The following is a 50,668-nucleotide window of genomic DNA, read 5'->3' as shown; positions in this document are numbered from 1 at the left end:
AAAACGTCCGCTCTAACGTGCACGTCAGAGCAGCCTTGAGATGCATTCATCCCCGGCGTGAACGCCGTGGCTTTCTGCAAGAGTCCCGGTAAACGAACATCCCTGACGCATCAAGGGTCTCCTCCTGCACGCGCGGGGAGAGGCCCGTGTACTTCGTCCCGTCCAAGTACCGGGCCGCGGCCGCGCGGACGAGTTCATCGGCCCGTTCCTCGACCTGGGCGATGAAGGCCAGGTTGTCGATGCCGCCGATCACATGGTTCGCATCCGGGTCGTATTCCCAGGACCAGGCATCAGCCATCGGATACCGCGGCGCGGGCCTCGTTGTGGACCGCCATGCAAGTGTCCATCGCCTCGCGCCATCTGGGATCGTCCCGGTCCAGGCTATTGGCAGCGTCCAGAGCCGCCTGGTAACGCGCGGCCAGGCCAGGGCGCCGGAGAATTTCGATCTCCGTGGCCCACTTCAACTGGAACGCACGGATCGGTGTGAACGATGCATGCTGCGTCGCCGCCGTAAACGCCATATCGCGATCCGCCTGGAATTCCGCCAGCCGCGAGGAAGCGATCTTGGCCAGGGCTGTCCTCAGGGCGGGAAAGGTCGGTTCGGGGCGCGGAATCAGCTCGGCGGGTTCCTCAGCGTGCTGTGCGGTCACTGTGGTCCTCCTCGTACTCCGCCTGCTCCGCGTACCCGTACGGCACACTGCGAACCGTACCCGCTCACCAGGACGCCCCGGGCGCAACCGTCAACCCAGCGTGGACCACACCCACCCCACCGCCTCCCCCACGCCGGAGGCGACCCGCACCCCCTCCGGCACCGGCGGGCGCCGGACCACCACCACCGGAATTCCCGCCTCCCGCGCAGCGGTCAGTTTCGCGGCCGTGGCGGCCGCACCGCTGTCCTTGGTGACCAGGACGTCGATCGCATGGCGGCGCAGCAGTTCGCGCTCGCCCGCCACCGTGAACGGGCCCCGGTCCAGCAGCACTTCCATGCGCGGCGGGGCGGGCGGCTCGGGGGCGTCCACCGACCGTACGAGGAACCACTGCCCGGACAGGTGGGCGAAGGCGGCCAGTCCCATCCGGCCGGTGGTGAGGAAGACCCGCTCGCCCAGCGCGGGCAGCACATCCGCCGCCTCGGCCAGGGAGGCCACCGGATGCCAGTGGTCGCCCTCACCGGGGACCCAGCCGGGGCGGCGCAGGGCCAGCAGGGGAACATGGACCTCGGCGGCCGCCCGGGCCGCGTTGAAACTGATCCTCTCCGCGAAAGGATGCGTGGCGTCGATGAGCGCGTCCACCTGCTGTTCGCGCAGCCAGCGGGCCAGGCCCTCGGACCCGCCGAAGCCGCCGATCCTTACCTGCCCGGCGGGCAGCCGCGGTTCGGCGACCCGTCCGGCCAGTGAGCTGGTGACCCGCAGTGCCGGCTCGGCGGCCAGTTCGGCGGCCAGCCGGCGGGCCTCGGTGGTGCCGCCCAGGATGAGGATGTGCCGCTCGGCGGTCACGCTGCACTGCCCTTCCGTCGGTGATCTCCGTGGCTGAGACCCAAGCACCGGGCGGCCGGGCCGCGCAACTCGCGCACACCGGGCTGCGGCACGGCTGGACCACCGGCGCCTGCGCCACGGCGGCCGCCACGGCCGCGTACACCGCGCTGCTCACCGGGGAGTTCCCGGACCCGGTGACCATCACCCTGCCCAAGGGGCAGACGCCCGCCTTCGCGCTGGCCGCCGAGGAGTCGGCGGACGGCCGGGCGATGGCGGCGATAGTCAAGGACGCCGGTGACGACCCGGACGTCACCCATGGCGCGCTGATCCGCGCCACGGTACGGATTCTGCCGCCCGGCTCCGGAGTGGTCTTCCGGGCCGGACCGGGCGTGGGCACGGTCACCCGCCCCGGGCTGCCGCTGCCGGTCGGCGAACCGGCGATCAACCCGGTGCCCCGGCAGCTGATGCGCGACCACATCGCCGAGGTCGCCGCCCGCCACGGCGGCACCGGTGATGTGGAGATCACCATCTCCGTCGACCACGGCGAGGAGATCGCCCGCTCCACCTGGAACCCCCGGCTGGGCATCCTGGGCGGCATCTCCATCCTGGGCACCACCGGCATCGTGGTCCCCTACTCTTGCTCGGCCTGGATCGACAGCATCCGGCGGGGCGTGGATGTGGCCCGGGCGGCGGGCCGCCGCCATGTCGCCGGGTGCACCGGATCGACCTCGGAGAAGGTCGCGGTGGCGGTGCACGGACTGCCGGAGGACGCCCTGCTGGACATGGGCGACTTCGCCGGCGCCGTACTGAAGTACCTGCGCCGCCACCCGGTGGACCGGCTCACCATCGCGGGCGGCTTCGCCAAGCTGTCCAAGCTGGCCGCCGGGCATCTGGACCTGCACTCGGCCCGGTCCCAGGTGAACAAGGACTTCCTGGCCGGGCTCGCCCGGGCCGGTGGCGCGGACGAGCGGCTGGCGGCCGAGGTGGCCGCCGCCAACACCGGGCTGGACGCGCTGCAGCGCTGCTCGGCCCGGGCCGTGCCGCTGGGCGACCTGGTGGCCGCCGCCGCCCGCGACCAGGCTCTCGGGGTGCTGCGGGGCGCGCCGGTGGCGGTGGATGTCATCTGCATCGACCGGGCCGGCACCATCGTGGGCCGAGCGGAGGCCAGGGGGCCGGGCGCCTGGTAACGGGCGCTTGGGCGGCGGTGTCGTGGGCGCGGCCGGTCACCGGCGGCCCGCACCCGGAACGCGCCGGCGGCCCCTGGCCGGCCGCCGAGCCGATGGATCCGGCGGCGCCGGAGACGAACACCGCGTCTCCGGACCGCAGTTGGGCGTCATGAGCGAGCGCGGCACAGGCGATCCAGCCCTGGGAGAGATGGGCGGCGGGGTCGGGCAGGGCCTGCCGCAGCGGCCGGCAGGCGGCGGCGTCTCGGCCAGGTGGAAGTGTTCCGGTCCGGGCAGGCCCGCGGGCCGGGTGGCAAGGCGTATTTCCCGGGAGATGGGGGACATCGGTGCTCCTTGTCTCATCCGGCGCGGCACTCCGCGGCCGCACCGTGGGCGGGGGCGCCAACCCCTGACCCGCGGGTCAGGGGCAAGCACCCGCGACGGGCATGCGGCCGGTGGGAGCCGGACGTAGCCTGAAGGAAGACGCCCCGGGTGCCGTGCCCGCGCGGCATGCCCGGCCGGCGCCCGGTTCCTGCGGTTGCGGCGGAGGTGATTCCCGTGCAGGTCGCCGGATGGCATGTGGAGATCGAGTTCGACGAGGACGAACACCATGTCCGGGCGGCCGCGCTGCTTCGGCTGCGCGACGGCACGGAGTTGCGGGCCAAGGGTCAGTCGACCCGGAACCCCAGAGACCCCAATGTGGCGATGATCGGCGAGGAGCTCGCCGGGGCCCGCGCGCTGGCGGACCTGGCGGAGCAGCTGGCGGCCAAGAGCGGCAAGGAGGTCAGGGAGCTGCACCCGACCGCCGCCTGAGTGCTCCTCAGTCCCGGGCCGCGCACTGGTCGCGGTCGCGGGCGGGCGAGTAGAGGTAGCTGTCGGGGAACTGGGCGGCGCCCAGCGTCCGTCCCACGATGATCACCGCGGTGCGTACCACTCCGGCCGCCTTCACCTGCCGGGCGATGCCGGCCAGCGTGCCGCGCAGCACCAGCTCGTCCGGGCGGCTGGCCAGGGCCACCACGGCGGCCGGGCAGTCGGCGCCGTAGTGCGGCAGCAGTTCGGCCACCACCCGGTCCGTGTAGCGGGCGGCCAGGTGCAGCACCAGCAGGGCGCCGCTGCGGCCCAGGGTGGCCAGGTCCTCGCCGGGCGGCATGGGGGTGGCCTGCTGGGCGATGCGGGTGAGGATGACGGTCTGGCCGACGGTGGGTACGGTCAGTTCGCGCCCGAGCGCCGCGGCGGCGGCGGCGAAGGCGGGGACGCCGGGGACGATCTCATAGGGGATGCCGGCCGCGTCCAGGCGGCGCATCTGCTCGGCGACCGCGCTGAACACCGAGGGGTCCCCGGAGTGCAGCCGGGCCACATCCTGCCCGGCCTCATGGGCGCGGGCGAACTCGGCGGTGATCTCGTCCAGGTTGAGCCGCGCGGTGTCCACCAGCCGTGCGCCGGGCGGGCATTCGGCGAGCAGTTCGGCGGGGACCAGGCTGCCCGCGTAGAGGCAGACCCCGCACCGGGCCAGCAGGCGGGCGCCGCGCAGGGTGATCAGGTCGGCGGCGCCGGGTCCGGCACCGATGAAGTACACCGTCATGGCTGCTGGTTGTCTCCTAGCTCGTCTTGGTCACGGACCACTGGGTGACCGGCATGGCCTGCCGCCAGCCGGTGAAGCCGCCCACCGGGGTGGCGTGGGCCACGGCGAGGCGGGTGAGTTCGCCGCCATGGCGCCGGTACGAGTCGGTGAGCAGGGCCTCCGACTCCAGGGTGACGGTGTTGGCGACCAGCCGTCCGCCGGGTGGCAGGGCCTGCCAGCAGGCGTCCAGCGCGCCGGTGGCGGTGAGCCCGCCGCCGATGAACACCACGTCGGGGGTGGGCAGTTGCTCCAGTGCGGCGGGCGCAGCACCGGTGACCACGCGCAGCGCCGGGACGCCCAGGGCACGTGCGTTGTGCGCGATGCGCTCGGCCCGTACCGGGTCGCGTTCGATGCTGATGGCGCGACAGGAGCGGTGGGCGCGCATCCACTCGATGCCGATGGAGCCGGAGCCTCCGCCGACGTCCCAGAGCAGCTCTCCGGGTGCCGGGGCGAGCGCGGCCAGCGTCGCGGCCCTGATATGACGCTTGGTCAACTGGCCGTCATGCTCGAAGAGTTCGTCCGGCAGGCCGGGGGTGAGGGACAGCCGGGGGGCGCCGTCGGCGCGGCGGCAGTCCACGGCGATCACATTGAGCGGGTCGCCGGGCGGGTGCGGCCAGTCCTCGGCGGTGCCCTCGGTGCGCTGTTCGCGCTCGCCGCCCAGCTGGGCCAGGACGGTCAACCGGCTGGGTCCGAAGCCACGTTCGGCCAGCAGTGCGGCGGCCTCGGCGGGGGTGGCGGCCCCGGCGCTGAGCAGCAGCAGCCGGCGGCCCGGGTGCAGGGCGGCGGCCAGCGCGTCCAGCGGCCGCCCGACCAGGCTGATCACCTCGGTGTCCTCCAGCGGCCAGCCCAGCCGGGCACAGGCGTAGGAGACGGACGAGGGGTGCGGCAGCACCCGCAGCCGGTCGGCGCCCAGCAGTTCGGCCAGGGTGCGGCCGATGCCGAAGAACATGGGGTCGCCGCTGGCCAGCACGGCTGTCCGCCACCCCTGGTACCGGGCGATCAGGCCGGGTACGGCCGGCCGCAGCGGCGAGGGCCAGGCGACCCGCTCGGCGGTGCAGCCGGCCGGCAGCAGGTCCAGCTGGCGCGGGCCGCCGATGATCACCTCGGCCCGGCGCAGCGCCTGCTGCGCGGCGGGGGCGAGGCCGGGCCAGCCGTCGGCGCCGATGCCTACGACGGTCACGGGCGCTTGGCTCACGGGCGTACCTCGGAAAGGGGCGGTGACGGGACGTCGGAACTCTACTGACCTGCGAGGACGGCCCGACACCCGGGAGCTTGCCACATGGCTTGTTGCATACAATGTGCATTTACAAGTGATGGGCAGGAGGTGTGCCATGGGGCGTTCGCCAGTGGTACTGGGAATCGAGTCGTCCTGTGACGAGACCGGCGCCGGTCTGGTGCGGGAAGGCAGGCTGCTGGGGCACGCGGTGGCCTCCAGCATGGATGAGCACGCCCGGTACGGCGGGGTGGTCCCGGAGATCGCGGCCCGCGCCCATGTGCACTCGGTGACGCCGGTGGTCCGGGCGGCCCTGGACGACGCGGGCCTGGCCATGGCCGACATCGGCGCGGTGGCGGTGACCACCGGCCCGGGCCTGTCCGGCGCCCTGCAGGTGGGGCTGGCGGCGGCGAAGGGGCTGGCCTACTCGCTGGGCGTGCCGCTGTACGGGGTGCACCACCTGGCCGGGCATGTGGCGGCCGACACCCTGGAGCACGGACCGCTGCCCGACCCCTGTGTGGTGCTGATCGTCTCCGGCGGCCATACCTCGCTGCTGCTGGTCCGGGACCTGGCACGGGACCCGATCACGCACCTCGGCGACACCCTGGACGACGCGGCCGGCGAGTGCTTCGACAAGGTCGCCCGGGTCTTCGGCCTGCCCTATCCGGGCGGGCCGGCGGTGGACCGGGCGGCGCGCGAGGGGGACGCCCGTGCGGTGGCGTTCCCGCGTCCCCTGATGGGGCCGCGGGACGATCCCTACGCCTTCTCCTTCTCGGGGCTGAAGACGGCCGCCGCGCGCTGGGCGGAGCGACACCGGGCCGCGGGACGGCCGCTGCCGGTCCCGGACGGAGCGGCCTCGCTCCAGGAGGCCATCGCGGATGTGCTCACCCGCAAGGCGGTCGCGGCGTGCGCGGAGTACGGCGTGCGGACCCTGGTGATGGTCGGCGGGGTGGCCGCCAACTCCCGGGTCCGGGCTCTGGCCGGGGAACGGTGCGCGGCGGCGGGGGTCCGGCTGCGCGTTCCGCCGCTGCGGTTGTGCACGGACAATGGCGCGATGATCGCGGCGGTGGGGGATCTCCTGGTGCGGGCGGGGGCCGCACCGGCGCCGCTGGGTGTGTCGGTCGACCCCTCGGCACCGCTGGAGTACGCGGCGTTGCACCCGGTGAACGCCTGAGGCTTCATGGCCGGGTGCGCCCCGCAGGGGCGCGCGGCAGCTCCTTCACGCGACTCCGCCGCGTGGGCGTTTACCGTCCATGGACAGCCCCCGCGGCCATGAGCCCCCGGCGCCGGAGGCCGCCCCTACCAGTCGGCCCTGCGGTAGTCCTTCAGGAAGCACCCGTACAGGTCCTCCCCCGCCTCGCCGCGCACAATCGGGTCGTACACCCGGGCCGCCCCGTCCACCAGGTCCAGCGGCGCGTGGAAGCCGGCCTCGGCCAGCCGGACCTTGTCCGGGTGCGGCCGCTCGTCCGTGATCCAGCCGGTGTCCACGCTGGTCATCAGGATGCCGTCGGCCTCGAACATCTCCTGGGCGCTGGTGCGGGTGAGCATGTTCAGCGCGGCCTTGGCCATATTGGTGTGCGGGTGTCCGGCGCCCTTGTAGCCCCGGCTGAAGACCCCCTCCATCGCCGAGACATTGACCACGTACTTGCGCCGCGCCGCGGCCGCCGCCATGGCCGGCCGCAGCCGGTTGACCAGGACGAAGGGCGCGGTCACATTGCACAGCTGGACCTCCAGCAGCTCGACCGGGTCGACCTCGCCCACCGCCTGGATCCAGGTGTTGGACGCGTCCAGGTCGGGCACCAGCCCGCCCGCGTCGATGGCGGTGCCCGCCTCGACCCGGGCCAGTGAGGCCGAGCCGCTGGTCAGCGCCAGCTCGGTGAGAGCCTGCGGGGTCAGCTCGTCATGGCGGCTGCCCGCCGGCGCGGGCAGCTCGGGCTGCGCCCCGCTGCCGAAGGCGCCGAACACCTCGCGGGACGGCAGCTCACCGGCGGGCAGCGGCGCCGCCTCGGCGGTGACCAGCTCCCGGTAGGCGGCATTGCTGCGGCGCACCGTCTGCGCCGCGTTGTTGATCAGGATGTCCAGCGGCCCCTCGGCGGCCACCGAGTCGGCCAGCGCCACCACCTGCGCGGGATCCCGCAGGTCTATGCCGACGACCTTCAGCCGGTGCAGCCAGTCCGCACTGTCCTCCATCGCCTTGAAGCGGCGGATGGCGTCATTGGGGAAGCGGGTGGTGATGGTGGTGTGCGCCCCGTCCCGCAGCAGCCGCAGCGCTATATACATGCCGATCTTCGCCCGGCCGCCGGTGAGCAGCGCCCGCCGTCCGCTCAGGTCGGCACGGGCGTCCCGGCGGGCCCGGTTCTCCGCCGCGCAGGGCTGGCAGAGCTGGTGGTAGAAGGCGTCCACCTCGGTGTAGCGGGTCTTGCAGGTGTAGCAGGACCGGGGGCGTTCCAGGATGCCGACGATCCGGGTGGAGGCGGTCGCCGCCAGCGGGATGCCGCGGGTCTCGTCGTCGATCCGGTCGGCCGCGCCGGTGGCGGTGGCCTCGGTCACCGCCTTGTCGTGGGCGGTCTTGGCGGCCCGGCGCTCCTGGCGCCGGCGCTGCTTGACCGTGCGGTAAATGCCGGAGGTGGCCCGCCGCACGGTGATCGCGTCGGGGTGGTCCACCGGCAGCTCGTCCAGCTCCTGGAGGACGCTCAGGCAGACCGCCATGCGCTCCGGGTCGATGCCCTGCCGCAGGCCCGTCTCATCCGCTGCCCCGCCGCGGCTCTCTTCAGTGACCGTCATCGCCGCTGTCGTTTCCCAGTCCATATGTTCGATCAAAGTGTCCTGGGAAGGGTACGTAGGCGAGGGCGGCCACGCCAAACCCGCCGGGATGCGGCCGGGAGGGGCCGGAGGGGCGGGCGGAGGCCCCAGCACCCGCACACAAGCCTCAAATCCCTTGTATCACATCTGACTTATTGCCCTTAACGGGTTAATTCCTGCCTACGGGGCCCAATTTGGTGCATTCGCCGATGAAACCCATGGTCACATTGACGCTCACCGCCCCCTAGAAAGGTTTGAACATGACGCGTATCGCCAAGGCAGCCCTCCTGACCGCCGCCACCGGGGTGGCCGTCACCGGCGTGGCCGGCGTGGCATTCGCCGACTCGGAAGCCAACGGTGTGGCCGTCGGTTCCCCCGGTGTGCTGTCAGGTGACGTCATTCAGATCCCGATCCAGATCCCGATCAACCTCTGCGGGAACACGATCGACATCGTCGGCCTGCTGAACCCGACATTCGGCAACACCTGCATCAACACCTGACCTGCGCGAGGCGGTTCAACAGTCAGCCGCCAGAACCGTCGGCCGCGCAGCCGTGGCGCCCATCGCCTTCCTGGTGGGCGCCACTTCCATGTCCGGAGCCGGCCAGGGACGAGGGCATTTCCTCGCCCCGGCCCGCCGCGGGCCCGGGGTCCTCGGCGCCGGGCAGGTCGGGCACTTCGACGATGGGCGGCAGGTCCGGGGTCAGCCCGGAGTGCTGTGCCGTCATGGCGACCGTCCTCATCCTGTCGGTCCCGCTCCGCACCGCCTCAGACCGGCGCCAGCAGCTGGCGGCGCAGCTGGGCGCAGGTGCGGCTGAGGATGCGGGAGATCTGCATCTGGGAGACACCCAGCCGGGCCCCGATCTGCTGCTGGGTGAGATTGCCGAAGAAGTGCCAGTACAGGACGGACTTCTCCCGGTCGGGCAGGGCGTGCAGCAGCGGTCTGAGCGACTGGCGGTCGACCACCAGGTCCAGCGCCCGGTCGGCCCGGCCCAGGGTGTCGGCCAGCGCCAGCTCCCCGGCCGCGTCCACCGGGTGGTCCAGGGACAGGGTGTGGTGCACGCCATCCGCGTCGATGCCGCGCCGCACCTCCGCCTCGGTCAGACCGGTCTCCTCGGCCAGCGCCGCCGTGGTGACCCGGGCGCCGCCGCTCTGCTGCTCCAGCCGGGTCCGCGCGGAGCGCACCGCGGCCCGCAGCTCCTGGTCCCGGCGCGGGATGTGCAGCGACCAGACATGGTCCCGGACATGCCGTTTGAGCTCCCCGTTGATGGTGGGGACGGCGAAGGACTCGAAGGCAAAGCCCAGCGCGGGGTCGAACCGGTCCACCGCGCGCACCAGGGCCAGCGCGGCCACCTGGCGCAGGTCCGCCGGGCTCTCGCCGCTGGAGCGGTAGCGCAGGCTGATCCGCTCGGCCATCGGCAGCCAGGCGGCGATCAGCTCCTGACGCAGCCGGGTACGCTCGGCGCCCTCGGGGAGCTGGACGAGCCGGACGAAGAGGGCTTCGGTACCGGACGGTTCACGTTTGCGTCGGCGGAGCGCTGTCTCGGCCATCTCACGTTCTCCCCTCGCTCGCGCACCAGGGGGACGGCCCCGCCCTGCGGCGGTGCCCATCACCGCAGGTCGATGCGGCAGTGGCAGGGCGGCCGGCGCACCGGCCGTGGTCGTTTCAGCATGCCCCGGGGCACTGCGGGGCGCGACTTGGAGCAGTTGCCCGGTCACCCTGGGCGACAGCGCCGGGGGTGTGCGGCCGGCGACCGGCGTCCTGAGAGGGTGGGACGGTGACCAGGTATGCGGTGACCAGGTATGACGTGCTGGTGGTCGGCTCGGCCAATGCCGACCTGACGGTCCGGGTGGACCGGCGGCCCGGGCCGGGCGAGACGGTCTTCGGTGACGATCTGATGGAGTCGGCCGGCGGCAAGGGCGCCAACCAGGCCGCGGCGGCCGCCCGGCTGGGGGCCCGTACCGCCCTGCTGGCCCGGGTCGGCGACGACGCCTTCGGCGAGCTGCTGCTGGCGGCGCAGCGCGAGGCCGGCGCCGAGGTGCGGCATGTGCTGGTGGAGGCGGGGGCGCGCACCGGCACCGCGATGATCGTGGTGGGGCCGGACGGGGACAACAGCATCGTGGTCTCCCCGGGCGCCAACGCCCGTCTCACCCCCGCCGATGTGGCGGCGGCGGGCGAGCTCTTCGCCAACGCACCGGTGGTGTCGCTCCAGTTGGAGATCCCGCTGGAGACGGTACGGGCGGCGGCCGCCCGGGCCGGGGAGGCCGGCGCCCGGGTGGTGCTCAACCCCTCCCCCGCGCCCGCCGCGCTCGATCCCCAACTCCTGGCCGCCGCCGACCCGTTGGTGGTCAATGAGCATGAGGCCCGGCAGCTCTCGGGCGCAGGTGACGGCGATCCCGGCAGCTGGGCGCGGTCGCTGCGTGCCGCGGGCGCGCGGTCGGTGGTGGTGACCCTGGGCGCGGACGGCGCCCTGGCGCTGGACACCACGGCGGACGAGCCGGTGCGGGTACCGGGCATCGCGGTACGGGCGGTGGACACCACCGGCGCCGGGGACGCCTTCACCGGCGCGCTGGCCGCCCGGCTGGCACGGGGCGAGCGGCTGGCCGAGGCGGTCCGCTACGCGGTACGGGTCTCGGCCGCCTCGGTGACCAGGGCGGGTGCCCAGCCCTCCTATCCCACTCCGGAGGAGCTGCCGCACTGACCCGCCTGGTGACGGTTTCCGTCCCGGCCTACGCTCGGGCGATGGAAACCGTCACCCTGGACGAACTGGACCGCGCCCTGGTGCACGCGCTGCACCTCGACGGCCGGGCGCCCTTCAACCGGATCGCGGCCGTGCTCGGGGTCTCCGAGAGCACGGTGGCCCGCCGCTACCGGCGGCTGCGCACGGCCGGAGTGCTGCGGGTGGCCGCCTCGGTCAATCTGGGGCCGCTGGGCTATGTGCCCTGGACCATCCGGCTGCGCTGCACCCCGGATGTCTCCGGCGCCCTGGCCACCGCGCTGGCCCGCCGGGCCGACACCTTCTGGGTGCATCTGCTCTCCGGTGGCACCGAGATCTCCTGCAGCACCCAGACCCTCCGGGGTGGCGAGGGCGGCGAGGGCCTGCTGTTGCAGAAGCTCTCCCGCACCAGCCGGGTCCATTCGGTGACCGCCCACTCCCTGCTGCAGAGCTTCACCGATCCCGGCAGGTGGCGCGGGTTCGCCTCGCTCGACGAGGAGCAGCAGCGACAGCTGCGCCCCCGGCCGCCGGCGCCCGGCGGCGAAGAGGCCGTCCTGGACGAGGGCGACCGGGCGCTGCTGGAACTGCTGTCCCGGGACGGCCGGACCGGCCATGCCGAACTGGCCGCGGACACCGGCCTGTCGGAGTCCACGGTCCGCCGGCGGCTGGACCGGCTGCGGCGGCTCGGGGTGCTGTCCTACCAGGTCGATCTGCCGATGGCGGCGCTGGGCTACCACGCCGAGGCCCGGCTGTGGCTGTCGGTGAAGCCCTCCGCGCTGGTGTCGGTGGCCCGGACGCTGGCCGGGCACCCGGAGGTGTCCTTCGCGGCGGTCACCACCGGCCCCACCAATGTGATGGCCTCGGTGATCTGCCGGGACACCGGGGACCTCTACCGCTATCTGACCGAGAGCGTCGCCGTGCTGGACGATGTGCACACCCTGGAGACGGCCACCGTGGACCGCACGGTCAAACGGACCGCGACCGTGCTCCCCTTCGGAGCCTGAATCCGCCGCATATCCACGTCTGTTGCGGGAATCCGCCGCCCATCCCTCGCTGACTGCCCGGCTCCGCCACCGTTGTTCGAGCCTGTGGGAAGTCTTCCGGTTCATCCGGTCTCCCGATCTCCCGAGGAAAGGACTTCCGATGCGCAAGTGGTGGCCACTGGTGGCGGTATGCCTGGGGTCGTTCATGCTGATCACGGACACCACGGTGGTGACCGTGGCCCTGCCGGACATGGCCCGGGATCTGGGCGCCTCACTGTCCGGCCTGCAGTGGGTGATGAACATCTACACCCTGGCGCTGGCGGCGCTCACCCTGGGCGCGGGCTCCCTGGGCGATCTTTTCGGCCGCCGCCGGATCCTTCTGCTCGCCCTCTCGCTGTTCGGCGTCGCCTCCCTGCTGTGCGCCCTGGCGCCCGACCCGGGGCTGCTGATCGCCGCCCGGGGCCTGCAGGGCGTCGGCGGCTCGGCGGTGTTCGTCACCGGCATGGCCGTGCTGGGCGGGATGTACCGGGAACGGGACCGGGCCACGGCGATCGGCGTGTGGTCCGCGGTGGTGGGCGCCGCCGCGGCGGCCGGTCCGGTGCTCGGCGGGCTGCTCACCCAGGCCCTGGGCTGGCAGGCCATCTTCTTCGTCAATGTGCCGCTGACGGTGCTGACCGCCGTCCTGACCGCGCTGTTCATCGAGGACTCCGAGCGGCCCGGGCACCCCTCGGTGGACCTGCCCGGCATCCTGTCCTTCGGCGTCTGCTCCGGCTCCCTGACCTTCGCGCTGATCAAGGCGGGCGAGGACGGCTGGACGGCACCGTCCGCCCAGGCTCCGTCCGCCCTGGCCGCGCTGGCGCTGCCGGTGTTCATCACGGTGGAGCGCCGCCGGACCCGGCCCATGCTGGACCTCACCCTCTTCGGCGACTCTTCCTTCCTCGCCGTGATGTTCGGCACTCTCGCCTCCGCCTGGGCCTTCGCATGCCTGGTCTTCACCTCGCTCTGGCTGCAGTCCGCCCTCCGGCTGGGCCCGGTCCGGGCCGGTCTGGCGATGGTCCCGCTGGCGGTCACCGTCTTCGCCGTCTCCACCCTCTCCGGCAAGCGGCTGCACCGCGTCGCTCCCCGGTCGGCACTCACCGTGGCCTGCGCCCTCACCGGCGCCGGCTGTATCGTCAACGCCCTGCTGCTGCCCGGGAGTTCGCACTGGACGGCACTCGTCCCCGGTCTGGTGCTGATGGGTGCGGGCGTGGGTCTGGGTATGCCCGCCGGCACCGCCGCGGTGCTCGCCGCGGTGCCCGCCGCCCGCGCCGGGATGGCCTCCGGGGCGCTGGCGACCTTCCGCCAGCTCGGGCAGGCCCTGGGGGTGGCCGTACTCGGCCTGGTCTTCACCCATGGCCTGCACTCCGCCGGATTCCAGGACCGCCGGGCGACCGCGGCCGCGCTGTCCTCGGTGTACTGGGTTACCGCCGGACTGGTGCTGCTGGCCGCCGTGTTCACCTTCCGCCGGGTGCAGAGCCCCGCCAAGTCGGCGGAAATTCCGGCGACTTCGGCTGATAGCGTCCAGGTATGAACCAGCCCGGTGTGCACCAGCAACTCCTTACCGCCCCCAACGGCAAGTCCATTGACGTCCACCGCCCCGCCGCCGTCCCGGATCCGCTGCCCACGGTGCTGCTGTGGCACGGCATAGGCCCGGACGAGCGGGAGGTGCTGCGCCCGCTCGCGAGAGCGGTCGCCGCGGCGGGCGTCCTGGTGCTGACGCCCGACTGGCGCTCCGACGCGCCCGACGGCGGCCGGGCACACCTGCTGGACTCCCTGTCCTTCTGCCGGGAACGGGCCGAGGACCTGGGCGGCGACGCCCACCGGATCACCCTGGCCGGCTGGTCGGCCGGGGCCCCGGCCGCGCTGGGCGTCGCCCTCCACCCGGAGATCACCGACAGCTGGCGCCCCGCCGCGGTGGTCGGCCTCGCCTCACGCTACGACCGCCCCGCCCGCACCACCGGAACACCCCCGCTGGAGGACCTGGCGGCGGGACGGCTGCCCGAGCCGGTACCGGTCCGCCTGGTGCATGGCACCGGCGATACCGAGATCGGCCCGGAACACTCGCATGCGGTGGCGAACGCCCTGGCCGGGCAGGGCTGGCCGGTCCGGCTGGAGGAGATCGCGGCCGACCACGCCAGTGTGCTCATGTCGGAGTACGACCCCGCGCTGGGCCGGTGCCGGCCCAGCGCGGACGAGAAGGTCCGGGCCGCCGGCCTCGCCGTGGCCCGGACCCTCGCCGAGGCGGCCGGGGCGCCGGTGCGGTGACCGTACGGTCCGGTCAGCTCTCGACGCGGTCCCCGCGGCGGAGCCCGGACCCCTCCGGCACGGCGGCCGGGTCACTGCCGAGGTCGACCACCGCGTTGCGCTCGTCAACGAAGACCACGCGCGGCTCAAAGGTCTTGGCCTCGGCGTCGTCCATGGTCCCGTAGGCGATCACGATCACCAGATCACCGGGGCTGATCAGCCGGGCCGCCGCACCATTGATGCCAATCACTCCGGAGCCGCTCGGGCCCTCGATCACATAGGTCGACAGCCGGGCACCGTTGTTGATGTCGACAATGTCCACCTTCTCCCCGGGCAGCAGATCGGCGGCCGCCATCAGGTCCGCGTCGATGGTCAGCGAACCGACGTAGTGCAGGTCCGCCTGGGTCACCGTGGCGCGGTGGATCTTGGACTTCATCATGGTGCGGTACATCGAGATGCTCCCGGGGGTAGGCTCCCTGCCTGCGTTTTTGCAGGTCAAGGGCGGTTTCACCACTCTACAACGAGTCGCATGTCCGGGCAGCATTCGCCAGGTTTTTCAGGACTCATGCTGACCGATTGCCGACTTTTCTGACACCTCGTCAGGCCGTTGGGGAGGGGATCCGCCGACCCTCCCGCTCCCCTCCGCGACGACGACGCCAGCCTACGCAACAGCCTCGGCGGGCCGGCAGCGGCGGGCGATAGCCCACACCTGGGACTCCAGAACAGCACGATCCGGTCGCGATCAGCCTCCGGCCATCATTCAAGGAATGTCTTGCCTGGAAGCCCTTCGGGGGTTGATCACGCTGCCCGTCCGACGGACGATTCTTCGTGGTGATCGACGGTGTGCTGGTCAAGCCTGGCCGGCAGATCATCCAGGTCGGAGGTGGTGAACTTCCACTGGAACGGTTGTGCCGTGGCGTTGTAGCGGTCTTCGAAGGCTCGGAGCCGGTCCCCGGCCTGGGTAAGGTCGGTGAAGTCATTGGGCGAGACGACCCCACAGGAAGTCGTACGCGTTCTCCTGGACCACGAACGGCCAGCTCCAGGCGGTTGAGCGTGCGGACCGCTGCAGCACGTGCGTGGCATCCGTGCGCTGGCGGCCTCCGGCCTTCAGCAGCCCGGCCTCCACCAAACGTGCCAGCATCACCCGCAGCAGCCGGTCGGCGGCATCTCCCTCGGCCAGCCGGGCCCGGAACTCGCTGAGCACCGAGCAGTCGAAGCCCGGATCCTCCAGCTTCAGCCCGAGCGTGTATTTGAACTCGATCCTCGTACGCACCGCGTCCGCCGCCGCACGGTCCGACAGGTTCTCCGCCAACTGCGGCACCGACACCAGCGCCAACTGCCCCGGCGAGAACCCCGGCCGGCCATTGGGCGGATAGAGATCCGCAAGATCCTCGTCCTCGAAGAACACGTCCAGCTGGTCCCGCACGAGCATCGCCGGCGTCCCCCTCGGACACGCCGCCCACGCTGTTCGCACCGTCCTGGCCGCGATCCGCTGGAAACTCCTCGGCCGCAGCGACACCGCACCCACCCCCCGGAACCCGAGGCCACCCCGCACTTCTCCAGCGAAGCACCAGCCGGCCCCGCCGTCAGCACCCCTCGAAAGATCGCCAACAGAGTCACGCCGTCAGGTTGCGGGTGACCCACTCGCTGATGGGGCCGACCGGGCGGTGCAGGACAGCCTCCGCGTTGGGCACTGCGGCCTGCCGGCGTGGGCTGATCGGCTCGGGGCTGGTCAGTTCGTACGCGCGGTCCGTACGCCCGTCCTCACCCAGCACGGCCGCGGCGACCGCCAGATCGGGACACGCGAGCCTCCGAGGCATCCAACACACCGGTGTGGGATGGCCCCTGCTTGGTCCAGCCCCGGCTGGACCAAGCAGGGGCCATGTGGGCACGACGGCGAGGGTCCAGCGGATTACGCGATCACCGCAACCGGCATCCCCGGGACAAGCGTCAGTGCTTCGGCATCCAGTGGTGGACCTTGAAGTGTCCCTTCTCCAGGGTCTCGAACGGGGCGCTGCCCAGGCACTTGCCGACGCTGTTCTTCGGCAGGCCGTCCATGGCCCAGCTGTAGCCGAGCCGGTTCGTCTTGCCGTCGTCGAGCACGGTGAAGCCGAACCGCTTGCCTCTGAGGTTCCCGATCGCCGGGAGGCCCGGGGCGCTCTTGAAGTGCGACTCGGTGACGATGCCGGTGGCCACGGCGACCGGGCCGCCGGTCAGCAGGCAGTCGATGCGTCCCTTGAAGTAGCCGCCCCACTGCTTGCCCATGTGGTGGCTGACGTAGAAGGTGCCGTGTGCCTTGTCGGCGAACCCGTGGGCGTTGAAGGCGAAGTGGACGTTGTCGCCGGGCTTGCGCTTGAGCTTGCCCGATCCGGTGAGCGAGGGTTCGTCGGCGGTCTTCCGGACGGTCTCGGTCGCCGACGCCGATCCCGTCGTGCCGAGGGCCAGCGTGCCGGCCAGAGCGACGGTTAGGACCGCGGCGGAGACGGCGAAGGGGTGGCGCATGCGGGCCATTGCTTCCTCCTGGGAAGGGTGTTGTCGAAATGACGGGACCACAGTGCCGTCCGCCGCGGGGGCGGCACATCCCACCACGGGCCGGTGGCGCTCCACCGCGCGGCGGAAGCGCAGCAGTACCAGGGGACACCCGTTCTCAGCCGAAAGTAGCAGTAAGCGTACTAACGTTCCGGGTCGTACCAGCCACACAGCTGCCAATGCGCTATACCCGACATTCCACCTTGGGTAGTTGCCAGGAGGCTCCTGTATACGCACCCCGTACCCTCGTCGCACTCGCCCCGCCACCCGTACCGCACCGGAACAATTTCGCCCATTTGTCGTCCGCCGTCGACCAGGAACAGAACGGCACGGTGCAGACGGTGCAGCTCGAACAGGTCGACGGCCGCAACGGCGTCGACGTCACCAAGGATTCGGTCACGGTGCAGCACGACGGCACCTATCTGCCACCCGCCCCACGGACGGTCCGCTCATCCCCAGCATGATCCTCAGCGTCGCCCGGGTCTCCTGACGGCGACGACAGGAGCACGCCGTCGCACAGTGGTGTTCAGCGCGACATAGGTGAGGACCGCGCCGAGGGCGGACAGGGCCGCGGCACCGGACCACAGCCACGGACTCCCCGCGATCCGCATCGTGTTGAAAATGCCCGCGGCGGCCCCGGCGTTCTCGACCGGGACGGTGCTGACGGCGGCGTTGTCCATGACCCCTAACGCCAGCCCCACACCGGCGCCGAACGGCAGGAGCGGCAGCGCCAGTTCCCCCCATGAACCGTCGCTGTGCAGCGTCGTCAGGAGCAGGGCTCCGGCCACGATCAGCGCGGAGGCGCCGGTCAGCACCGCCCGTACAGAGCTCGCCCGGCCAACTGCCCGGAGACGAGCGGCAACAGGAGCACCGGCGCGGTCATCGGCAGCAGAAGCAGACCGTCGGCCAGAACGGTCCGGGCACCCCCCGCCCGGAAGCCCCGCCGAGGAGGCACTGAACTTCCTCGGAAGCTTCACCGCCACCGGCACGGCGGCGTAGGGTGAGCGCCGCCGGAGCCGGGACGGCACGCTCCTTCACCCAACGACCCTAGCGGTGCGCGGGTGGTTGGCCAAGTGCCGTGGCTCCGGGCGCCGTTCATGAGTGCGGCCGGTCCGGCACCGCCGCCCTCCGCACCGGACGTCGTCGCCGTCGTGGCGGGGAAGAGTGCGAGCGCGAGGGTGAAGTGGACCAGGACGCGGGCGGGCAACAGTCTCAGCCGCTCCTCCTGAGCGCCGGTCACCGCCGTCCTCGGCTCGGCGAACTGATTACGCAGGCGTAATGCATTGGTTACGCTCCTGTGTTGCTCATCCGCCGTGGACAACGGGCAGCAGGGCATCTCAGGGGGTACGCGTGGAGTTTCACTTACTCGGTCCTGTCGAGGCCTGGCACGACGGCCGGAAACTGTGCATGGGTGGTCCAAAGCCTCGTGCTCTGCTCGCCTGCCTGCTGTTGGAAGCCGGGCGAGTGGTGCCCACCGACCGGTTGGTGGATGCGATTTGGGGGGAATCACCACCGAGCAGCGCCCGGGAGCTGGTATGGACGTATGCGTCCGTGCTCCGTCGTGGGCTAACTGCCGTTGGCGTCGGCGACGTTATTGTGACCAGGCCGCCGGGTTACCTGGTGGAGCAACGCGCCAGCGATCTGGCCGAGTTCGAGCGGCTTGCCGCCCACGGCCGAACTGCCATGGCCGAGAGACGGTATGAAGCCGCTGCGGAATCGCTGGGAGCCGCGCTGGCCCTGTGGCGGGGCCCCGCGCTGGGGGGCATCGGTGATGCCCTGCGGTCAGAGGCCGCAAGGCTGGACGAGGCGAGGCTGATGCTCCTGGAGGAGCGGATCTCCGCCGACTTGGCGGCAGGCCGGGAGAGCGCGCTGGTGGGCGAACTGACCGGCCTGGTCAGCACCTTTCCGACTCGCGAGCGGCTGCGACTGCACCTGATGACCAGCCTCTACCGCCTCGGCCGGCAGTCGGACGCGCTCGCCGTCTACCAGGAGGGCCGGGACATACTCGCCGAGGAACTCGGCATCGATCCGGGGCCCGAACTACGGCAGTTGCACGAATCGATCCTGCGTGCCGACCCCACGCTCCTGCAACCACCGGCCGGCGCCCCCCTGCGAATGAAGCCCGGGGCGCATGCCGGGGCCGTGCCGATCAGGCAGTCGGCACCCGCACTGTTGCCACCGACCATCCCCGATTTCACCAGTCGCGAGGGACATATCGCGAAGTTGGTTGCGGCATTGTCGGGTCCCAACAACGCCTTACCCGTCCAAGTGATCTCAGGGAAAGGAGGCGTCGGCAAGTCGGCGCTGGCTGTACGCGTCGCGCATGAGATCAGTGGTGAGTACCCGGACGGGCAGTTGTATGCGGACCTTCGCGGCATCACCGGTAGCCCTGCCACACCCGAGGACACCCTGGGCCGCTTCTTGCATGCGCTGGGGGTGCCACCGGACGCCCTTCCGAAGGCGTCGGCCGAACGAGCCGATCTGTTCCGCAGCGTGCTCGCGGGCAGACGCTTCCTGTTGATGCTGGACGACGCCGGCAGCGAGCAGCAAGTGCGGCCGTTGCTGCCCGGTGAGCCGCGGTGCGGCGTGCTGATCACATCCCGCAGCCGGTTGCCCGGTCTGGCCGGTGCGCAGCTGCTCGATCTGGAAGAGCTTGCTCCCGAAGCGGCTCTGCAACTGCTGGGCAGCATCGCCGGACGGGAAAGGGTTGCGGCCGAGTTGGCGGCCGGCCGACGGATAACGGAGCTGTGCGGCTGCCTGCCGCTGGCCATCCGCACAGCCGGAGCACGGCTGGCGACCCGGCGCCATTGGACGCTGGAAGTCCTGGCGGAGCGACTCTCCGATGAGCGGCGCCGGCTGGATGAACTGGCAGTCGGCGACTTGGAGGTGCGGGCCAGCGCGGAGTTGAGCTACCGCGTGCTTGAGGGCCCGGCACGGGTGGCATTCCGGCGACTGGGTCTGCTGGGTGTACCGGATTTCGCCCCATGGATTATCGCTCCGCTGCTCGATGTGTCCGAAGCGGAGGCTGCGGATGTCCTGGAGAAGCTGATCGACGCCCAGTTGGTGGATTACGCCGGGGCGAAGAGCACCGGCCAGCCGCGGTACCGAGTGCATGACTTGCTGCGGGTGTACGCGGCGGAACGGGCCGAGGCCGAGGAGCCGGCCGCGGAACGCGACGCCGCCGTCACCCGGGTACTGGGCGGATGGTTGCGGATGATTACGCGTGTGGTTGTCGACACCCCGCCGAACTGGGTTCCGCTGCGCCTGGAGTACCCCGGTGCCCAGCCGCTCAGTGAGTCCCTGGTCGAGCGTGTGGCGGCGGCTCCGCTGGCCTGGTTCGCTGAGGAACAAGACGCCTTGGTGGTGGGTATTGAGCGCGCGGCGGCGATGGGCCTGCACGAGATCACCTGCAATCTTGCCAATGCGCTGTGGTCGTCTGTGTATGTGGCGGGCGAGCGCCTGGAACAGTGGGAGCGCATTCACCGCGCAGGCCTTCAGGCGGCGCGACGCGCGGGCAACCGGGTTGGTGAAGCAAGGCTGTTGCTCGGGCTGGGACAGTTGCTGGGCATCGAGCGGGACCGCTACGAGGAGGCACACCGGTACTTCCGTCAGGCGCTGGCCCTGTTCTCGGAGGCGGGCGATGCGCGTGGCACAGCGCTCGCGCTTGCCGGGAAAGGCATCGTCTGCCGGCTGCAGGGCCGGCTGAAGGAGGCGTTGCACGACTTGACCCGGGCCGGTGCGGCTTTCCGCAGCCTTGATGACGACGTCGGCATCGGGCACGTGGGACGTCTGTCCGGCTCGGTCGAGGTGGAGAGGGGCGACTACCGGTCTGCGTTGGGGCTGCTGCACGAGTCACTGAGGGCCTACCGGCGGCTGGGCAGCAGGCGGGGCGAGGCGTTGACGCTTCGCGCGATAGGGCTGGTTCACCGGGCACGCGGTGACCATGACCGGGCTCGCCCGCTGTTCGAGCGAGCCCTGGCCGAACTGCGTGGCATGGACGATGAGCTTATGGCCGGGTACGCGGTGCAGGCACTGGCGAAGACCAGGATCCGCCAGGGCGAGAGCGCGATGCTGTTACCTGAGCTGACCAGGGCCTTACGAGTGTGCCGCGAGCACAACGACCGGTTCGGTTGCGTGCTCATGCTGCGGACCCTCGGCGAACTCCACCTGTCACTGCATCGCCCGGCACAGGCCCGGCGGGTCCTCACGGAAGCCCACCAGCTCGCCGAACTCCTCGGCGTGCGGTTGTGGGATGCCCGGGTATTGCGGGACCTCGCCAACGCCTGCGAAGCAGACGGTGACGTCGAGACCGCGGCGGCCTTGCGGCCCCGGGCGTTACGGATCTTCGCGGAGTGCGGTGCACGGGAGTACGGCGAACTCTTCGCCTACGGGCGCTGACTGGTGGACACATAGGTCTGCCCCGCGGTCATCAAGGCTTTCGCGCCGCCGAGTTGCCCATCCCCTGGGCGGGCGGTCAAGCCGCCCTACATCGCTGACCTGGCCTTCAAGTCCCGTGCAGGGACTTGTTGCCGACTCACAGGAGACCTATAGGGCACCGCAGGAACCTGGATTCCGTTGGATGACGGCCTTCAACCAGCCGTTACCAGGACACAACGGAGGGAAAAACCATGGCTTCTGCCAAGAACGCGGCCGCCCCTACGAGGCCGAAGCGGGCCCGGACGCTCCTTGCCGCACTCGCGGTGACGGCCTGCGCCACCGCCATCGGTGCTGGATCCACCGACGCGGCGGCCGCTGTTCCGCGCACGTCGACCACGGTCTCTGGCTCGTCCACCGCCGGAGACCGTGTGCTCGGGGACCTCGCCCGGCAGAAGCTGGGCGACAAGATAGCGAAGATCGCGAAGAGCAAGACAGGCAGCCGCTGCTTCACCGACCAGATGTGCAGCGCCGACTGGTGCGCCTACTTCGCGAGGTGGGTGTGGCAGAAGGCGGGTGTGCCGCACGCCGACGTTCTCGACGGTTATGCGTACTCGGCCGTTACCAAGTACGCGGCCCGCTACCACACTCTGTCCCAGACTCCGCACGTCGGTGATCTGGTGGTCTGGCAGAACTCTACGTACGGGCGGCACCACGTCAACATCGTCGTGTGGGTCTCCGCCGACAAGAGGCTCATCCGGACGGTCGGTGGAAACGAGGGCAGCATGGACCACCGTGCCAGTCGCGTGGTGGAGAGTCCTGCCTTCGACTGGCGCAAGGGCCGCAACGGCGGAGTCGACCACGTCTACAAGGGGTTTGTGCGTCCCGTAGGGGCGTAACGAGCGGGAGACCGGGCGCCCCTGTTCCGGCGGGTCCATGGCAGTGCGCTTGCCGGACAGGGGTCGGTAAGGGCCTGACAGAAGGGTTCCTGTCGCCGCCGCCCGGCGAGGTTCTCCGGACGGCCCATGCCAGGGCACCGGCTCTGCCGCGCCCTCGACCAGCGCTACAGGAGAGAGATGTACCTCCACGGAGCACACCCGTTACCGCGGCACACCAAAAGCCGTGAACCGCTGGCAGGTTCGGGAACGACGCCGGCAGCCGGCGCGACCGGCAGTACATGGCGGGCTCTGCCCCTTGCACCGCACCGCACCCGCCCCTTTCCGGGCCGGCGAGTAAGGCGGCGGCCGTGCTGATGTCCGATCCGCGAGTGGCCGCTATCCCGGTGATGGAGAGCGCGGAACGGCTGGTCACGCTCGCCGACCACGACCGGCTACGCCTCGACCGGCGGCTTGCGGACCCCGCTGGTGCATTCTCCTTCGTACGTGAGGGGCTGGTCAGCCGGCTGCTGCGGGCGCAGCACCTGCTGCCGGACGGAATTCAGTTGCTCATCGTCGAGGCATACCGGCCGCCGGAACTGCAGGTTCGCTATTACAGCGAGTACTGTGCGGAACTTCGCGCCGCCAACCCTCAATGGACCGTCGAGTATCTGCATGCAGAGGCCAGCCGGTCGCTGGCGCCGCCGGAGATCGCCCCGCACACCTGCGGTGCGGCCGTCGACTTGACCCTGTGCACAGCATCCGGCGAAGAACTTCCCATGGGCACCCAGGTGAACGTCAGCCCCGACCAGTGCGACGGGGCCTGCTTCACCGACGCACCCAACCTGTCGAAGGAGGCACGGTCCCACCGGAACCTGCTCGTCCGCGTGATGACCGAAGCAGGCTTCGTCAATTACGTCACCGAATGGTGGCACTGGTCATACGGAGACCGTTACTGGGCCGCCGTCACCGGTGCCGCAGCCGCCCGGTACGGGCCGGCCACCGATCTGCCGCATCGGCACCAGCCGTACCGCGGTGCACGGTGAAAAGGCATAGCCGGGCAGCTTCACCCAGCTGACCACCTTCTCGGACTGGGTCAGCGCCCACTGGTGCGCCCGTCTCCGACGGACACCCCATCAACTCCACTGGAAAGAGGAGCACAACATGTTCACACACAGCAGCAGCCGGCGCCGGCTGGCAGCCCTCGCGACCGGTGCCACCCTCCTCGTCGGCGCGGCCGGGATTGCCACCGCTGCCACGGCGAGCGCTACCCCGCGCCCCGCCCCGGCGAAGGTCGTCAAGCTCACCCAGTCCCAGGCCGAGGCCCAACTCCGGGCGGCCGGCATCAAGTGGTGGTCGCCGGGTCACTGCAGCAAGCGCAGCAGCTTCCAGTGCACCTCGTTCGAGCAGATCAACAAGAGCACCGTGCAGGGCATCATCGCCTTCAAGAAGGCAAGCAAGTGCGCCATCACCATCACCGGTGGCACCGAGACCGGTCACGCCACCTCGAAGTACAGCCACTACAACGGCTACAAGCTGGATATCTCGCCCAGCAGTTGCCTCTCTGCCTACATCAAGGGGAAGTTCCACTACATCGGGCAGCGGAGTGATGGCTACCCGCAGTGGAAGGCTCCGTCGGGCAACCTCTACTGCAACGAAGGCAACCACTGGGACATCACCTACTTCAAAGCAGCACCCTGAGTTCGGAGGGAGCCGACCAGGCCGAGGAACCAGTCAGGTGAGCGCTCGCGGAGGCGAGTGAGGAACGGTCGCGGTGGCCGACCCATCACGGGTCGGCCACCGTGCCTGCGCCACCACTCACCGCGCCCCTCGATGATGCGGCCCTGGCGTTGTCGGCGGGCAGGGCACGAGCTGGGCCGTTACCACCGCTGTCGAAGCCGGAGACCGGCGTGGCCGACCGGGCCGAAACCGAACGGGTAGCGACGGGAGCGGCGGCGTGACGACCTCGATACAAGGCGGCCACGTCGCCGTGGACGCCGGCTGCGGGAACGGCGCCTTCAGCCGTCAACTCCACCGCTTCGGCTACAAAGTCACCGGCATCGACTTCGCCGACACCGCCCTGGACGCCGCGCGCCACGCTCCCCTGCCCGGCGTCCGCTACCACCACCACGACCTCAACCAGGGCGACCCGCCCACCCTGCCACGAGGCCGCATCGATCTGGTGGTGTGCCGACTGGCCCTTCCCTTCCTCACCGACCCCGCAGGTCAAGGGCTGTCTCCGCACTCTACAACGAGTCGCGTGTCCGGGCGGCTTCCCCCTGCTTGTGACAGCGCCAACACCTCGCGCACAAATTCGAGTTCGCTCTCCAGGGCACTCACGATGTTCGCCCGCTTCCCGAAGCCATGCCCCTCATCGTCGAAGAACACCGTCCGGCAGGGCACGCCCCGGGCCCGCAGGCGCTCGGCCATCAGGGCCGACTGCTCGACCGGTACCACCGTGTCCCGCCGGCCGTGCAGGAACAGCACCGGCGCGGAGATGGCCTCGCACCGCTCGACGGGCGACCGCCGCCGGTACTCCGCTTCGGCCTCGGGCCAGGGCCCGATCAGCAGATCCAGCGAGCCTTCCTCGAATTTATGGGTGTTAAGGCGCAGCAAGCGCAGATCGCCGAGGCCGAAATAGCTGATCCCCGCCGCGAACACATCCGAGGCGGCGAGTGCCGCGAGCACCGTGAAGCCACCGGCGCTGCCGCCGCGTACCACCATGCGGGCCGGGTCGGCCTTTCCCATGGCGGCCAGCAGCCGTGCGGCCTCGACGCAGTCCGAGACATCCGCCAGGCCCCATTGCCCGTCGAGCGCGGCTCGGTAGTCCCGGCCCCATCCGGAGCTGCCCCGGCCGTTGAGTTCCAGCACGGCGAACCCCCGGCTGGTCCAGAACCGTATGCCGGGCCGGTAGTCGGGCAGCGCCTGTGCGGTGGGGCCGCCGTGGCAGATGAGGATCAGCGGAGGTGGTTTCCCGGCGGGCCCGGTCAGTTCGGGGTGCGCCGGGGGGTGGAAGATGCCATGGATGGCGTGGCCCGCCGGCGCCGTCAGGTCGAGCAGCTCGGGCGGACGGATCCATTCGGGCCCCAGGGAGCGGCCGGGGACATGGAGGACCTCATGCCGGAAATCCTGTGGGTCGACCCGGATGAGCCGCTGGGGCCGGTCCGGCGCCGCCGCCAGGGCGTAGAGGTCGTCTCCGGCACCGGCGATGGCCTGGTAGGCGGTGTAGGGAAGCCCACTGTCGCGTACCCGCCCCGTGGCGGGATCGATGATGCCCAGCCGCTGGGTACCGCCGCGGATGTAGAGGCAGGCGATGCGCCCCCGGGAAAGGAAGCAGTAGGCCGAGGGGTCCAAAGTCCATTGCGGCCAGGCGAATTCGGCCCGCAGGCGGGCGACGGGCTCGATGCCGTCCTCGGTCAGCCGGTGCGGGTTCCACCAGCCGGTGCGGTCCGTCACAAAGTGCAGTATCCCTTCGGGGCTCCATTCCGGCTGGAAGACCGACTCACCGGGACCGCCGGCGACCCGGCGTGCGCGGGCCACCGAGCCATCCTCCGCGAGCTGGCCGAGCCAGAGTTCGCTGCCCGTCCATGGCATCTCCGGCTGGTTCCAGGCCAGCCATGCCAGGGTGGTGCCGTCGGGACTCGGTCGCGGTGCGGCATAGAAGTCATGCCCCGACACCAGGACCGACGGCGGTTGTTGGGGGGAACCGTCCAGGCGGACGATGTCATGGCGGACTTCCCCGCCGATATGGCGTTCCCGGACGCAGACCAGCCGCCCGGTGCCGGGCAACAGGCGTAGATCGGCGAACCGTTGGGCGCCCGGCGGTCCCCCGCCGGGTGTCAGCGGAACATCACCATGGCCGTCCTTGCGGTGGACTCTTTGATCCGCGCCACTGACGTAGTAGAGGGCTCCCCCTTGGGCGTGCAGGGCGCCGCCGCCGTACTCATGGACCAGTGACCGGATATCGGTGCCACTGCCGGTGACGGGTGTGGTCGCACCCTCGGCGGTGCGGCGGAGGGCCATGGTGCGGCCGGTGTCCGGACAGCTCTGGAGCCAGAGCACATCGGGGCCGTCGAGTTGCAGCCCGCTCATCATGGGCAGGCCCTCGCTCACCGACTCGGCCGAGATGGGCGAGGGCCAACTGCCATAGGGAACAGGAGTTTTGCCGCTATCCGGCATCATGTTCCATCGCCTGGCGCAGGCTGAGCGGCCGCATATCGGTCCAGACCGTGTCGATATGTGCCAGGCACTCGCTCTTGGTGCCCGTCGTGCCCTCCGCGGTCCACCCGGCGGGCAGTTCCCGGTCCGCGAACCAGATGGAGTACTGCTCTTCATGGTTGAGGACCACCATGAACTGCTGCTGCTCGTCATCGATCAACGGAAGCCTCCTGGAGAAGTGTGTCAATGATCTTTGCCTGGGCGCGGATCGACGGAGCGTCGAAGAACGCCGGGATGGGGAATTTCACCGCGAAGGTGCGCCGGATGCGGGAGACGATCTGCGTGGCGCGCAGCGAGTGGCCGCCGATCTCGAAGAAGTCGGTGTCCAGGCCGATGTCGTCCCGCTTCATCACCTCGGCCCACAGCGCCGCCAACCGCTCTTCGGTGGCGGTGCGTTGGTCCGGGGCCGGCTCCGCGGGAACCTCCTGGCGGGAGGGACCGGGCAGTGCGGCGCGGTCCAGCTTGCCGTTGGCGGTCAGCGGGAACGCGTCCAGCGAAATGATCCGCGAGGGGCACAGATAGTCCGGCAAGGTGGCACGGAGGAACTCCCCGAGCTCCTCCTCGGAGGGGGAACGGCCCTCCCGGGGAACCACATAGGCGGCCAGCTCCCTGTCCCCGGGGCCGGTTTCACAGGCGATGACGACGGCGTCCCGCACGGTGGGGTGGCGGCGCAGAACGGCCTCTATCTCGCCGGGTTCGATGCGATGACCGCGGATCTTCAGCTGCTGATCGGCACGTCCCAGGTAGTGCAGATTGCCCTGGGCGTCCCAGCGGGCGAGATCACCCGTGCGGTAGAGACGACCGCCCGGCGGACCGAAGGGATCGGGCAGAAACCTCTCCGCGGTCAGCGCGGACCGGCCCAGATAACCCCGGGCCAGCCCGTACCCGGCCACATACAACTCCCCCCGGACACCCACCGGCACCGGCCGCAGATCCGCGTCCAGCACATACGCCCGGGTGTGGCCGATCGGCCTGCCGATGGGCACCGCGGTCGCTTCCGCCGGGAGGTCGCGGGGGATTTCATAGCAGCAGGCGAAGGTGGTGCTCTCGGTGGGCCCATAGCCGTTGATCAAGGTCGTCTCCGGCAGCCGGGCGAGCGCCCGGCGCACATGGCCGGGCGACAGAGCCTCGCCCCCCACCAGCAGCCGGCGCAATGGCCGCCATTCCTCCGGCCCGGAGTCGACAATCCCGTTGAAGAGGGCCGAGGTCAGCCAGGCGGTGTCCACTTGGTGGTCGCGGATGGTCGCGAACAGGCTGTGATAGTCGGGCACGGTGTCGCCGTGGAGCACGCAGGCGGCACCGTGGGCCAGCGCACCCCAGATCTCAAAAGTCGAAGCGTCGAAGGTCACGGGCGCCGCGGCCAGGATCCGCCGGTCCGGGCCCAGTTGTGGCCCGTCCAGGCCGAACACCAGCCGGATGACGCTGCGATGGCTGGTCATCGTGCCCTTGGGGGTTCCGGTGGACCCCGAGGTGTAGAGCACATAGGCAAGGTTCTCGGGACGCACGTCCACTTCAGGTGCCTGGGACGGGAGCCGGTCGCCCTCTTCCCCCTGCTGTCCGGGTTCGACGATGGTGCGTCCGGCCGTGACGGCATCCGGCAGGATGCCCCGACGGGTGATCACCACAGAGGTGCCCGAGTCCTGGAGCATATGCGTCAGCCGCGCGGCGGGGTAGGCCGCGTCCAGGGGGAGGTAGCCGGCCCCGGCCTTGAGCACCGCCAGCAGAGCGACGATCAGTTCGGGCCGGCGCGGCAGGCAGACGGCCACCGTCCGGTCCGGGGTCACGCCCTGCGCCAGCAGCCGGCCGGCCAGCCGATTGGCGGCCGTGTCGAGCTGCGCATAACTCAGCGTCCCGGCGGCGGAGACCACGGCGGGCGCATCGGGGGTGCGGGCCGCGTGCTCACTCACCAGGTGGTGCAGGCACCGGTCCTGGGGGATGTCCCGTTCGGTGCGGTTCCAGTCCAGGGTGACGGTGCGCCGTTCGTCCTGCGACATCATCGGCAGCCGGCCCAGTCGGCCGGCGGGATCCTCGGCCACGGCGGCCAGCAGCGTCCGGTACTGCTCCAGCCAACGCCGTGCGGTGGCGGAGGAGTACACACCACCGTCGTAAATCAGGTCGAGGGACACCTCCCGGCCGGTCTGCACCGCGGTCAGGGTGAAGTCGAACGGGGTGCCGGGCAGGGCGTCCATGGACACCGGCCGCGCCTGGATCCCGGGCCCGAAGTCGGCCGGTATGCCCTCGCGTTCCATGTTGAAGACCGTGGTGACCAGCTTGGAACGCCGGGGCTCCTGGGCCCTGAGCCCCTCGGTCAGCCGCTGCAGCGGATAGCCGGCGTGCTCATTGGCGCCGAGCACCTCCGTGCGCACCGCCTCGAGCAGCGCGTCAAAACGCTGCCGCGGATCGTAGACCGGGGTGCGCAGGCACAGGACATTGGCGCAGTGGGCGACCAGCTCGCGCTCTTCGGCGGAGCCACGGTTGAGGTACGAGCTGCCGATGACCAGGTCGTCCACGCCGCTGACCCGGGAGGCGAACACCCGGAACGCCGCCAGCATGGTCATATACAGCGTCGCCGAGTGACGGGCGCTCAGCCGGCGCAGGTCCTGAACCAGGCCCTCCGGCAAGGGTATGCGCATATGGCCCGCTTCACCGGCGTCAGCCGTGGGGCGCGGCTCGTCCGGCGGAATCCGGAACTCCGGGAAGCCATCGGAGAACTTCCCTTCCCAGTAGGCCCGTTCGGCGGCGAACGCGGCCGACTCGGCCCGGGCCGCCTGGCGTTGACTGTGCGCGGCAAGGCCCGGGGCCGGGGGCAGGTCGTCGTCCTTGCCATGGTGGCGGGCCCGGTAGAGGGAGCCGAGATCGCGCAGCAGCACATCCCCGCCCCACCCGTCGGCGACGATGTGGTGGTGGGTGATGACGAGGTGATGCCGCTGTTCACCCAGCCGCAGCAGGGTGCAGCGCAGCAGCGGTGCCCGTTCCAGGTCGAAGACGCGCTGCCGCTCGGCGGCATACCACTCCCGCACCATGGCGTGCTGCCGGTCGGGGGCATAGTGGGCCAGGTCCACCAGCGGGACGTTCACCACCAGCCCGTGGTGTACGCGGACTTCGGTGCCGTCGTGGAAGGAAGAACGCAAGGACTCATGCCGCTCGACCAGGGCGTCGACCGCCTCGACGAGCGCTGTGACGTCCAGCGGGCCGGTCAACTCAAGGGATATCGGGCAGACATACGCGCGGCCTGCGGCATCGCCGAAGCCGCTGGCGAGCCAGACCTCACGCTGCTGGTCGGTCGCCCGGATGGTCTTCATAGCGAGAGCTGCTCTCTGTTGTGATCCTGGCGGGAGGAGAGAAACGCGAGCTGGGTACGCATGAGCTGGAGCTGGTCGCGGAGAACGGTCCTGGGATCGCTCGCCTCGGAGATCTCCGGCTCGGCCGCCAGCCAGTGCCGCTCACGTTCGAATGGATAGGTGGGCAACGGAATGCGGCGGCGGTGCTCGTCCCCGGGCATCGTCGACGGAGCGCCGGCGGCGCCCTCGGTCCACAGCCTGCCCAGCGCGGTCTGCAGACCGGCCCATGCCTGGGCCGCGGTCCGGCCGTGCAGCGGTATGGCACACCCGCCTCCGCCGGGTTCCCCGGCCCCGCCGATCACCACGGTCAGCGGGCCGGGCTCGATGGCCTCCGCCAGGGCACCGGTCCGGTCGTTCCGGTTGTTCAGCAGAGCGTGTACCGCTTCCGCCGGGCGCAGTGCCCCGGAGTGGCATGCGGCGGCATGGCGGCCCACGCCATCACCGCTCACCGCCCGCGGCCGCACTCCCCAGGCGGTGAACTGCCTGGCCAGGGCCGTCTGCACGGCGAAGAGCAGCAGGCGGCCGTCCTGCTGGACGTCCTGGCCGGTCTCGGTGCGTACCACGGTGGCCAGTTCGGCGAAATCGGCGGCGAAGGACGGTGACAGCCGGGAGAGTTGGACGGCCAGCTCCGGGTCCGGTCCGGCAGGGTCCGAAGGGCCGTCGGAGAAGAAGAAGTCGACGGGGGGAGCCTCGTCCCGGGCGTGGCCCCGGTACGCCTCCTTCGCCGACAGCACCCGGACCGCCTCGGTCGCATCGCCGCAGACCACCATGGCACGGTGGGGAAGGACCCGTCGTCCGACCCGGAGCGTATGGGCCGCGTCGGCCAGGCGCACACCCGGATTGTCCTGGAGGAAGGCCGCCGTCCGGTCCAGCAGCCGGTCCAGGGCGGCAGGGGTGAGTGCCGACAGCAGAAGCAGTTCGTCCGCTCCGCCGCCGTCGGCGGGGGTGGTGGCCGGTGCCTCCTCCAGCACCAGGTGGGCGTTGGTGCCGCCCATGCCGAAGGAGCTCACGCCGGCCCGGCGGGGGGCGGCGGTGCGGAGCCAGGGCGTGGCGGTGGTGACGACGGAGAACGGGGTGTTCTCGAAGCCGATCCGGGGGTTGGGCTCTTGGTGGTTCAGGCTGGGCGGAATGAGCTGGTTCTCCAGGGCGAGCACGGTCTTGATCAGCCCGGCCACCCCGGCCGCGGCGTCCGCGTGGCCGATGTTGGTCTTCACCGAGCCGAGCCGGCACCAGCCGCGCCGGTCGGTGTGGGTGTGATACGCGGCGGTGAGGGCGGCCGCCTCGATCATGTCGCCCAGCGGGGTGGCGGTGCCATGGGCCTCGACATAGGAAATGCTCTCCGGATCCACGTCGGCGATCTCCATCGCCTCCCGGATGACCGCGGTCTGCCCCTCCACGCCGGGCGCCGTATAACCCACCCTGGCCGCACCGTCGTTGTTGACGGCGGATCCCAGGATGACGGCGCGAACGGTGTCCCCGTCGGCCAGCGCCGCGGCCAGCGGCTTGAGGACGACCACCCCCACCCCGCCGCTGGGCACCGAGCCGCTGGCGTCCTTGTCGAAGGCTCGGCAGTGTCCGTCGAGCGAGCTGATGCCCTGTTCGGGAACATAGCCCGTCTCCTGCGGGACGCGCAGCGAGACACCGCCCGCCAGGGCCAGGTCGCACTCGCCGTTGAGCAGGCTCTGGGCGGCCAGGTGGACCGCGACCAGCGAGGTGGAGCAGGCGCTCTGCACACTCATGGCCGGGCCCCGGAGGTTCATCCGGTAGGCGACCGAAGTGGCCAGGAAATCCTTGTCGTTGCCGAGTTCAAGGCGCCGGTGGGGAATCCGGTCGCGGAGCCCGGGAGTGGCCTGGATCCGTCTCAGGTAGGCGCTGGACGCCTGTCCGGCGAAGACCCCGACCGACCCGGGGTAGCGCAGGGTGTCATAGCCGGCCGATTCCAGCGCCTCCCAGGAGCACTCCAGGAAGAGCCGCTGCTGGGGGTCGAGAACGGCGGCGTCCCGTGCGGTGCAGCCGAACAGGGCGGCGTCGAACCGGTCGATGTCCGCTACCACCCCGGCCGCGTTGACGGTCCGGGAGTCCGGGGCACCGCTCCCGGGAAACCGTGAGATCGATTCCACCCCGGAGCGCAGATTGGCCCAGAAGCCTTCCGCGTTCCGCGCACCGGGGTAGCGGCAGGCCAGTCCGATGACGGCGATCCGGCCATCCGGTTCGGCCGTCTGCTCCTGTGTCGTCATCGCGTCACTTCCCCGTCCGGTGATCCTGCACGTCTGGTGCGCCGCCCTCGGGCGGCTCTTCGGGCCGCGGCCCGGTCGGTACCCGCCTGGACGGCCGCCTCGGTGGCGGGCCGGTCCTCCAGGTAGCGGGCGAGCGCCCGGATGGTGGGATGACGGAAGACCGCCACCAGCGGGAACTCGGGTGACAGCGCGCGGAGTTCGCTGTGCAGCCGCACGGCCAGCAGTGAACTTCCGCCCGCGTCGAAGAAGTTCTCATCGGCTCCGATGCCCTCCCGTCCCAGCACCCGCGACCAGACGGCGGCCACCGCCTCCTCGGGGCCGCTCCTCGGCGGCGTGGCCGGTGCCTCGGGGCCGCTGGGGCGGGCCCGGCGCAGGGCGGCCTGGTCGACCTTGCCGTTGCGGGTGAGCGGGATGCTCTCCAGCCAGGCGTACGCGACCGGAATGGCATGCCCGGGAAGGAACCCGCGCAGGAAGTCGCGGAGCGCAGCGTTGTCCGGAGGGGTGACGCCCGGGGCGGCGACGGCATAGGCGGTCAGCCTCGGCTCCGCCGCCGCCTCGGTGTCCACCAGCACCACGGCCTGACGGACCGCCGGGTGCCGGCGCAGGGCGGCCTCGGTCTCCCCGGGCTCCAGCCGGAAACCCCGCAGCTTGACCTGGCCGTCCTTACGGCCGAGGAATTCCAGGACGCCGTCCTGCCGGTGACGGACCAGGTCCCCCGTCCGGTAGAGCACCGCGCCGGGGACCCCGCTCCAGGGGTCCGGGAGAAAGGTTCCGGCGGTCGCTCCGGGGCGGTGCAGATAGCCCCGGGCCACACCATGGCCGCCGATATAGAGCTCGCCGGGCACGCCCGGGGGCACCGGTTCCATCCGGTCGTCCAGTACCAGGAGCCGGGTGCCGGCGACCGGGCGGCCGATGGGCAGCGCCCGGCCGTCGTCCGCGAGGTCGGCGGGCGTGCAGGCGTGCACACAGCAGCCGACCACCGTCTCGGTGGGGCCGTACTCGTTGTGGACCTCGCATGGTGCGCCCGACTCCCGCCAGCGGCGCAGCACATCGGCGGTGAGCTGTTCCCCGCCCACGATCAGGGCCTTGGGCCAGCGGATCTCCGCACCTGTCCGCTGCCGGTCCAGCAGCGTCCTCAGGTGGGAGGGGGTGACCTTGAGCAGGCCCGGCGGCTGTTCCCGGTCCAGCAGCGCCATGCCCGCCTCCGGGTCTTCGGCGAAGCCCGGCAGCAGTTCGGTGGTGCCGCCGCTGATGAGCGGGACAAACAGCGGGGTGACGGCCATGTCATAGGCGGCCGAGGTGGCGACCGGAGCGGTGCCGTCGGCGCCGCCGCGGTAGGCGGTGCGCGCCCACCGCAGATAGTTGGCCAGGCCGCGATGGGTGACCGCGACTCCCTTGGGACGCCCGGTCGAGCCAGAGGTGTAGATCACATAGGCGAGGGAGTCCGGATGCGGATCCGGCAGGGGCCGCCGGGCGGGCGGGTCATCGGCCTCCGCGCGCACCTCGACGCGAGGCACGGCGAGCTCCTTGGGCAACCGGCTCCGGGTGGTGTCGGTGACGATGACCGCGTGCGCGCCCGCGTCGGCAAGCAGCGCGCCGGTGCGCGCGGGCGGATGCCCGGGGTCGAGGGGCAGATAGGCGGCGCCCGACTTGAGCACGCCAAGGAGCGCCACCAGGAGGTCCGTGGCGCGGGGCAGACAGACGCCGATGACCGTCTCGGGTCCCGCCCCCTGTGCGCGCAGCCGGTGGGCCAGCCGTTCGGCGTCGCGCTCGAGTTGTGCATAGCTCAGCCGGCCGTTCCCGGCGGTCACGGCCACCGCGTCGGGGGTGCGCCGGGCCTGCTCGGCGAAGAGCCGTGGCAGGGCCGGGCCGGCGAGCCCGGGGCCGCCGTCCCCCCACCGCGTCAGCAGCCGGTCCCGCTCCATGGCGTCCAGGAGCGGGGCTTGGAGGACATCGCGGTCCGGTTGGTCCAGCAGCTCCTCCAGCAGCCGCCCGTAGTGCCGGGCCATGCGCTCGGCGGTAGGCGCTTCGAAGAGGTCGGCGTTGTAGTCCAGTTCACCGCTGAGGCCGCCGTCCTCTTCTTCCCAGAGGGCCAGCGCGAGGTCGAACTGGCTGGTTCCGGTGTCGGTGTGCATCAGTTGCGCGTCAACCTCGGGCAGACGCGGGAGCGTCCGGCCCATGGTGTGCAGATTGAAGGTCACCTGGACCAGGGCCGGGCGGTCGAGCGTCCGGCTGAGCCGCATCTCCTCGACGATCCGCTCAAAGGGGACGTCCGCGTTGGCCAACGCGCCGAGCGTGGTCTCGCGGACCTGCCCGACCAGTCGCCGCAGGCCGGGGCGGTCGCCGAGATCCACCCGCAAGGGCACCGTGTTGACGAAGGGGCCGATCAGTTGCTCGGTGCGGGGTGGTCTGAGCGCCGGGGAGGTGCCGATGGCCAGGTCCCGTTCGCCGCTGTACCGGCCGAGGAGCGCCGCGAAGGCCGCGAACAGCACCATAAAGGGGGTGGCGCCGCCGGCCCGCCCGAAGGCGGCGGCGCGGGCGGCGAGCGCGGGGGGCAGGCAGAAGCGCACCCTGCCCCCTCGGAAGGACATCTCCGCCGGTCGTGGCCGGTCGGTGGGCAGCTCCAGGACGGGCGGCAGTCCGGTGAGCCTCTCGCGCCAGTGGGCGAGCTGCCGGTGGTGCTCCTGGTCGTGCATCCGGTCGCGCTGCCAGACGGCGAAGTCGGCGTACTGCACGGGCAGTTCGGGGAGCCGGGGCTCCTGGCCCAAGCGGAAGGCCCGGTAAGCCACGGTCAGCTCGTCGAAGACGACCGGCATCGACCAGGCGTCGGCCAGCGCGTGGTGCAGCACCAGCAGCAGGATGTGCTCCCGCTCACCGGTCCTGAGCAGTGTGGTGGTGAGCAAGGGGCCCTGGGCCGGATCGAAGAGCTGTCGGCTGAGCTCCTCGATGCGCCGGGTCACGGCCGGGGCGGCCGCCTGCCGGCAGTCCTCGATCACCAGGCCCGCTCGCGGCCCACCGGTCTCCCGCTGCACCAGCCGGCCGTCTTCCTCGGTGAAGACGGTCCGCAGGATCTTGTGCCGGGACACCAGGTGAGCGATGGCCTTGCGCAGGGCCGGCACATCGAGGTCGCCGCGCAGGCGCAGGGCCGTGGGCAGGTTGAACAGGGGTGTGCCGGGCCGTAGTTGTTCCAGGAAGCACAGTCGCTCCTGGAGGAAGGAGGCAGGCGAGGGGCGTCGGGGGTCGCGCGGGATGACTCCGGACGGGGCGGCGGGGTCCGGCCGCCGGGCGAGCGGACCGAGGCGGGCGGCGAGGCCCTCGATCGTCGGATCGGTGAACACGGCCCGGACCGGCACCCGGATGCCCAGCCACTCCTGGATCCGGGCGGTCAGCCGCGCCGCGAGCAGCGAATCACCGCCCAGCGCGAAGAAGTCGTCGGTGACACCGGCCTGACCGGTATCGAGCAGCTCGGTCCACAGGCGGTGCAGCTCCCGCTCCAGCTCGGTGCGTGGTGCCTGCCCGGCCGCGCCATGGCTGCGCTCGGGCTCCGGCAACGCCGCCCGGTCCACCTTTCCATTGGGGGTGAGCGGCAGCCGGTCGAGGAGCATCAGATCGGCCGGGACCATATATCCGGGCAGACGCGCGCGCAGCCGTTCCCGAAGCTCGTCCATCAGCGCCCCGGGATCCGCCGGCGGCTCGGCGGGGACGGCGTAGCCCACCAGCCGGGGGTGCCCCTGGGCGCCCTGCCGTACGGTCACCACGGCGTCCCGCACGGTGGGGTGGCGGCGCAGAACGGCCTCTATCTCGCCGGGTTCGATGCGATGACCGCGGATCTTCAGCTGCTGATCGGCACGTCCCAGGTAGTGCAGATTGCCCTGGGCGTCCCAGCGGGCGAGATCACCCGTGCGGTAGAGACGACCGCCCGGCGGACCGAAGGGATCGGGTAAGAACCTCTCCGCGGTCAGCGCGGACCGGCCCAGATAGCCCCGGGCCAGCCCGCACCCGGCCACATACAACTCCCCCCGGACGCCCACCGGCACCGGCTGAAGTTCGGCGTCCAGCACATACACCCGGGTGTTGGCCACCGGCCGCCCGATGGCGGGCGAGAGGTTGCCGTCCGGGGCCCCGTCGGTCCCGCGGACGACCTCACCGAGGCTGGCGCAGACCGTGGACTCGGTGGGCCCATAGGCGTTGATGAACCGTGGCACCGCCGCCCAGCGGCCGGGCAGATCGGCCGGGCATGCCTCGCCCGCGGAAACCACGACCCGAAGGCCGGGCAGGCCCGCCGGGTCCAGCTGGCTGAGGACCGACGGGGGCAGGGTGACATGGCTGATGCTCCGCGCGTGCAGCAGCTCGGCCAGCGCGGGTCCCCCGCCGGCCTCTTCCGGTCCCGCCAGGACGAGTTCGGCACCCGCCGACAGCGCCATGACGATTTCCCACACCGATGCGTCGAAGCATGGCGAGGCGAATTGCAGGACCCGGTCTTCGGGCCGGACGTCCAGACAACTTCCCTGCGCGACGGCCAGGTTGACCGCGCTGCGATGGCTGATCGCGGTTCCCTTGGGGCGGCCGGTGGAACCGGAGGTGTAGATGACATAGGCCAGGCTGTCCGGGTGGCCGGTGCGCGGCAAGGGGCCGGCCGAACGCCCTGCGATCGCCTGGCGGTGCCGGCCGAGGTCCACCACCGGCAGCCCCGCGGCGAGTCCGGCCGGCAAGGCGTCATCAGCGGTGATCAGCGCACCGGCCCCGGAGTCGCTCAGCATGTAGCGCAGCCGGTCGTATGGGTAGGCGGGGTCCAGCGGAAGATAGGCGGCGCCCGCCTTGAGTACCGCGAGCATGGCGACGGCCGATTCGACGCGTCCTCGGGGCAGACAGACCGCGACCGGAGTCTCGGGGGACATCCCCTCCGCCAGCAGATGGCGTGCCAACCGGTTTGCCTCCGCCTCGAGTTCGCCGTAGGTCAGCGTTCCGGCAGGGCCGGAGACGGCCGGCCGGCCGGAGGTCAGTGCGGCATGCCGGGCCACCGGATCGTGGAGGAGCCGGTCGCCGGCCGGTGGCTCACCGGCGGTGGCGTTCCAGGAGTGCAGGAGCGCCTGGCGTTCCCCGGCCGGCAGCAGGGGAAGCCGGAAGACCGGTCGGCCGGGATCCTCGGCCACGCCTTCGAGCAGCGTCAGCAGGCGGGCGATCATCCGCTCCGCCGTCTCCTCGGCCACCGCACCGGGCCGGTGGACCAGGGTGGCGGTGAGATCACGGCCCTCCGGCCGGAACCACAGACCGAGGTCGGAGGAGGCCGGTTCAAGGGGGCCCGGCCCGTCCTGGGCGGCTTCGGTGAAGATGCATTGGGCGTGCACCAGCGGTGAGTCGGAGTCCTGCTCCGCGACTTCGCGCACCAGTTGTCCCAGGGACACGCCTTGGACCGCCATGTCCCGCAGCCGGGCGTCGGTGGTGCGCAGAGCCTCGGTGAAGCGAGGAGCGCCGGAAAGGTCGACGGTGACACCGAGGGTGGCCGGCGGCGTGTCCGGTGCCTGGTGCGGAGTGCCTATCAGAATCCGGCGCTGTCCGTGGTGCCGGGCCAGCAGTACCGCGAAGGCGGTGAGCAGCACCGGGAAGAGGCCCGCGCGGCCGCCGACGGCGCTCAGCCTCGCCACGAGGCCGGCCGGCAGCGTCACGGCGGCGCGCGGTGCCGCCTGGCCATGGTGCGGCAGGGACTGTTCAACGTCACTCACACGGGATCCTCTGTCTTTCCGACGGAGACCGAAACGGCTTCGGCCTCCGGCCCGTTGGACAGCCATGCGGTGGAAACGATCAACAGCAGGGTGCCCACGGAATAGAGCGAAGCCACGACGGCGAAGGGAATTCTGGGGTCAAAAGCCGAGAACGCGGGGCCGGTCATGGTGAGCGCGGACGCGCCCGCCACCAGAGTCAGGGTCATAAACGCTGACATGGACTGCGGACGCAGGCCCGGCGGAGTGCGCCCGGTCTGCAGTGCCGTGGTGGGCCCTTCGATGAATCCCATGAACAACCCACCGAGGCAGAGCACACATCCAAAGGTCACCGCATGCAGATCGATCACGGCGACCCACAGCACCAAGGACTCCGCGACCGCACCCACGATCATGAGCCTTATGGGCTTGAGGACCTTCATCAGGGGAAGGACCGCAGCATTTCCCGCGACCGCCCCCACACCGAATACCGCCAGCAATATACCCACGACACGCGGATCGTCATCGTAACGAGAGAAGGCCAGGATGGGAACGGCGGCGAAGACACACTGCCAGGCCATCTCGAACCCGATATTGGCCACGGTCCACAGCCGCAGCACGCGATCCTGCCACAGGAACCGAATTCCCGCGAAGAATTCACCCCGGCCGATGGTGGCCGGCGGGACCTTACCTGCCTTTACAAACAAGGAGATCAGGAGGAATGACACCAGGAAACTGGCCGCGTCGATCCACAGTGCCTTCTGCGCGCCGAAGGCGGCGACCAGGACACCGCCGAGCGGGGCACCCACCAGAAGAGTCACTCGATTCGCCGTGACCAACAGGGTGTTGGCCCGGGCCAGCAGACGTTCGTCCTCGCCGACAATCTCCGGCAACAGAACCCGCTGGGACGCGTAATAGGGCGTAAAGAAGCCGCCCATCAGGAACACCAGCACCAACAGCACCGGCAGCGTAAGCCAGTTCAGCCAGTGGAGCAGCGGCACCGAGGCGACCAGCACGGCTCGTGTGCCATCCGCCAGCCGCATAAAGCTTCGCGTGCCCAGCCGGGCGGCGAAGGCCCCTCCAGGTATCCCCCACAGCGCCATGGACAGCATTTGAACGGCCAGCACAAGGCTCATCCGCCCTACCGAACCTGTGGTCGCCAGAACAAACCACGGCAGGGCAACCCGGGTCACCAGGGACCCGGAGACCGAAACCATCTCGGCAGCCAGTAACGCTAAGAGGGGTCCTACATTCCTGGACATGTTCAATACATATGCGGCGGGTCTCGGCTCAGTCAAGGGAATACCAAGCCCGATGTGATCCAAACCACAGGCGTCACGGGCAAGTTGGGCCGCAGGCAGCCCCTTCATCCCTTTTGGCACGGCGCGGCGACTGCGCACCCTTCACACCGAATCCATGCTCTTCATGAGTCATTGCGTGTGACAGGGATCGCTCTTTCTTTACACCGGCACCCTTCCTGGGCAAGCATGAGACGTCTTGCGTCACAACCATAATCGCCGCCCTGCCCCCACGAATTGAAGGCGAGGCTCCGAGAAATTGTCGAACCTGGACAGCGAATCACAGGTATCACCCAAAAGCGACATGGTGACCATCCCGGCGGAAATCACAGAGACCCTGCGCAAGTTATTCGGCGAGCTTCTCGGCCTCCCCGCCGCAGAGGTCCCCCAGGACGTGTCCTTTATCGAGCTGGGCGCGGACTCCCTCCTCCTGGTGGAAGCCACCGAGGTGATCGAGGACCGGCTGGGCATCGATGTGCCGTTCCGGGACCTGCTCGGCCAGCACTCCGACATCGCTTCGCTGGCCGGATACGTGGCCGCACAGGGCGGCGGAGTCAGAACTGTCACACCTTCGCCGGTACCGGATGACCTCGCCGGCCGGGAAATCCCCGGTCCGGATGGCATCGCCACACCGGACAACATCTCCGCCGAGCCGGCCGTCCCGGCCCTTCCGCCTCTTGCCGACAGCGGCCAGGAGGAGGACACCCGGCTCGAACGCGACATCATCGCCCTCCAATTGGAGGTGATGAGGGAGCAACTCGAAGTTCTCCAAGGGTGTTCGGCCCGCACCGCGCCACCGGCCCGGATCACACCGCGCCAGGCGGTGCTCCCCCCGGCCGAGGAACCACCGGTGGCCTTGGGCCCTTATCAGCCGCACCGGAGGCAGCACGGACGAGAGCTCACATCCGACCAGCTCCAGCATGTGAAATCTCTGATCACCTCCATCGAGGAACGCACCGCCGGCTCCAAACGGCTCGCCGCACTGCACCGGCCGACTCATGCGGACAGCAGGCTGTCCGCCGGATTCCATGGCCTGTGGAAGGAGATCACCTATCCCCTGGTGGCGGACCGGGCCGACGGATCCCGCATCGTCGATGTCGACGGCAATGAATACCTGGACATCTCGATGGACTTCGGCGTCAACCTCTTCGGCCACAACCCGCCGTTCATCCGCGACGCCATAGCGGACCGGCTCGCCCGGGGGATTCCGCTCGCTCCCTACAACACCGAAGCGGGAGCGGTTTCCCAGCTCATGGCGGAGCTCACCGGCCTGCCCCGGACCGCCTTCCAGAATTCCGGTACCGAGGCGGTCATGGTGGCCATCCGGGCCGCGCGTACGGTCACCCGCCGCCGGAAGATCCTGATCTTCTCCGGTTCCTACCACGGCACCTTCGACGGTGTCCTCTCCCGCAGGTCCAGCGATCCGGCCCAACCACCCGGCACGGCCGTCCCGTTGACCCGCGGCACGCCGCCATCGATGTCCCAGGACGTCATCATCGGCGAATTCGCCGACTCCTCCGCCTTTGACGTCATCGCCGCCCATGCGGACAGTCTGGCGGCCGTCGTGGTCGAGCCCGTGCAGAGCAGAGTGCCGCAGGTCCAGCCCTTCGCCTGGCTCCGCGAACTCCGGGAAGTGACCAGCCGGCTGGGGATCGCGCTGATCTTCGACGAGGTGATCACCGGATTCCGGCTGCACGCCGGAGGAATGCAGGCGCTCAGCGGAGTGCGGGCGGATCTCGCGGTGTACGGCAAGGTGATCGGCGGCGGCATGCCCATCGGCGCCGTCTCCGGCAGCGAGCGATTCATGGCACCCATCGACGGCGGCCTCTGGCAGTACGGCGACGACTCCTGGCCCAGCGCCGAGACCACGGTGTTCGCCGGAACCTTCTCCAAGCACCCGCTCGCCATGGCCGCCGCACACGCCGTGCTGACCCGCGTCAAGGAGGAGAGCCCGCGGCTCCAGGACGAGCTGAACGCACGCGCCGAACGGCTGCGGACGACGCTCAACGCGGCCTTCGAACAGGACCGGACCCCACTGCGGGTGGAGCGGGCGGGCTCACTCTTCCGGTTTGTCTTCGGGCGCGGCTTCGGCTATCCCGACCTGTTCTTCCACCATCTGCTCAACCGCGGCATCTACGTCTGGGAAGGGCGCAACTGCTACCTCTCCACGGCGCATACCGACGACGATCTGACACTGATCACCGACGCGGTGCTGGGAACCGTCGCCGACCTGGCCGCGGCCGGATTCATCCACGCCGAGCACGGCGGAGCCGATGACTGACCGCATCCAGGGCGAACTGGACGCCGCCCGCCGGGAACTGGTCCGCAGGCGGCTGCGCGAGCGGGCCGCCGGCACCGTCCCGGCGGCACCCGCCAGGGCCCATACCCAGGAGCGGCCGGTGCTGTCCTCGGCCCAGCAACGGATCTGGTTCCTCGACCGGCTGCTGCCCAGCGGTTCCGCCTACCACGTCCCCGCCGCCTACCGCGTGCGAGGCCCGCTCGACGCGGCAGCGCTCGACCGGGCGCTGCGCACCGTGGTGTCCCGGCATGAGCAGCTGCGCACCCGCTTCGCCGAGGCGCACGGCCGCCCCTACCAGATCGTCGACCCGGTTCCCGAACGGGTGCTGCGCCAGGAGAGGTTGACCACCACGGAGGGCCGGACGACCGTCGAAGCACTGTGTGCCGAGGAAGCGGTCGCCCCCTTCGATCTGACGGCCGGGCCGCTGCTGCGCGCCCGGCTGGTCACGGTGGCCGATGACGATCACCTCTTCCTGGTGACGGTGCATCACAGCGTCTTCGACGGCTGGTCCGCCGGGGTGTTCGTCCGCGAACTGTCCGAGGCCTACGCCGCACATCTGCGCGGCGCCGAGCCTCGCCTTCCCCAACTTCCATTGCGCTATACCGACTTCGCGGCGGAGCAGCAGGAAAGGCTGCGCACCCCGGCCATGGAGCGCCAGGCCGCGTACTGGCGCCGGCAGCTCGAGGCGGTACCGGCACTGGAGTTGCCGGCCGACCGGGCCCGGCCGCCGGCCGCCACCTACCGCGGTCTCCATGTGGACTTCGAGGTGCCCGGCCCGACGGTCAAGCGGCTGCGGGAGCTGGCCGCGGCGAGCGGCACCACTCCCTTTGTGGTGACCCTCGCCGCCTTCCAGGGACTGCTGGCCCGGCACTCCGGCGCCGATGACATCGTGGTCGGCACCCCGGTCAGCGGACGCACCCGGTCCGAACTCGAGCCAATGATCGGGTTCTTCGTCAATACGCTGGCCCTGCGGACCCGGCTCGCGGACGACCCTCCGTTCAGCACGCTGGTCAACCGGCTGCGGGATACCGTGCTGGACGCCCACGCCCATCAGGATCTGCCCTTCGAGCAGGTGGTGGACGAGGTCTCCGCATCCCGCGACCTGAGCCGGAACCCGATATTCCAGGTCTGGTTCGGCCTGCTCAACCAGGGTTCCACGGGCGAACTGGACCGGCTGCGACTGGCCGGAACGGAGGTGACCGAGGTCCCGCTGGACGAGACCACCACCCGCTTCGACCTCGAACTCCACCTCTATGACCCGGGTGAGGACCGTCTCTCCGGCAAACTCATCGCCGCGCGGGACCTGTTCGACGCCGGCAGCGCGCACCGGTTCGTCCGGCACTACCTGCACCTGCTGGACGCGGCGGTCGAGGAACCCTCGCTGCGGCTGTCCCGGGCGCCGCTCGCGGATGCCGGGGAGTGTGACGCCGCCCTGGCGGCCGGGATCGGGCCCGAGCAGCCCTTCGAAGCGGAACTCACCGTCGGGGAGCTCTTCGAACGGCAGGCGGCCGCCACTCCCCACGCCACCGCGCTGATCAGCGGCGAGACCGCGATGACCTATGCGGAACTGAACGAACGGGCCAACCGGCTGGCCTGGCTGCTGCGCGAACGCGGTGTGGGTCCGGAAACCGTGGTGGGACTCTGCCTCCGGCGGGGCCCCCATATGCTGATCGGCCTGCTGGCCGTGGTCAAGGCGGGTGGCGCCTATCTGCCGCTGGACCCCGGGACCCCGCCCGAGCGGCTGCGCCATATCCTGGCCGAGGCCGGCGCCCTGCTGACGGTGACCCAGTCGGAGCTGGCCAAGACCGTCCTGGCCGAGGAGCCGGTGATCTGTCTGGACACCGAACACACCACGATCGGCCAACGACCCGCCGTCAACCCACCACGCACGGCCGGTCCCGGCAATCTGCTCTATGTCATCTACACCTCGGGCTCCACCGGCCGCCCCAAGGGCGTGATGATGACCCACCGTCCGCTGCTCAACCTGATCGCCTGGCAGCTTCGCCGCACCTCGGCGGCCGGCCCGACGCTGCAGTTCTCGGCCATCAACTTCGATGTGTCCTTCCAGGAGATGTTCACCACCTGGGCGGCGGGCGAGCGGGTGGTGCTGCCGTCCGAGGACCAACGCCGCGACCCCGAGCAGCTGTTGTCCCTCATGGCACGGCACGGGGTGCGCCGGCTGCATTGCCCGCCCCCGGTGCTGGAGCAGCTCGCCGCCGCGGCGGCGCGCACCGGAGGACCACTGCCTCCCCTGCGCGAGATCGTGCCGGCCGGGGAAGCGCTCAGACTGGGTGCCGTCATCCGTGAGCTGGCGGAGCGCCTGGAGACACCGGCCATCGACAACCACTATGGGCCGACCGAGGCCCATGTGGTGACCGCGCACCGGATCACCGGAGCACCGGCCGGCTGGCCGGCGAACCCGTCGATCGGCACCCCGATCGCCAATGTCCGGGTGCGGCTGCTCGACCACCAGCTGGTGCCGGTTCCGCCGGGGCTGCCGGGCGAGGTCTATCTGTCCGGTGTCTGCCTCTCCCGTGGCTATTTCCGGCAACCGGGCCTGACCGCCCGGGCGTTCCTGCCCGACCCCTTCAGCGATGAGCCCGGGGCACGCATGTACCGCACCGGGGACCGGGCCCGGCTGCGGACCGACGGCACCCTGGAGTACCTGGGGCGCATCGACTTCCAGGTGAAGATCCGCGGATACCGGATCGAGCCGGGGGAGGTCGAGGCGTCGCTGGCGGAACTGCCCGGTGTGCGGCAGGCGGTGGTGACCGTCACCGAAGCCGGGGCGGGCGGTCTCCAACTGTCCGCCTATGCGACCAGGATGCCCGGCGCCTCGCCGGCCCCCGCCGAGCTGATGAAGGGTCTCCGGCAGCGGCTGCCCGGCTATATGGTCCCGGCCTCCGTGATCGTCCTGGATGAGCTGCCGCTGACCCTCTCCGGCAAACTCGACCGCGCCCGGCTGCCGGTGCCGGACCAGGCGAGCCGGAGCGGTGTGGCACCCCGTGATGAGGCGGAGCGTGCCATCGCCGAGATCTGGCGCCGGGCGCTGAAGACCGAACACATCGGCGCCCACGACAACTTCTTTGAACTCGGCGGCCATTCACTGGCCGTTCCCCAGGTCGTCCACGAGGTCCGGCAGCACTTCGGCGTGGACCTGCCCCTGCGTACCATGTTCGACCGGCCGGTCCTGGCGGACTTCGCCACCGCCGCTCGCGAGGCGGGTGCCACGGCCACCGGGGCGCGGACCCCGGTGGCCTTCCGGGGCCTGACCCGGCCGGCGCCGGGCCGAACTCAGCTGTTCTGCCTGCCGTTCGCGGGCGGCACCCCGCAGTCCTTCGACGCCTGGCTGCCGGAGTTCCGCGCCCGGTACGACGTCCAGGTGGCGCTGCTGCCCGGACGCGGCGCGCGCTTCGGGGAGCCGATGCCCCGCTCGGCGGCCGAGGTGGTACCGGACCTCGCCGAGGAGATACGGCCTCATCTGGGGTCCTCCTTCGTCCTGTTCGGCCACAGCATGGGGGCCCTGCTCGCCTATGAGCTGGCCCGCGAGCTCCTTCGCTCCCATCGGATCTCCCCCGCCTGCCTGGTGGTCTCCGGGCAGTCCTCCCCCCAGCACCGCGACCCCGAAGGACTGCACCGGCTGCCTCCCCGGGAGATGCTTCGCGTCCTGGCGCGGTTCGGTGGCGTCGACCCCGGCCTGTTCGACCAGCCCGAACTGCTGGACCTGGTCCTGCCCACGCTCCAGGCCGATGTGGCGATCGCGGAGACCTATCGGCATACGCCCCGGCCCGTGCTCGACTGTCCGGTCCTCGTCTACGGGTCGGCGGACGACCCGGGAACCACCCCGGCCGCGCTGGCCGGCTGGCGTGAGACCACGACCGGACCGGTGGAGACGGTGATCCTGCCGGGCGGTCATTTCCACTTCAACACCGACCCCGGGGCATTCACCGCCGACCTGCTGCGCAGGCTCGGCGAGCGGCTGCCCGGGGAGCCGCGGTGAGTCTGCCAGGAGAATCGATGAACACCGACGCCAGACGGACGCCGTCCTACGGCCAGCAGCGGCTGTGGGTCACGGAGAAGCTGCACCCCGGGCTGCCCGCCTACACCATCACCCATGACTTCCGGTTGCGTGGTCCGCTCGATGTGGCGGCGCTCGGCCTGGCCTTCCGTCATGTGGTCGGCCGGCACGAGGTGCTGCGGTCCCGGTTCGGAGAGGAACAGGGCACCCCCCATGTGCTGGTGGGCGCCGAGGACTCCTTCCGGCTGGAGTTCGAGGACCTGTCCCATCATCCCGACCCGCTCCGGGCGGCCGGGGAACGGGCCGGTGCGGAGGCGGCCAGAGTCTTCGACCTGTCACAGGGGCCGCTGTTCCGGGCCGGCCTGGCGCGGCTCGGCACCGATGACCACATACTGCTGCTCACCGCCCATCACAGCGTCTTCGACGCCTGGTCCCTGGACGTCCTGGCGCGGGACCTCTCCGCCGCCTACCGGGCCCTCGCCGACGGCCGCCGTCCGGAGCTGCCGGAACTGCGGCTCAGCTACGCGGAGTTCGCCGCGGAGCAGCGCGACCGGCTGTCCGGTGAGATCCGCGCGGAGTATGTGGACTTCTGGCGCGGCCATCTGGGTACCGAGCCCCAGCCACCGGAGCCGGCCGGTGACCGGCAGCGCCCCCAGGTGCCCAGCCACCGGGGGGATGTCGTGGAATTCACCCTGGACGAGGAACTCACCACGGAAGTGGGGGCGTTGGCCCGGCGCCACCACGCCACACCGTTCATGGTGCTGCTGGCCGCCTACCAGGCCGTGCTGTCCCGCTGGGCGGGCACCCGCCAGGTCATCGTGGGCTGCCCGTCCGCCGGCCGTACCGAGCCGGAACTCGAGGACCTGGTCGGCTACTTCGTCAATGTCCTGCCCCTGCGGGCCGACCTGACCGGCTCCCCCACCTTCAGCGAGCTGATCGCCCAGGTGCGGACGGCCCTGCTGGAGGCGTTCTCCTGGCAGGAGCTCCCCTTCGAGCAGCTGGTGGAGGAGCTGGGCCTGCCGGGCCGGCTCGACGGCGGTTCCCTCATCCAGAACACCTTCCAGCTGCTGCACACCGATCCGGACGGACAGGGCGGCCCCTTTTCCCTCCCCGGGATCGAGGCCACTCCCTTCGCCGATGCGACCAAGGCCACGCGCTTCGACATCGAGATGCACCTGCTCGACCGGGGACAAGCCGGGCTCACCGGCTATCTGGTCTATGCCACCGACCTCTTCGACGCCGCCACCATGGACCGGTTCGTCCGCCACTACCGTGCGTTTCTGGCGGCCGTCTGCGCCGATCCGGACGCCCAGGTCCACGACATACGCATGCTGGGAGCGGACGAGGAGCGGCTGCTGGCCGGGATCAACGCCACCGATCGGCAACTCCCCCCGGTCCAGGACGTCCTGGAGCGTTTCGAGGAGGTGGTCCGCCGCAACCCGGAAGCCACCGCCGTGGTGTCGGGACCGGACCGGCTGACCTATGCCGTGCTGGACGCCCGGGCACAGTGCCTCGCCGCCGAGCTCCGGCGCCAGGGCCTGGGCACCGAGCGGGTCGCCGGGGTGCTGCTGCCGCGCGGCGTGGACCTGGTGGTGTCCTGGCTGGCGGTGCTCAGGTCGGGAGCGGCCTGTCTCCCGCTCGATCCCCGGCTGCCGCGGGAGCGCATGGCCTTTATGCTCCGTGATTCCGGCGCCCGGCTGATCCTCACCGACGCCGGTTCCGCCGGTTCGGTACCCGGCGGGGTGCCCACGCTGCTGGTGGCCGAGCACCAGCGGGGGAAGCCGTCCGCTCCCCGGCCGGCGGCCGGCTCCCCGCCCGGCGCCCTGATGCACCTCATCTACACCTCGGGCTCCACCGGCCGGCCCAAGGGGGTGGCGATCGAGCGCCGGTCCTTCGCCAACCTGTTGGACTGGCACCTCCGCGAAACCGGTCTCGGCCCCGGCGACATCACCACCCAGGTGGCCAACGTCTCCTTCGACGCCGCCGGCTGGGAGATCTGGTCCGCGCTGCTCGCCGGCGCCACTGTGCACTTCCCGCCGGATGACACCGTCCCCTCGGCCGAGCGCCTGATCGAGTACTTCAGGGAGACCGGCACCACGGTCGCCTTCGCCACCACCGCCATGGCGGAAGAGCTGGTGAGCCATCCCCTCCGCGAGCTCACCGGGCTGCGCACCGTACTGACCGGCGGGGACCTCTTCCGCCCCCAGCCGTCACACGCTCCCGGCGTGCCCGTGCTGAATGTCTACGGCCCCACCGAGACCACGGTCCTGGCGACCGCGTCCCGGCTCGAACTGCCCCAGCGGGACACGGGCATCGGACGGCCGATCGACAACGTCCGCGTATATGTGCTGGATGACCGGCTCAGACCGGTGGGCGTCGGCCTGCCGGGCGAGATCTGTATCGCCGGGGCCGGACTCGCCAGAGGCTACGTGGGTGCCCCCGCGATGACCGCCGAGCGCTTTCTGCCCGACCCCTTCGCCCCGGCGCCCGGCGGCCGCCTCTACCGGACCGGGGACCTGGGCCGCTGGACCTCCCGGGGCACCCTGGAATTCCTCGGCCGGGCGGACCGGCAGGTCAAGATACGCGGCTACCGGGTGGAAACCGGGGAGGTCGAGATCGCCCTGCGCGCGCTGCCGGAGATCCGGGACGCGGCGGTGGGAACGGCCCGGATCTCGGGCGTACCGCGGCTTATCGCCTGGTACGTCCCCGAAGACGGCCAGGACCCGGCCAGGGGAGAGCTCCGTACCCGCCTCAGCGGCACCTTGCCCGAATACATGCTCCCCGATGTCTTTGTTCCACTGCCGGGGATGCCCATCACCACGTCCGGAAAGATCGACCGCAAGTCCTTGCCGGTTCCCGATGGGACCGGCGCGGAGTATGTGGCGCCCCGGGACGAGTGCGAGGCCGCCCTGGCCCAGTTGTGGGCGGACGTCCTGGGGCTGCCACGGGTGGGCGTCGAAGACGACTTCTTCGAGATCGGGGGCCACTCACTGATCGCCACCCGTATCACCTCTCGTATCACCGACCTCTTCGGCGTGGACGTCTCCCTGCGCGCGCTCTTCGAGAGGCGCACGGTCGCGGCGCTGGCCCGGCTGGTCGAGGAACAGGTGGCGGCCGAGGTGGCGGAGCTGTCCGAAGAGGAGCTCCTCGCCGAGCTCAGGACTTCCGAGGAGCGGCAGTGAGGAACGAAGCCACCGGCCAACTCCCGCAGACGGTGGACCTGACCGATCCCCGGACCTTCGACGGCCGGGACCTGACCGCGTTCTGGCGACGGCTCAGGGACGGCAGCCCCGTCTGCCGGCACCCGGAGACCGCCGAACGGCCGGGATTCTGGGTGGTGTCCCGCCATGCCGACATCCTGTCCGTCTACCGGGACAGCGCCTCCTTTGGCTCGGCGGGCGGAAATGTGCTGACCACCCTGGTCTCCGGCGGGGACTCGGCGGCCGGATTTATGCTCCCGGTCACCGATGGCCACCGTCACCGCGAACTACGGAAGATCATCCTGAGGGCGTTCTCCCCGCGCACCCTGGACCATATCTCCGGGCGAGTGCGGGACCACACCCGTCGGCTGATGGCGGCGGCCGTGCGGCGCGGTGAGTGCGATTTCGCCACGGACATCGCCTCCCGCATCCCCATGAACACCATCGCCGACCTGCTGGGCGTCCCCGAGACCGACCGCGGCCAGCTGCTCACCCTGACGAAGTCGGCACTGAGTTCCGACACCCGGAACGCCGATGAGCGCGACGCGCTCATGGCACGCAATGAAATCCTGCTGTATTTCGGTGAGTTGCTGGAGGAGCGCAGAAAGCGGCCCGGCGGCGATGTGATCAGCATGCTCGCCGAGGGCGAGATCGACGGGCAACCGCTGACCGAGGACGAAATCGTCCTCAACTGCTACAGCCTCATCATCGGAGGCGACGAGACCAGCAGGCTTTCGATGATCGACGCTGTCCATGCGCTCTCCCGCGAGCCGGAGCAATGGCGCAGGCTCCGCGAGGGAACGGTCGAACTGAGCAGCGCGGTCGAGGAGGTGCTCCGGTGGGCCTCCCCCACCATGCACTTCGGCCGGACCTGCCTCGCCGACACGGAGATCGCGGGTGTGCGGATCCGGGCCGGGGACCTCATCACGCTCTGGCACAGCTCCGGAAACCGCGACGAGAGGGCCTTCGACCAGCCCGATACCTTCGCCCTGGACCGATCGCCCAATAAACACCTGGCGTTCGGCTATGGCCCGCACTTCTGCCTGGGAGCCCATCTCGCCCGGGTCGAGATCTCCGAACTCCTCTCCGCCCTCCGGGACTTCGCCCAGGACTTCGAAACGGCCGGGAAACCGCAGCGGATCCACTCCAACTTCCTGACCGGCTTCAGCCGTCTGCCGGTCCGCTTCGAGCCGGATCCGGCCGGCCTGGAGCACCACGCGAGCACGGCGACGACCTGAGACGGAGCGTGAACCCTGTGTCCCCAGTCGCGCTGGCCAAGGTGCGCGAGTACTACCGATTGGTCGATTCCCATGACATACCGGGGCTGGTCAGCCTCTTCGCCGACGATGCCAGTTACCACCGCCCCGGTTACCGGCCCATGCGGGGGCGCGCCGCCTTGAACGCCTTCTACTCCGGTGAACGCGTCATCGTCCGGGGCAGGCACACCATTGTCACCACCGTCGCGGAAGCCAACCGGGTGGCCGTGAACGGAAGGTTCGAGGGAGTCCTCAAGGACGGCAGCGAAGTGTCGCTGGAGTTCGCCGACTTCTTCCTGCTCGACGAGGACCAGCGCTTCGCCCGGCGCGAGACGTATTTCTTCGCTCCGCTGGTCTGACGGGGGTGACGCAGGTAACACCCCGGTCCCGCAACGGCTTCGGGGAGTACGTCGTCTTCGCCGCCGATGATCACTTTCCACATCGGGGGAAACGCAATGAAGCAGGGTCTGAACAGCGGTGTGCGCAAGGGCCGCCGGGTCGCGGTCATCGGTGCCTTGGGGGTGGCGGCGGTCGCCCTGGCGGCGGGTCCCGCGGCCGCCAAGAGCAGCATCTCGGTGAGCGCCTCGGCGCACACCGCGCACGTCGGCGCCACCGTGCAGGTCCGTGGCCAGGGCGGCGATGACAGCGCCCGTCTGGAGCTCCTCTGCCTGCAGGAGCGCACCGCCGTCAAGGCGGGCCACTGGAGCGACTGGAAGTCCGTCAAGTGCGTGGAAGGGACGCGCAACGTCAAGGCGGCCACCAAGGTCAAGGTGACCAAGCGCGGCGCGGTCCAGTTCCGTAGCGCGCTCTACAAGCTCAAGAGCTGGCACGACCAGCACCCGGTGCGGGACGGCATCTCCGCGCCGACCACGGTCAACGTCCGCGGCTGAGGCCGCCGCACGCCGTCCCGGGGTGGCCTCCGCCCCGGGACGGCGCTCCACTTCGGTGAGCCGGCGGGGTTCACGGCACCCCCGTGGCCCGGAACCCCCCCGGGCCCCCCGGGGGGTGGGTCCCGGGGGGGGGGGCCACCCCCCGGGCCGCAAAGCGGGTTGGGGGCCCTGGGGGGGGGGCA

38 protein-coding genes and 1 pseudogene are annotated in these 50,668 nt (G+C 70.8%); 20 read left to right on the top strand and 19 right to left on the bottom strand.

All coding sequences use genetic code 11. The features are described from left to right. Positions 1-46: 46 nt before the first annotated feature. The 3 genes from ACIHFE_RS24820 to ACIHFE_RS24810 all read right to left on the bottom strand — a co-directional run bounded on the left by ACIHFE_RS24820 (position 47) and on the right by ACIHFE_RS24810 (position 1,493). Positions 47-298, bottom strand: coding sequence for a hypothetical protein (locus ACIHFE_RS24820; RefSeq protein WP_400109716.1), 252 nt, complete (start codon positions 296-298; stop codon positions 47-49). Beyond that, the gene (locus ACIHFE_RS24815) at positions 291-650 is read right to left on the bottom strand and encodes a hypothetical protein (protein WP_400109714.1); all 360 of its coding nucleotides are present in this window, start codon (positions 648-650) and stop codon (positions 291-293) included. The genes ACIHFE_RS24820 and ACIHFE_RS24815 overlap by 8 nt, the downstream gene beginning before the upstream one ends. A gap of 90 nt (positions 651-740) precedes the next feature. Further along, the gene (locus tag ACIHFE_RS24810) at positions 741-1,493 is read right to left on the bottom strand and encodes a cobalt-precorrin-6A reductase (RefSeq protein ID WP_400109713.1); all 753 of its coding nucleotides are present in this window, start codon (positions 1,491-1,493) and stop codon (positions 741-743) included. A gap of 23 nt (positions 1,494-1,516) precedes the next feature. Here ACIHFE_RS24810 and ACIHFE_RS24805 point away from each other — a divergent pair, with 23 nt between their 5' ends. Both ACIHFE_RS24805 and ACIHFE_RS24800 read left to right on the top strand, forming a co-directional pair. Next, on the top strand, positions 1,517-2,659 hold the full coding sequence (locus ACIHFE_RS24805; protein ID WP_400109749.1) for a cobalt-precorrin-5B (C(1))-methyltransferase: 1,143 nt from the start codon (positions 1,517-1,519) through the stop codon (positions 2,657-2,659). Positions 2,660-3,193: 534 nt separating this feature from the next. Further along, the gene (locus ACIHFE_RS24800; RefSeq protein ID WP_400109711.1) at positions 3,194-3,448 is read left to right on the top strand and encodes a dsRBD fold-containing protein; all 255 of its coding nucleotides are present in this window, start codon (positions 3,194-3,196) and stop codon (positions 3,446-3,448) included. Positions 3,449-3,455: 7 nt separating this feature from the next. Here the strand turns inward: ACIHFE_RS24800 and cobM are convergent, their stop codons facing one another. Together cobM and cbiE are read right to left on the bottom strand one after the other, a co-directional pair. Next, on the bottom strand, positions 3,456-4,217 hold the full coding sequence (cobM, locus tag ACIHFE_RS24795) for a precorrin-4 C(11)-methyltransferase (protein ID WP_400109709.1): 762 nt from the start codon (positions 4,215-4,217) through the stop codon (positions 3,456-3,458). A 16-nt stretch (positions 4,218-4,233) separates the two neighbouring features. Beyond that, a complete protein-coding gene (gene cbiE / locus ACIHFE_RS24790) occupies positions 4,234-5,451 on the bottom strand; it encodes a precorrin-6y C5,15-methyltransferase (decarboxylating) subunit CbiE (RefSeq protein ID WP_400109707.1) in 1,218 nt (405 codons plus the stop codon). A 136-nt stretch (positions 5,452-5,587) separates the two neighbouring features. Between cbiE and tsaD the strand changes: the two genes are divergently transcribed. After that, positions 5,588-6,643: a tRNA (adenosine(37)-N6)-threonylcarbamoyltransferase complex transferase subunit TsaD gene (gene tsaD, locus ACIHFE_RS24785; protein WP_400109705.1), complete on the top strand. Its 1,056-nt coding sequence runs from the start codon at positions 5,588-5,590 to the stop codon at positions 6,641-6,643. Between the two features lie 125 nt (positions 6,644-6,768). Here the strand turns inward: tsaD and ACIHFE_RS24780 are convergent, their stop codons facing one another. Next, on the bottom strand, positions 6,769-8,253 hold the full coding sequence (locus ACIHFE_RS24780) for an SDR family NAD(P)-dependent oxidoreductase (RefSeq protein WP_400109704.1): 1,485 nt from the start codon (positions 8,251-8,253) through the stop codon (positions 6,769-6,771). Positions 8,254-8,531: 278 nt separating this feature from the next. Here ACIHFE_RS24780 and ACIHFE_RS24775 point away from each other — a divergent pair, with 278 nt between their 5' ends. Next, on the top strand, positions 8,532-8,771 hold the full coding sequence (locus tag ACIHFE_RS24775) for a chaplin (protein ID WP_400109702.1): 240 nt from the start codon (positions 8,532-8,534) through the stop codon (positions 8,769-8,771). 22 nt (positions 8,772-8,793) lie between these two features. Here the strand turns inward: ACIHFE_RS24775 and ACIHFE_RS24770 are convergent, their stop codons facing one another. Then, a complete protein-coding gene (locus ACIHFE_RS24770) occupies positions 8,794-8,997 on the bottom strand; it encodes a hypothetical protein (RefSeq protein WP_400109700.1) in 204 nt (67 codons plus the stop codon). A 40-nt stretch (positions 8,998-9,037) separates the two neighbouring features. After that, entirely contained in the window at positions 9,038-9,820 is a 783-nt protein-coding gene (locus tag ACIHFE_RS24765; protein ID WP_400109698.1) for a sigma-70 family RNA polymerase sigma factor, read from the bottom strand. 242 nt (positions 9,821-10,062) lie between these two features. On the opposite strand from ACIHFE_RS24765, the gene rbsK reads away from it, so the two are divergent. The 4 genes from rbsK (at position 10,063) to ACIHFE_RS24745 (ending at position 14,273) form a co-directional block, all read left to right on the top strand. Further along, the gene (gene rbsK, locus ACIHFE_RS24760) at positions 10,063-10,971 is read left to right on the top strand and encodes a ribokinase (protein WP_400109696.1); all 909 of its coding nucleotides are present in this window, start codon (positions 10,063-10,065) and stop codon (positions 10,969-10,971) included. Between the two features lie 41 nt (positions 10,972-11,012). Next, positions 11,013-11,990: an Lrp/AsnC family transcriptional regulator gene (locus ACIHFE_RS24755; protein WP_400109695.1), complete on the top strand. Its 978-nt coding sequence runs from the start codon at positions 11,013-11,015 to the stop codon at positions 11,988-11,990. A gap of 139 nt (positions 11,991-12,129) precedes the next feature. After that, positions 12,130-13,539: an MFS transporter gene (locus ACIHFE_RS24750; RefSeq protein WP_400109693.1), complete on the top strand. Its 1,410-nt coding sequence runs from the start codon at positions 12,130-12,132 to the stop codon at positions 13,537-13,539. Further along, on the top strand, positions 13,536-14,273 hold the full coding sequence (locus ACIHFE_RS24745; RefSeq protein ID WP_400109692.1) for an alpha/beta hydrolase family protein: 738 nt from the start codon (positions 13,536-13,538) through the stop codon (positions 14,271-14,273). The genes ACIHFE_RS24750 and ACIHFE_RS24745 overlap by 4 nt, the downstream gene beginning before the upstream one ends. Positions 14,274-14,286: 13 nt before the next feature. On the opposite strand, the gene panD is transcribed toward ACIHFE_RS24745, so the two are convergent. The 4 genes from panD to ACIHFE_RS24725 all read right to left on the bottom strand — a co-directional run bounded on the left by panD (position 14,287) and on the right by ACIHFE_RS24725 (position 16,763). Further along, a complete protein-coding gene (gene panD / locus ACIHFE_RS24740) occupies positions 14,287-14,703 on the bottom strand; it encodes an aspartate 1-decarboxylase (protein ID WP_400109690.1) in 417 nt (138 codons plus the stop codon). Positions 14,704-15,228: 525 nt separating this feature from the next. Beyond that, a complete protein-coding gene (locus tag ACIHFE_RS24735; RefSeq protein ID WP_400109688.1) occupies positions 15,229-15,684 on the bottom strand; it encodes a transposase in 456 nt (151 codons plus the stop codon). 184 nt (positions 15,685-15,868) lie between these two features. After that, entirely contained in the window at positions 15,869-16,072 is a 204-nt protein-coding gene (locus tag ACIHFE_RS24730; RefSeq protein WP_400109686.1) for a hypothetical protein, read from the bottom strand. 130 nt (positions 16,073-16,202) lie between these two features. After that, on the bottom strand, positions 16,203-16,763 hold the full coding sequence (locus tag ACIHFE_RS24725) for a hypothetical protein (RefSeq protein ID WP_400109684.1): 561 nt from the start codon (positions 16,761-16,763) through the stop codon (positions 16,203-16,205). Positions 16,764-17,077: 314 nt separating this feature from the next. Between ACIHFE_RS24725 and ACIHFE_RS24720 the strand changes: the two genes are divergently transcribed. Further along, a complete protein-coding gene (locus ACIHFE_RS24720) occupies positions 17,078-17,245 on the top strand; it encodes a hypothetical protein (RefSeq protein WP_400109683.1) in 168 nt (55 codons plus the stop codon). Positions 17,246-17,248: 3 nt separating this feature from the next. Here the strand turns inward: ACIHFE_RS24720 and ACIHFE_RS24715 are convergent, their stop codons facing one another. Continuing rightward, positions 17,249-17,596 carry a hypothetical protein gene (locus ACIHFE_RS24715; protein ID WP_400109681.1) on the bottom strand — a complete coding sequence of 116 codons (348 nt, stop codon included), beginning with the start codon at positions 17,594-17,596 and terminating at the stop codon, positions 17,249-17,251. A gap of 535 nt (positions 17,597-18,131) precedes the next feature. Here ACIHFE_RS24715 and ACIHFE_RS24710 point away from each other — a divergent pair. The 5 genes and pseudogenes from ACIHFE_RS24710 to ACIHFE_RS24690 all read left to right on the top strand — a co-directional run. Next, entirely contained in the window at positions 18,132-21,179 is a 3,048-nt protein-coding gene (locus ACIHFE_RS24710; RefSeq protein ID WP_400109679.1) for an AfsR/SARP family transcriptional regulator, read from the top strand. A 230-nt stretch (positions 21,180-21,409) separates the two neighbouring features. After that, the gene (locus ACIHFE_RS24705) at positions 21,410-22,054 is read left to right on the top strand and encodes a CHAP domain-containing protein (RefSeq protein ID WP_400109677.1); all 645 of its coding nucleotides are present in this window, start codon (positions 21,410-21,412) and stop codon (positions 22,052-22,054) included. Between the two features lie 353 nt (positions 22,055-22,407). Next, a complete protein-coding gene (locus ACIHFE_RS24700; protein ID WP_400109748.1) occupies positions 22,408-23,076 on the top strand; it encodes a M15 family metallopeptidase in 669 nt (222 codons plus the stop codon). Positions 23,077-23,194: 118 nt separating this feature from the next. Then, complete coding sequence (locus ACIHFE_RS24695; RefSeq protein ID WP_400109675.1) at positions 23,195-23,731, top strand: hypothetical protein; 537 nt, start codon at positions 23,195-23,197, stop codon at positions 23,729-23,731. Between the two features lie 256 nt (positions 23,732-23,987). After that, positions 23,988-24,194 (top strand): annotated as a pseudogene (locus ACIHFE_RS24690) (class I SAM-dependent methyltransferase); the annotation flags it as partial. A 62-nt stretch (positions 24,195-24,256) separates the two neighbouring features. On the opposite strand, the gene ACIHFE_RS24685 reads toward ACIHFE_RS24690, so the two are convergent. The 6 genes from ACIHFE_RS24685 to ACIHFE_RS24660 are packed head-to-tail and all read right to left on the bottom strand — an operon-like array spanning position 24,257 to position 38,787. Beyond that, a complete protein-coding gene (locus ACIHFE_RS24685; protein WP_400109673.1) occupies positions 24,257-26,212 on the bottom strand; it encodes a prolyl oligopeptidase family serine peptidase in 1,956 nt (651 codons plus the stop codon). Further along, entirely contained in the window at positions 26,199-26,381 is a 183-nt protein-coding gene (locus tag ACIHFE_RS24680; RefSeq protein WP_400109747.1) for an MbtH family protein, read from the bottom strand. The genes ACIHFE_RS24685 and ACIHFE_RS24680 overlap by 14 nt, the downstream gene beginning before the upstream one ends. A 16-nt stretch (positions 26,382-26,397) precedes the next feature. Next, positions 26,398-29,550, bottom strand: coding sequence for an amino acid adenylation domain-containing protein (locus tag ACIHFE_RS24675; RefSeq protein WP_400109672.1), 3,153 nt, complete (start codon positions 29,548-29,550; stop codon positions 26,398-26,400). After that, complete coding sequence (locus tag ACIHFE_RS24670; protein WP_400109670.1) at positions 29,547-31,826, bottom strand: type I polyketide synthase; 2,280 nt, start codon at positions 31,824-31,826, stop codon at positions 29,547-29,549. The genes ACIHFE_RS24675 and ACIHFE_RS24670 overlap by 4 nt, the downstream gene beginning before the upstream one ends. Then, a complete protein-coding gene (locus ACIHFE_RS24665; protein ID WP_400109668.1) occupies positions 31,823-37,549 on the bottom strand; it encodes an amino acid adenylation domain-containing protein in 5,727 nt (1,908 codons plus the stop codon). Before ACIHFE_RS24665 ends, ACIHFE_RS24670 begins: the two co-directional genes overlap by 4 nt. Then, entirely contained in the window at positions 37,546-38,787 is a 1,242-nt protein-coding gene (locus ACIHFE_RS24660) for an MFS transporter (protein WP_400109666.1), read from the bottom strand. The genes ACIHFE_RS24665 and ACIHFE_RS24660 overlap by 4 nt, the downstream gene beginning before the upstream one ends. A 340-nt stretch (positions 38,788-39,127) precedes the next feature. Here ACIHFE_RS24660 and ACIHFE_RS24655 point away from each other — a divergent pair, with 340 nt between their 5' ends. From ACIHFE_RS24655 to ACIHFE_RS24630, 6 genes are all read left to right on the top strand, one after another. Then, positions 39,128-41,104, top strand: a complete 1,977-nt coding sequence (locus ACIHFE_RS24655; RefSeq protein ID WP_400109665.1) for an aminotransferase class III-fold pyridoxal phosphate-dependent enzyme — start codon at positions 39,128-39,130, stop codon at positions 41,102-41,104. After that, positions 41,097-45,122, top strand: coding sequence for an amino acid adenylation domain-containing protein (locus ACIHFE_RS24650; RefSeq protein WP_400109663.1), 4,026 nt, complete (start codon positions 41,097-41,099; stop codon positions 45,120-45,122). The genes ACIHFE_RS24655 and ACIHFE_RS24650 overlap by 8 nt, the downstream gene beginning before the upstream one ends. 17 nt (positions 45,123-45,139) lie before the next feature. Next, a complete protein-coding gene (locus ACIHFE_RS24645; protein ID WP_400109661.1) occupies positions 45,140-48,322 on the top strand; it encodes an amino acid adenylation domain-containing protein in 3,183 nt (1,060 codons plus the stop codon). Then, positions 48,319-49,578: a cytochrome P450 gene (locus ACIHFE_RS24640; RefSeq protein WP_400109659.1), complete on the top strand. Its 1,260-nt coding sequence runs from the start codon at positions 48,319-48,321 to the stop codon at positions 49,576-49,578. The genes ACIHFE_RS24645 and ACIHFE_RS24640 overlap by 4 nt, the downstream gene beginning before the upstream one ends. Positions 49,579-49,595: 17 nt before the next feature. Continuing rightward, entirely contained in the window at positions 49,596-49,955 is a 360-nt protein-coding gene (locus ACIHFE_RS24635) for a nuclear transport factor 2 family protein (RefSeq protein WP_400109657.1), read from the top strand. Between the two features lie 96 nt (positions 49,956-50,051). Beyond that, the gene (locus ACIHFE_RS24630) at positions 50,052-50,486 is read left to right on the top strand and encodes a hypothetical protein (protein ID WP_400109655.1); all 435 of its coding nucleotides are present in this window, start codon (positions 50,052-50,054) and stop codon (positions 50,484-50,486) included. Positions 50,487-50,668: the final 182 nt, after the last annotated feature.

Source organism: Streptomyces sp. NPDC052396, from assembly GCF_044593195.1.
Taxonomy (GTDB): Bacteria; Actinomycetota; Actinomycetes; order Streptomycetales; family Streptomycetaceae; genus Streptomyces.
This window is presented reverse-complemented; position numbering and strand designations above follow the sequence as displayed.

What these genes read in the sequence shown, in the direction of transcription:
- ACIHFE_RS24820 (WP_400109716.1), bottom strand. Translation starts at nt 298, where the DNA reads ATGGCTGATGCCTGGTCCTGGGAATACGACCCGGATGCGAACCATGTG.
- cobM (WP_400109709.1), bottom strand. Translation starts at nt 4,217, where the DNA reads ATGACGGTGTACTTCATCGGTGCCGGACCCGGCGCCGCCGACCTGATC.
- tsaD (WP_400109705.1), top strand. Translation starts at nt 5,588, where the DNA reads ATGGGGCGTTCGCCAGTGGTACTGGGAATCGAGTCGTCCTGTGACGAG.
- ACIHFE_RS24780 (WP_400109704.1), bottom strand. Translation starts at nt 8,253, where the DNA reads ATGACGGTCACTGAAGAGAGCCGCGGCGGGGCAGCGGATGAGACGGGC.
- ACIHFE_RS24775 (WP_400109702.1), top strand. Translation starts at nt 8,532, where the DNA reads ATGACGCGTATCGCCAAGGCAGCCCTCCTGACCGCCGCCACCGGGGTG.
- ACIHFE_RS24770 (WP_400109700.1), bottom strand. Translation starts at nt 8,997, where the DNA reads ATGACGGCACAGCACTCCGGGCTGACCCCGGACCTGCCGCCCATCGTC.
- ACIHFE_RS24765 (WP_400109698.1), bottom strand. Translation starts at nt 9,820, where the DNA reads ATGGCCGAGACAGCGCTCCGCCGACGCAAACGTGAACCGTCCGGTACC.
- ACIHFE_RS24755 (WP_400109695.1), top strand. Translation starts at nt 11,013, where the DNA reads ATGGAAACCGTCACCCTGGACGAACTGGACCGCGCCCTGGTGCACGCG.
- ACIHFE_RS24750 (WP_400109693.1), top strand. Translation starts at nt 12,130, where the DNA reads ATGCGCAAGTGGTGGCCACTGGTGGCGGTATGCCTGGGGTCGTTCATG.
- ACIHFE_RS24745 (WP_400109692.1), top strand. Translation starts at nt 13,536, where the DNA reads ATGAACCAGCCCGGTGTGCACCAGCAACTCCTTACCGCCCCCAACGGC.
- panD (WP_400109690.1), bottom strand. Translation starts at nt 14,703, where the DNA reads ATGTACCGCACCATGATGAAGTCCAAGATCCACCGCGCCACGGTGACC.
- ACIHFE_RS24735 (WP_400109688.1), bottom strand. Translation starts at nt 15,684, where the DNA reads ATGCTCGTGCGGGACCAGCTGGACGTGTTCTTCGAGGACGAGGATCTT.
- ACIHFE_RS24730 (WP_400109686.1), bottom strand. Translation starts at nt 16,072, where the DNA reads ATGCCTCGGAGGCTCGCGTGTCCCGATCTGGCGGTCGCCGCGGCCGTG.
- ACIHFE_RS24725 (WP_400109684.1), bottom strand. Translation starts at nt 16,763, where the DNA reads ATGGCCCGCATGCGCCACCCCTTCGCCGTCTCCGCCGCGGTCCTAACC.
- ACIHFE_RS24705 (WP_400109677.1), top strand. Translation starts at nt 21,410, where the DNA reads ATGGCTTCTGCCAAGAACGCGGCCGCCCCTACGAGGCCGAAGCGGGCC.
- ACIHFE_RS24700 (WP_400109748.1), top strand. Translation starts at nt 22,408, where the DNA reads ATGTCCGATCCGCGAGTGGCCGCTATCCCGGTGATGGAGAGCGCGGAA.
- ACIHFE_RS24695 (WP_400109675.1), top strand. Translation starts at nt 23,195, where the DNA reads ATGTTCACACACAGCAGCAGCCGGCGCCGGCTGGCAGCCCTCGCGACC.
- ACIHFE_RS24685 (WP_400109673.1), bottom strand. Translation starts at nt 26,212, where the DNA reads ATGATGCCGGATAGCGGCAAAACTCCTGTTCCCTATGGCAGTTGGCCC.
- ACIHFE_RS24680 (WP_400109747.1), bottom strand. Translation starts at nt 26,381, where the DNA reads ATGGTGGTCCTCAACCATGAAGAGCAGTACTCCATCTGGTTCGCGGAC.
- ACIHFE_RS24675 (WP_400109672.1), bottom strand. Translation starts at nt 29,550, where the DNA reads ATGAAGACCATCCGGGCGACCGACCAGCAGCGTGAGGTCTGGCTCGCC.
- ACIHFE_RS24670 (WP_400109670.1), bottom strand. Translation starts at nt 31,826, where the DNA reads ATGACGACACAGGAGCAGACGGCCGAACCGGATGGCCGGATCGCCGTC.
- ACIHFE_RS24660 (WP_400109666.1), bottom strand. Translation starts at nt 38,787, where the DNA reads ATGTCCAGGAATGTAGGACCCCTCTTAGCGTTACTGGCTGCCGAGATG.
- ACIHFE_RS24655 (WP_400109665.1), top strand. Translation starts at nt 39,128, where the DNA reads ATGGTGACCATCCCGGCGGAAATCACAGAGACCCTGCGCAAGTTATTC.
- ACIHFE_RS24650 (WP_400109663.1), top strand. Translation starts at nt 41,097, where the DNA reads ATGACTGACCGCATCCAGGGCGAACTGGACGCCGCCCGCCGGGAACTG.
- ACIHFE_RS24645 (WP_400109661.1), top strand. Translation starts at nt 45,140, where the DNA reads ATGAACACCGACGCCAGACGGACGCCGTCCTACGGCCAGCAGCGGCTG.
- ACIHFE_RS24630 (WP_400109655.1), top strand. Translation starts at nt 50,052, where the DNA reads ATGAAGCAGGGTCTGAACAGCGGTGTGCGCAAGGGCCGCCGGGTCGCG.